Source organism: Paraburkholderia gardini (genome assembly GCF_907164575.1).
Lineage (GTDB): Bacteria > Pseudomonadota > Gammaproteobacteria > Burkholderiales > Burkholderiaceae > Paraburkholderia > Paraburkholderia gardini.
The window spans coordinates 57,672-114,527 of the sequence record NZ_CAJQYY010000004.1; the positions used below are offsets into that span (position 1 = coordinate 57,672).

General features: G+C 63.0%; 51 protein-coding genes and 3 tRNA genes (1 of these 54 cut by a window edge). 21 read left to right on the forward strand and 33 right to left on the reverse strand.

Features of this window, described 5'->3' with window-relative positions:
• Positions 1-225 precede the first annotated feature (225 nt).
• Positions 226-1,446 (forward strand): CaiB/BaiF CoA transferase family protein, encoded by a 1,221-nt coding sequence (locus LPA34_RS04605; protein ID WP_228975420.1) that lies wholly within the window; start codon positions 226-228, stop codon positions 1,444-1,446.
• Positions 1,447-1,619: 173 nt separating this feature from the next.
• Here LPA34_RS04605 and LPA34_RS04610 read toward each other — a convergent pair whose 3' ends face one another.
• Positions 1,620-2,174, reverse strand: coding sequence for an RBBP9/YdeN family alpha/beta hydrolase (locus tag LPA34_RS04610; protein WP_228975422.1), 555 nt, complete (start codon positions 2,172-2,174; stop codon positions 1,620-1,622).
• A 34-nt stretch (positions 2,175-2,208) separates the two neighbouring features.
• Entirely contained in the window at positions 2,209-3,969 is a 1,761-nt protein-coding gene (ggt, locus tag LPA34_RS04615; RefSeq protein ID WP_228975423.1) for a gamma-glutamyltransferase, read from the reverse strand.
• Positions 3,970-4,382: 413 nt separating this feature from the next.
• Between ggt and LPA34_RS04620 the strand changes: the two genes are divergently transcribed.
• Positions 4,383-6,092: a glutamine--tRNA ligase/YqeY domain fusion protein gene (locus LPA34_RS04620; RefSeq protein WP_228975426.1), complete on the forward strand. Its 1,710-nt coding sequence runs from the start codon at positions 4,383-4,385 to the stop codon at positions 6,090-6,092.
• A 150-nt stretch (positions 6,093-6,242) separates the two neighbouring features.
• Complete coding sequence (locus LPA34_RS04625; RefSeq protein WP_228975428.1) at positions 6,243-7,142, forward strand: transporter substrate-binding domain-containing protein; 900 nt, start codon at positions 6,243-6,245, stop codon at positions 7,140-7,142.
• Positions 7,143-7,167: 25 nt separating this feature from the next.
• On the opposite strand, the gene LPA34_RS04630 is transcribed toward LPA34_RS04625, so the two are convergent.
• Together LPA34_RS04630 and LPA34_RS04635 are read right to left on the reverse strand one after the other, a co-directional pair.
• A complete protein-coding gene (locus LPA34_RS04630; protein ID WP_228975431.1) occupies positions 7,168-7,617 on the reverse strand; it encodes an NUDIX hydrolase in 450 nt (149 codons plus the stop codon).
• Between the two features lie 112 nt (positions 7,618-7,729).
• Entirely contained in the window at positions 7,730-8,116 is a 387-nt protein-coding gene (locus LPA34_RS04635) for an RT0821/Lpp0805 family surface protein (protein ID WP_228975432.1), read from the reverse strand.
• A gap of 251 nt (positions 8,117-8,367) precedes the next feature.
• Here LPA34_RS04635 and LPA34_RS04640 point away from each other — a divergent pair, with 251 nt between their 5' ends.
• Positions 8,368-8,598, forward strand: a complete 231-nt coding sequence (locus tag LPA34_RS04640; protein WP_228975433.1) for a hypothetical protein — start codon at positions 8,368-8,370, stop codon at positions 8,596-8,598.
• A gap of 10 nt (positions 8,599-8,608) precedes the next feature.
• On the opposite strand, the gene LPA34_RS04645 is transcribed toward LPA34_RS04640, so the two are convergent.
• The 3 genes from LPA34_RS04645 to LPA34_RS04655 form a co-directional block, all read right to left on the reverse strand.
• Positions 8,609-8,824 (reverse strand): hypothetical protein, encoded by a 216-nt coding sequence (locus LPA34_RS04645; RefSeq protein ID WP_228975721.1) that lies wholly within the window; start codon positions 8,822-8,824, stop codon positions 8,609-8,611.
• Between the two features lie 187 nt (positions 8,825-9,011).
• Positions 9,012-9,086, reverse strand: a tRNA-Arg gene (locus LPA34_RS04650).
• 102 nt (positions 9,087-9,188) lie between these two features.
• A complete protein-coding gene (locus LPA34_RS04655) occupies positions 9,189-10,019 on the reverse strand; it encodes an undecaprenyl-diphosphate phosphatase (protein WP_228975436.1) in 831 nt (276 codons plus the stop codon).
• A 544-nt stretch (positions 10,020-10,563) separates the two neighbouring features.
• Here LPA34_RS04655 and LPA34_RS04660 point away from each other — a divergent pair.
• From LPA34_RS04660 to LPA34_RS04680, 5 genes are all read left to right on the forward strand, one after another.
• Complete coding sequence (locus LPA34_RS04660; RefSeq protein ID WP_228975438.1) at positions 10,564-11,472, forward strand: aldose epimerase family protein; 909 nt, start codon at positions 10,564-10,566, stop codon at positions 11,470-11,472.
• Positions 11,473-11,632: 160 nt separating this feature from the next.
• Positions 11,633-12,301 (forward strand): peptidoglycan DD-metalloendopeptidase family protein, encoded by a 669-nt coding sequence (locus LPA34_RS04665; protein ID WP_228975698.1) that lies wholly within the window; start codon positions 11,633-11,635, stop codon positions 12,299-12,301.
• Between the two features lie 219 nt (positions 12,302-12,520).
• Positions 12,521-12,832: a hypothetical protein gene (locus LPA34_RS04670; protein ID WP_228975440.1), complete on the forward strand. Its 312-nt coding sequence runs from the start codon at positions 12,521-12,523 to the stop codon at positions 12,830-12,832.
• 639 nt (positions 12,833-13,471) lie between these two features.
• Positions 13,472-13,780 carry a DUF2288 domain-containing protein gene (locus tag LPA34_RS04675; RefSeq protein WP_228975442.1) on the forward strand — a complete coding sequence of 103 codons (309 nt, stop codon included), beginning with the start codon at positions 13,472-13,474 and terminating at the stop codon, positions 13,778-13,780.
• A 101-nt stretch (positions 13,781-13,881) separates the two neighbouring features.
• A complete protein-coding gene (locus LPA34_RS04680) occupies positions 13,882-15,264 on the forward strand; it encodes an MATE family efflux transporter (protein WP_407672498.1) in 1,383 nt (460 codons plus the stop codon).
• A 40-nt stretch (positions 15,265-15,304) separates the two neighbouring features.
• Here LPA34_RS04680 and LPA34_RS04685 read toward each other — a convergent pair whose 3' ends face one another.
• Entirely contained in the window at positions 15,305-15,490 is a 186-nt protein-coding gene (locus tag LPA34_RS04685) for a hypothetical protein (protein ID WP_228975444.1), read from the reverse strand.
• Positions 15,491-15,670: 180 nt separating this feature from the next.
• Between LPA34_RS04685 and LPA34_RS04690 the strand changes: the two genes are divergently transcribed.
• Together LPA34_RS04690 and LPA34_RS04695 are read left to right on the forward strand one after the other, a co-directional pair.
• On the forward strand, positions 15,671-15,844 hold the full coding sequence (locus LPA34_RS04690; protein WP_228879086.1) for a hypothetical protein: 174 nt from the start codon (positions 15,671-15,673) through the stop codon (positions 15,842-15,844).
• A 479-nt stretch (positions 15,845-16,323) separates the two neighbouring features.
• A complete protein-coding gene (locus tag LPA34_RS04695; protein ID WP_228975446.1) occupies positions 16,324-16,482 on the forward strand; it encodes a DUF3309 family protein in 159 nt (52 codons plus the stop codon).
• 135 nt (positions 16,483-16,617) lie between these two features.
• On the opposite strand, the gene LPA34_RS04700 is transcribed toward LPA34_RS04695, so the two are convergent.
• A tRNA-Pro gene (locus LPA34_RS04700) sits at positions 16,618-16,694 on the reverse strand.
• A 207-nt stretch (positions 16,695-16,901) separates the two neighbouring features.
• Here LPA34_RS04700 and LPA34_RS04705 point away from each other — a divergent pair.
• Both LPA34_RS04705 and LPA34_RS04710 read left to right on the forward strand, forming a co-directional pair.
• A complete protein-coding gene (locus tag LPA34_RS04705) occupies positions 16,902-17,360 on the forward strand; it encodes a SixA phosphatase family protein (RefSeq protein WP_228975448.1) in 459 nt (152 codons plus the stop codon).
• A gap of 130 nt (positions 17,361-17,490) precedes the next feature.
• Complete coding sequence (locus LPA34_RS04710) at positions 17,491-18,309, forward strand: GNAT family N-acetyltransferase (RefSeq protein ID WP_228975450.1); 819 nt, start codon at positions 17,491-17,493, stop codon at positions 18,307-18,309.
• Positions 18,310-18,430: 121 nt separating this feature from the next.
• On the opposite strand, the gene ppx is transcribed toward LPA34_RS04710, so the two are convergent.
• Positions 18,431-20,011 (reverse strand): exopolyphosphatase, encoded by a 1,581-nt coding sequence (gene ppx, locus LPA34_RS04715; RefSeq protein ID WP_411178795.1) that lies wholly within the window; start codon positions 20,009-20,011, stop codon positions 18,431-18,433.
• Between the two features lie 203 nt (positions 20,012-20,214).
• Here ppx and ppk1 point away from each other — a divergent pair, with 203 nt between their 5' ends.
• A complete protein-coding gene (gene ppk1 / locus LPA34_RS04720) occupies positions 20,215-22,278 on the forward strand; it encodes a polyphosphate kinase 1 (protein WP_228975454.1) in 2,064 nt (687 codons plus the stop codon).
• Between the two features lie 49 nt (positions 22,279-22,327).
• Here ppk1 and phoR read toward each other — a convergent pair whose 3' ends face one another.
• From phoR to LPA34_RS04775, 11 genes are all read right to left on the reverse strand, one after another.
• Complete coding sequence (phoR, locus tag LPA34_RS04725) at positions 22,328-23,641, reverse strand: phosphate regulon sensor histidine kinase PhoR (RefSeq protein WP_228975456.1); 1,314 nt, start codon at positions 23,639-23,641, stop codon at positions 22,328-22,330.
• Positions 23,642-23,752: 111 nt separating this feature from the next.
• On the reverse strand, positions 23,753-24,454 hold the full coding sequence (gene phoB / locus LPA34_RS04730) for a phosphate regulon transcriptional regulator PhoB (protein ID WP_228879101.1): 702 nt from the start codon (positions 24,452-24,454) through the stop codon (positions 23,753-23,755).
• A gap of 27 nt (positions 24,455-24,481) precedes the next feature.
• Positions 24,482-25,186: a phosphate signaling complex protein PhoU gene (gene phoU, locus LPA34_RS04735; RefSeq protein ID WP_228975458.1), complete on the reverse strand. Its 705-nt coding sequence runs from the start codon at positions 25,184-25,186 to the stop codon at positions 24,482-24,484.
• A 77-nt stretch (positions 25,187-25,263) separates the two neighbouring features.
• Complete coding sequence (gene pstB, locus LPA34_RS04740) at positions 25,264-26,112, reverse strand: phosphate ABC transporter ATP-binding protein PstB (protein WP_228975460.1); 849 nt, start codon at positions 26,110-26,112, stop codon at positions 25,264-25,266.
• A 22-nt stretch (positions 26,113-26,134) separates the two neighbouring features.
• Positions 26,135-27,031, reverse strand: a complete 897-nt coding sequence (gene pstA / locus LPA34_RS04745) for a phosphate ABC transporter permease PstA (RefSeq protein ID WP_228975462.1) — start codon at positions 27,029-27,031, stop codon at positions 26,135-26,137.
• Positions 27,028-28,044 carry a phosphate ABC transporter permease PstC gene (gene pstC, locus LPA34_RS04750; RefSeq protein ID WP_228975464.1) on the reverse strand — a complete coding sequence of 339 codons (1,017 nt, stop codon included), beginning with the start codon at positions 28,042-28,044 and terminating at the stop codon, positions 27,028-27,030. The genes pstA and pstC overlap by 4 nt, the downstream gene beginning before the upstream one ends.
• Before the next feature lie 117 nt (positions 28,045-28,161).
• Positions 28,162-29,193: a phosphate ABC transporter substrate-binding protein PstS gene (gene pstS / locus LPA34_RS04755; protein ID WP_228975466.1), complete on the reverse strand. Its 1,032-nt coding sequence runs from the start codon at positions 29,191-29,193 to the stop codon at positions 28,162-28,164.
• 271 nt (positions 29,194-29,464) lie between these two features.
• Complete coding sequence (gene glmM, locus LPA34_RS04760; protein WP_228975469.1) at positions 29,465-30,823, reverse strand: phosphoglucosamine mutase; 1,359 nt, start codon at positions 30,821-30,823, stop codon at positions 29,465-29,467.
• Between the two features lie 50 nt (positions 30,824-30,873).
• Positions 30,874-31,740, reverse strand: a complete 867-nt coding sequence (folP, locus tag LPA34_RS04765; protein ID WP_411178796.1) for a dihydropteroate synthase — start codon at positions 31,738-31,740, stop codon at positions 30,874-30,876.
• A 106-nt stretch (positions 31,741-31,846) separates the two neighbouring features.
• A complete protein-coding gene (gene ftsH, locus LPA34_RS04770; RefSeq protein ID WP_228879131.1) occupies positions 31,847-33,730 on the reverse strand; it encodes an ATP-dependent zinc metalloprotease FtsH in 1,884 nt (627 codons plus the stop codon).
• 191 nt (positions 33,731-33,921) lie between these two features.
• Complete coding sequence (locus LPA34_RS04775) at positions 33,922-34,584, reverse strand: RlmE family RNA methyltransferase (protein WP_228975472.1); 663 nt, start codon at positions 34,582-34,584, stop codon at positions 33,922-33,924.
• A gap of 190 nt (positions 34,585-34,774) precedes the next feature.
• Here LPA34_RS04775 and LPA34_RS04780 point away from each other — a divergent pair, with 190 nt between their 5' ends.
• Positions 34,775-35,305: a YhbY family RNA-binding protein gene (locus LPA34_RS04780; protein WP_228975475.1), complete on the forward strand. Its 531-nt coding sequence runs from the start codon at positions 34,775-34,777 to the stop codon at positions 35,303-35,305.
• An 83-nt stretch (positions 35,306-35,388) separates the two neighbouring features.
• Here the strand turns inward: LPA34_RS04780 and LPA34_RS04785 are convergent, their stop codons facing one another.
• From LPA34_RS04785 to gloB, 7 genes are all read right to left on the reverse strand, one after another.
• Positions 35,389-35,910, reverse strand: coding sequence for a DUF4149 domain-containing protein (locus tag LPA34_RS04785; RefSeq protein ID WP_228975477.1), 522 nt, complete (start codon positions 35,908-35,910; stop codon positions 35,389-35,391).
• A gap of 13 nt (positions 35,911-35,923) precedes the next feature.
• Positions 35,924-36,400, reverse strand: a complete 477-nt coding sequence (gene greA, locus LPA34_RS04790; protein ID WP_228975478.1) for a transcription elongation factor GreA — start codon at positions 36,398-36,400, stop codon at positions 35,924-35,926.
• Between the two features lie 144 nt (positions 36,401-36,544).
• On the reverse strand, positions 36,545-39,799 hold the full coding sequence (gene carB, locus LPA34_RS04795) for a carbamoyl-phosphate synthase large subunit (RefSeq protein ID WP_228975480.1): 3,255 nt from the start codon (positions 39,797-39,799) through the stop codon (positions 36,545-36,547).
• A 159-nt stretch (positions 39,800-39,958) separates the two neighbouring features.
• On the reverse strand, positions 39,959-41,122 hold the full coding sequence (carA, locus tag LPA34_RS04800) for a glutamine-hydrolyzing carbamoyl-phosphate synthase small subunit (RefSeq protein ID WP_228975483.1): 1,164 nt from the start codon (positions 41,120-41,122) through the stop codon (positions 39,959-39,961).
• A gap of 405 nt (positions 41,123-41,527) precedes the next feature.
• On the reverse strand, positions 41,528-42,769 hold the full coding sequence (locus LPA34_RS04805; RefSeq protein ID WP_228975486.1) for an MFS transporter: 1,242 nt from the start codon (positions 42,767-42,769) through the stop codon (positions 41,528-41,530).
• 200 nt (positions 42,770-42,969) lie between these two features.
• A complete protein-coding gene (locus LPA34_RS04810; RefSeq protein WP_228975488.1) occupies positions 42,970-44,670 on the reverse strand; it encodes a transglycosylase SLT domain-containing protein in 1,701 nt (566 codons plus the stop codon).
• A 154-nt stretch (positions 44,671-44,824) separates the two neighbouring features.
• Positions 44,825-45,622 (reverse strand): hydroxyacylglutathione hydrolase, encoded by a 798-nt coding sequence (gene gloB, locus LPA34_RS04815; protein WP_228975489.1) that lies wholly within the window; start codon positions 45,620-45,622, stop codon positions 44,825-44,827.
• 19 nt (positions 45,623-45,641) lie between these two features.
• On the opposite strand from gloB, the gene LPA34_RS04820 reads away from it, so the two are divergent.
• The 4 genes from LPA34_RS04820 to LPA34_RS04835 all read left to right on the forward strand — a co-directional run bounded on the left by LPA34_RS04820 (position 45,642) and on the right by LPA34_RS04835 (position 47,830).
• On the forward strand, positions 45,642-46,469 hold the full coding sequence (locus LPA34_RS04820; RefSeq protein ID WP_228975492.1) for a class I SAM-dependent methyltransferase: 828 nt from the start codon (positions 45,642-45,644) through the stop codon (positions 46,467-46,469).
• On the forward strand, positions 46,466-46,912 hold the full coding sequence (gene rnhA, locus LPA34_RS04825) for a ribonuclease HI (protein ID WP_228975495.1): 447 nt from the start codon (positions 46,466-46,468) through the stop codon (positions 46,910-46,912). Before LPA34_RS04820 ends, rnhA begins: the two co-directional genes overlap by 4 nt.
• A 48-nt stretch (positions 46,913-46,960) precedes the next feature.
• A complete protein-coding gene (gene dnaQ, locus LPA34_RS04830) occupies positions 46,961-47,707 on the forward strand; it encodes a DNA polymerase III subunit epsilon (protein WP_228975497.1) in 747 nt (248 codons plus the stop codon).
• A 48-nt stretch (positions 47,708-47,755) separates the two neighbouring features.
• Positions 47,756-47,830 (forward strand) — tRNA-Val (locus LPA34_RS04835).
• Between the two features lie 119 nt (positions 47,831-47,949).
• On the opposite strand, the gene LPA34_RS04840 is transcribed toward LPA34_RS04835, so the two are convergent.
• Both LPA34_RS04840 and LPA34_RS04845 read right to left on the reverse strand, forming a co-directional pair.
• Positions 47,950-48,879, reverse strand: a complete 930-nt coding sequence (locus LPA34_RS04840; RefSeq protein WP_228975500.1) for an SMP-30/gluconolactonase/LRE family protein — start codon at positions 48,877-48,879, stop codon at positions 47,950-47,952.
• Positions 48,879-49,709 (reverse strand): NAD-dependent epimerase/dehydratase family protein, encoded by an 831-nt coding sequence (locus LPA34_RS04845; RefSeq protein WP_228975501.1) that lies wholly within the window; start codon positions 49,707-49,709, stop codon positions 48,879-48,881. The genes LPA34_RS04840 and LPA34_RS04845 overlap by 1 nt, the downstream gene beginning before the upstream one ends.
• Before the next feature lie 153 nt (positions 49,710-49,862).
• Between LPA34_RS04845 and LPA34_RS04850 the strand changes: the two genes are divergently transcribed.
• Positions 49,863-50,864, forward strand: coding sequence for a LacI family DNA-binding transcriptional regulator (locus LPA34_RS04850; protein WP_228975503.1), 1,002 nt, complete (start codon positions 49,863-49,865; stop codon positions 50,862-50,864).
• 69 nt (positions 50,865-50,933) lie between these two features.
• Here the strand turns inward: LPA34_RS04850 and LPA34_RS04855 are convergent, their stop codons facing one another.
• Together LPA34_RS04855 and LPA34_RS04860 are read right to left on the reverse strand one after the other, a co-directional pair.
• Positions 50,934-51,791, reverse strand: a complete 858-nt coding sequence (locus LPA34_RS04855; RefSeq protein WP_228975506.1) for a hypothetical protein — start codon at positions 51,789-51,791, stop codon at positions 50,934-50,936.
• 242 nt (positions 51,792-52,033) lie between these two features.
• On the reverse strand, positions 52,034-53,098 hold the full coding sequence (locus tag LPA34_RS04860; RefSeq protein ID WP_228975507.1) for a glycosyltransferase family 4 protein: 1,065 nt from the start codon (positions 53,096-53,098) through the stop codon (positions 52,034-52,036).
• 747 nt (positions 53,099-53,845) lie between these two features.
• Between LPA34_RS04860 and LPA34_RS04865 the strand changes: the two genes are divergently transcribed.
• The gene (locus LPA34_RS04865) at positions 53,846-55,681 is read left to right on the forward strand and encodes an ABC transporter ATP-binding protein (RefSeq protein ID WP_228975509.1); all 1,836 of its coding nucleotides are present in this window, start codon (positions 53,846-53,848) and stop codon (positions 55,679-55,681) included.
• Positions 55,682-55,804: 123 nt separating this feature from the next.
• Here the strand turns inward: LPA34_RS04865 and otsA are convergent, their stop codons facing one another.
• Positions 55,805-56,856, reverse strand: the 3' portion of a protein-coding gene (gene otsA / locus LPA34_RS04870) for an alpha,alpha-trehalose-phosphate synthase (UDP-forming) (protein ID WP_228975511.1). It continues 382 nt past the right edge of the window; 1,052 of the gene's 1,434 nt are visible here — the last part of the coding sequence; its start codon lies off the right edge, out of view — the gene reads right to left on this strand; it ends in the stop codon at positions 55,805-55,807.

Genomic DNA, 56,856 nt, shown 5'->3' on the forward strand with positions numbered 1-56,856 from the left:
ACGGAGAGCGGCATGAGGCGGCCAGGACACAACGTTAGCCATCCGGCCATGTTTTTCCCGCTGAGGGGCGTGGGATGGGGCTTCGCGGCCTCAGATCCGTCCTATGCCATCCGGCCGATGGGTCTCCTGACGGGAATCGCTTAAGATTCTGGACATCGTTACGGCATCGCGCACCCCGCCGCATGCATGCCGCGCAATCATGCTTCAAGGAGACACGAACAGAATATGGGCGCCCTCAGTCATATCCGCGTGCTGGACCTCACACGCGTGCTCGCCGGTCCATGGTGCGCACAGACCCTTGCCGATTTCGGCGCTGACGTCATCAAGATCGAACGCCCCGAAGTGGGCGACGACACCCGTCATTGGGGCCCTCCGTACCTGAAAACGCCGGATGGCGAAGACACGCGCGAGGCTGCGTATTACCTCGCGGCGAACCGCAACAAGCGTTCGGTCACCGTCGACATCGCCACGCCCGAAGGGCAGCAGATCATCCGCGATCTCGCCGCGCAAAGCGACGTCGTGCTCGAGAACTACAAGGTCGGCCAGCTGAAAAAATATGGGCTCGACTATGCGTCGCTGAAGGAAGTGAAACCGGACATCGTCTACTGCTCGGTCACGGGTTTCGGCCAGACAGGCCCGTACGCGCAGCGGGCGGGCTACGACTTCATCATCCAGGGCATTGGCGGATTCATGAGCATCACCGGCGAGCGCGACGCGCTGCCCGGCGGCGGCCCGCAAAAAGCCGGTGTCGCCATCGCCGACCTGATGACCGGCATGTACTCGACCATTGCCGTGCTGACCGCGCTCACCCATCGCGACCGGACGGGCGAAGGCCAGTACATCGACATGGCGTTGCTGGACGTTCAGGTGGCGATGCTCGCCAACATGAACTCGAACTTCCTTGCGAGCGGCAAGCCGCCCGTGCGCTGGGGCAACGCGCACGCGAACATCGTGCCCTACCAGACGTTCCAGACGAGCGACAGCTGGATCATCGTCGCGGTTGGCAATGACGGGCAGTTTCGCAAGTTCGTCGAAGCAGGCAACCGGCCTGAACTCGCCGACGACGAGCGTTTCTCGACCAACCCGGCGCGGGTACGCAACCGCGAAACGCTCGTGCCGCTGCTGGCCGATATGGTCCGGCTGCGTGGCAAGCAGGAATGGATCGCCGCGCTGGAGGCGTCGGGTGTGCCGTGTGGGCCGATCAATGACCTCGGTGAGGTATTCGAGAACGAGCAGGTCGTCGCGCGCGGAATGCAGGTTGACCTGCCGCATCCGTCCGGCGGGACAGTGAAGCTGGTGCGCAATCCCGTCCGGATGAGCGCGACCCCGCCGGAAGCGGCCGCCCATCCGCCGACACTCGGCGAGCACACCGATGAGATATTGCGCACCGTGCTGGGGTTCGACGAAACCCGCATCGCGGAGTTAAAGGCGCGGTCGGTGATCTGACGGGTGGTGGTTCTCCGGCCGGTCTCGAAGGTGGTCTGCGCACATCCGGGGGACGCGGGCGGCCGCCGCGCCCGAACCCGGTCGCGCGGCAGCGGCACCGGCCGCTCTTTAGCCCACGCTCCAGCTACGATCAAACCGCCCGAAAACCTCGCTAAACCCGAGCTAAACCCGCTTTAGACCGCCTCGACCAGCGACTCCAGCCAGCACATTCCCTCGGGCCAGTCGCCGAGACCGCTTTCGCCGTTGATATGACCGCGCGGGCCGATGTCAAACCAGGCGCTCTGCCACGCCCTGGCGCAGGCCCGTGAAAACGCGACGCCGCCGTATGGGTCGTCCGTGCTGGCGACCACGATCGTCGGAAACGGCAAGGGCGCCATCGGCACGGGCGCAAACCCGGACGCATCCACCGGAAATTGCGCCCCCGCCGGATCGGGCACCGCGACCAGCAACGCCCCCGCCACCTTCGCAATCTGCGTGGCGTACGCGTACTGCGTGGCCCAGAACGCGACAGCCAGGCAACCGAGGCTGTGCGCGGCGAACATCACCGGCGCATCGGCGGCGGCCACGGCTTCGTCCAGCGTGCGGCACCATGCGTCGCGCACCGGGTAATCCCAATCCGGCATCTGGACGCGGGCGAATTCAGGATGTGCCGCTTCCCAGCGCGTCTGCCAGTGACCCTCGCCGGAATTCTGATAGCCCGGCAGAACCAGAACGTTATGTGTCGTCATCGCGGTTCCCCGATTTGTAGTTCGTTATCGTATTTCAGTGAAACACCCGTCCGACACCCGCACCACGCGGGTCGGCGGCAGGCTCCGGCGTCGTGCCTTCCACGCGGATCATCTGGACATCGCCGTTGAACTTCTGCCCTTCCAGCGTGTAGCCGAGACCTTTCAACTGGCCGGCCAGTTCGCCCGTTATCGGATGATACGGCTCCCAGTAGATTGTCTTCGGCGGCAGCAGTTGATGATGAAAGCGCATCGCGGCCAGCGCGTCGGCAGGCGGCATGCCGAAATCATAGAGATTCGTCATCACCTGGAAGATCGACGTGAAAATGCGCGAACCGCCGGGCGTGCCGATCACGAGCGAAACCTTGCCGTCTTTCAGCAGGATGGTCGGCGTCATCGAAGAAAGTGGCCGGCGACCCGGCGCAATCGTATTGACGTCGCCGCTCGTGACGCCGAACTGGTTCGGCGTGCCGGCCTTCGCGACGAAGTCGTCCATTTCGTCGTTCAGCGCGAAGCCTGCGTTGTCCACCACCACGCCCGATCCGAACGGCCCGTTGAGCGTGTACGTGTTCGACACCGCGTTGCCCCATTTGTCGACGACCGAAAAGTGCGTCGTCTCGGCGCGCTCGGGCATCGAATCGCCGAGGCCCGGCTTGACCGGCGTCGCGCCCGGCACTTCGTCGGGCGTCACCTCATCGGCGCGCTGCGCGAGGTAAGCGTCGTCGATCAGTTTGTCGACGGGCACGTGATACGAATCCGGGTCGCCCATGTACTGCTGCCGGTCGGCAAACACGCGATCTTCGATCTGCGCGACCAGATGAATGTACGCCGACGAATTCAGGTCGAGCCCGGCGAACGCGGGCTTCAGATCGGCCTTCATCTTCAGCAGCTGGATGAGCCCCACACCGCCCGAACTCGGCGGCGGCGCGGTGACGATCCGATAGCCGTTCCAGTCGGCCGTCACCGGCTGGCGCCACACGGCCTTGTATTGCACCAGATCGGTCTTCGAAAGAAGGCCGTGGCCGTACATTTGAGAACTGATGAGGTCCGCAGTCTTGCCTTCGTAGAATTCACGGCCGCCGTCGCTCGCGATACGCGAAAGCGTCTGCGCCAGTTCAGGCTGGCGGAACGTCGCGCCCGCCTTCAGCCCCGCGAAATACACGCTGAAATTGGTCTTGCCGGCGAAACTTTTCGATGCATATTCGGCGCGCTTCTGCAGCCACGGCTCGACGACGAAGCCATCGGTGGCGTATTTGATCGCCGGGGCGAGCACCTGCTTCCACTTCAGTTTGCCGAAGCGACGCTGCGCTTCCCACATGCCGTCGACGGTGCCCGGCACCGCCACGGCCCGGAACCCGACGAGGCTCATGCCCGGCACCGGGTTGCCCTTGTCGTCCAGATACATGTCGCGGGTCGCCTGCTGCGGCGCGCGTTCGCGATAATCGAGGAAGTACGGCTTGCCGTCGACGTAGAGCGTCATGAATCCGCCGCCGCCGATATTGCCCGCATCCGGATAGGTGACCGCAAGCGTGAACGCGATGGCGACGGCCGCATCGACCGCGTTGCCGCCCGCGGCGAAAATCTGCTGGGCCGTGTCCGCGCTGTAGCGGTCGGGCACAGCCACGGCCGACGCGTCGAGCACCGCTTTCGGCGGCGGCGTTCTGGCGAGCGCCGGTGCGGCGGGCACGAAACTGCCAGCCAGGGCGACGACGAGCGTCGCCGCGCCCAGACGCCGGATCAGGGCAAGGGGCAGCGGGACGAAAGGCGCGCAATGCGCGTCGTGCGTGGAATCGGGCATCCGTGAAACTCCAGGAACTGAAGGCGCCATGTTGCCGAACGGCGGGCCTTCGGGCAAGACAAACGGTCCGGCGAACGTCCACATGAAGGGGCAATCGCCGCGACAGCGGCTCAAGCGGGTTTGACGGGGCCGGCGGACACGTCAAAGGGGTCGGCGGACCGTTTTCAGCCGTCGAAAAGTCTGTGGCGACAGCGCCACCGGCAGGCGGCCCGTGCCGCGACGCTCGCATTCTGGCCAGGCGGCGCCCACGCGGACAACGCGTTTTACCTCCTGTTGCACGCTGTAACAGCGTCCGGGCGAAGTCCTCACTCCGGCCGCGTGCCACGTGAACCCTGTCGCTCCCTGACTGGTCAGGTAGAATTGACAGATAAGCGGGCGCATCGCGCGTCCTCGAACGACTTTCACCATCACGCATGAATACCGAACGTAACGAAGCGCCCGCGGCATCCAATTTCATCCGCAACATCATCGATGACGACAACCGCTCCGGAAAGTGGGGCCAGCGCGTGGAAACACGCTTCCCGCCCGAGCCGAACGGCTATCTGCATATCGGCCACGCGAAGAGCATCTGCCTGAATTTCGGCATTGCGAGCAGCTACGGCGGCGTGTGCCACCTGCGTTTCGACGATACGAATCCGGAAAAGGAAAGCGTCGAGTACGTCGATTCGATCATCGACGCCGTCACGTGGCTCGGCTTCGAGTGGACGAAGGACGACAAGGAACAGCTGTATTACGCGAGCGATTACTACGACAGGCTGTATGCGTTCGCCGAGCTGCTGATCGAACGCGGCAAGGCGTATGTCGACAGCCAGTCGGCGGAAGACATGCGCGCGAACCGCGGCTCGGCCACCGAGCCGGGCACGCCGTCGCTGTTCCGTGAGCGCACGGTGCAGGAAAATCTCGACCTCTTCCGCCGCATGAAAGCGGGCGAGTTCAAGGAAGGCGAGCACGTGCTGCGCGCGAAGATCGACATGGCATCGCCGAACTTCAACATGCGCGATCCGGTGATCTACCGCATCCGCTTCGCGCATCATTACCGCACCGGCGACACATGGTGCGTGTATCCGATGTACGACTACACGCACTGCATTTCGGACGCGCTGGAAAACATCACGCATTCGCTGTGCACGCTCGAATTCGAGGATCACCGTCCGCTGTACGACTGGATCCTGAACGAACTGGCGGACGCCGGCGTATTCACGCGTCCGCTGCCGCAACAGATCGAATTCTCGCGCCTGAACCTCACGTACGCGATCACCAGCAAGCGCAAGCTGCTGCAACTCGTGACTGAAGGCCACGTCGAGGGCTGGGACGACCCGCGCATGCCGACCATCGTCGGTGTACGCCGGCGCGGTTTCACGCCGGGGAGCATCAAGCTGTTCTGCGAGCGTATCGGCATCACCAAGGTCGATTCGTGGATCGACATGAGCGTGCTCGAAGGCGCGCTGCGCGACGACCTCGACGACAAGGCGCCGCGTACCGCCGCCGTGCTCGATCCGGTGAAGCTGATCATCGACAACTTCCCGGAAGGCACGATCGAGGAATGCAGCGCGCCGGTCCATCCGCATCATCCGGAAATGGGCACGCGCACGTTCCCCATTTCGCGCGAACTGTGGATCGAGCGTGACGACTTCGTCGAAACGCCGCCGAAGGGTTACTTCCGGCTCTTCCCGGGCAACAAGGTGCGGTTGCGCTACGGCTATGTGGTCGAATGCACGGGCGCCGAAAAAGACGCCGACGGCAACGTGATCGCCGTGCACTGCAATTACTTCCCGGACAGCAAGTCGGGCACCGAAGGCGCGAACACGTACAAGGTGAAGGGCAACATCCATTGGGTCAGCGCCGCGCATGCGCTGCCGGCTGAAGTCCGTATTTACGACCGGCTGTTCCGCGAACCGCAGCCCGACGCAGGCGGCCGCGATTTCCTCGAAGCGCTGAATCCGGATTCGAAGCGTGTCGTCAACGCATACCTTGAACCGGGTCTGAAGGACGTACCGCCGGAGCAGCGTTTCCAGTTCGAGCGACAAGGTTATTTTGTTGCCGATCGCTACGATTCGAAACCGGAAAAACCGGTTTTCAACCGTATCGTGACTTTGCGGGACAGCTGGGGCAAGCCGGCGTAAGCTGGACAGCTCCACTGATCGCCGGGCAGGTGAACCCGGCCCGGGGCACGGATATTCGCCGGCAAACGTGCCCCGGTGCGTCTCATGACATCGACAGGACGTTGCGGCACGGCGCGGTTCTCGAAGACGCACGCCCTTCCCGGAGGAGCAATGAAGTTCGCAGCCCGTTTCCGGCTGATCGCATGCGTCGCGGCGGCTACGTTCGCTTGCGGCGCCCATGCTGATGAACTGACCGGTACGCTGAAAAAAGTCCATGACGAAGGCGTCATTACGCTCGGCGTGCGCGAGGCGTCGATTCCGTTCGCCTATTCCGATGGCGGCCACACGGTCGGCTATTCGTACACGATCGCGCTGCGCATCGTCGATGAAATCAAAAAGGCGCTGGGCGTTAGCGATCTGAAGGTGCGGGAGATCGTCGTGACATCGGCCAATCGCATTCCGATGCTGCTCAACAGCCAGATCGACCTCGAATGCGGCTCGACGACACACACCGTGGAACGCGAATCGCAGGTGGCGTTTTCGGACAGCTTCTTCCAGTACGCGGTGCGCATGATCTCGCGTAAAAATTCGGGCATCGCCGACTTCGCGGATCTCGCGGGCAAATCGGTGGTGACGACGGCGGGCACGTCGGATGAACGGCTGCTGCGCAAGCTGAACAGCGAGAAGCAGCTCAATATGCGTATCACGGCGACGCGGGATCATCCCGAGGCGTTCGCCGCCGTGCGCTCGGACCGCGCGGTCGCGTTCGTGATGGACGAGCCGCTGCTGCACGGCCTGAAAGCGGCGGAAGCGCACCCCGAAGACTACGTGATCACCGGCACGCCGCTCGGCTACGAGGCGTATGCGTGCATGTTCCGCAAGGGCGACGCGCCGATGCGCGATGTCGTCAACGGTGTGATTTCGCGGATGCAGACTTCGGGCGAAGCTGAACGCCTCTACAACGTCTGGTTCACGCAGCCCATTCCGCCGCACGGGACGAACCTGAATTTCCCGATCTCGGCGGAAATGCGCGAGCTCTTCGCCCATCCGAACGACAAGGCGCTCGACTAGGCCATCGCCCCACGAACGCGCGCTTTCAGAGCGTGCGGTGCAGTTCGGCGAGCGAGAGCGTGGTCTGGAACAGCCGCGTGAGACTGCGGCTCGCATAGCGGTCGACCTCGTCGGGTTCGGTCCAGCGATACGCGTCCATTTCGGGAATCATCGTACCGTCGGAGCGACGCGGGAACATCGACGTGCACGTGCACTGTTCGATATCGATCTCGCCGTCGCGCGCGCGCGCGGCGAACAGATGCAGATCCTTGTCGCGACGATACACGAAGAGCCCAAGGTCTTTCAGACGCTCACGCGCGAGGACAATACCCGTCTCCTCGACCATTTCCCGCAATGCGGTGACATGCGGCGCTTCGCCCGCTTCGCCGTGTCCTTTCGGGATGTCCCAGTGCGAGGTTTCCGTGGCGTGCGCGAGCAGTACGCGACCCGCGGCGTCGAGCAGCACGACGCCGCAGGAAATGACGCGCGCGGTCATTGCAACCGCGCGCGGTGTGATGGCGTCGTCACTTTTGAAGCGGGAGTGACAGGGCTCGTGACGGGGCCAGCAGCAGCCTCGCCTGTACCGGCGCTGCGTTCAATCGACGTGCTCAACGCTTCTGCAGTTGCCACGCACCGCTGCCCTGCCGGCAAAAGAGCGGATGCAGATTCATCGATTGCCCTTTGGCCGACAGCACGACCGCCGTCGCGCGGCACGTGCGGTCGCCCTCCTTCGTGGTTCGGTCGGGTGTCAGTGTCGCGTCGATCTTGACGCTGTTGCCGGTGCCCTCGTTGACCCAGTTCACGGTCTGGCCGTCCTGCGTGTCGTTGAGCACCTGGGTGATGGCCTTCTTGATCGAATCGTTGTCGCGCGGCTTCATGTAGCTGATCGGCGTGTCGTTCAGGAAGCCAAGATTCGCCGCCTGTGCGACGCCTGCACCCGCGAGCAGCAACCCACCTGCAGTCCAGCACATCAGGGCTCGGTTTCGCATCGACATTGATTGTTCTCCTTGAAGGCTGACTGGAATGCCCTCGCGCGCATGTCGCGTGAGCTGACCCTCAAAAGCATAGCACGACGTGATGCGCGGCCGCCGCGCCACGGACGGCGCATGCAGGACCATGCCGGCCTTTTCGGACAGGTCCGATTGGCCCTGTCAGGGCGGATCATTAGCATCGAAAGATCCATTACGCGCATGCGTTTCACGCGTTTCACCGGTCCGCACGCGCATCTACGATCTTCTCTGCCGCCATGGACTACTCAATCGCACTTCGCTTCTTCGTCATCGTTCTCACACTGATCAGCATCGCGCTCATGCCGATCGTCATGCGTCGCGAGCCGGCACCCGTCGCCGGCATGCTCAGCATCCAGGTGCTGCCGCGTCCGCAATGGCCCGGCATCCTCACTCGTGCAGGCTTCATCTGCATGCTGGCCTCTTTCGTGATGCTGCTGATGTTCTGCGCGTTCCTGCTTCAGTCGTAACCCCGCGCGTTCAGTGCGCCGCGGGCCGATAGCCGTCCGTCAGCGTATTCAGGAACGCAACCACGTCCTTGATCTCCGCATCGTCGAGTGCCGGTGCGTCGCCCGGTTTGCGGTCAAACGGCGGATCCATATTCAGGTTCGCCTGCAAGCGGACCTTCACAGAGCAGCTTCGGCTGCTTTTTTTACGCTTCACGCAAGCGGCGCGTGCGCCGTCGGCGTAGCGCATTCGCGCGGTCATCCCTGATCCGGTGAAGACGCACGAAAGACAAACCTTCGCTGACGAGGTGAAGTAGAACGGTAGAACCGGAGTTGAAGTACAGCAGGCGGGGATCAGGTGAAAAGCAGGCGAAACCCGCTATGGAGAAACGCTCGCCCATGAAATGCGGCAAGGATGCCGGGGCCGGCAAACCGGTTGGCCCCCCCACGAGGAATCGAACCTCGATTTCAGGTTTAGAAGACCCGTGTTCTATCCGTTGAACTATGGGGAGGCAAAGCGCTCAGCCTGATCGAATGAATCGGCCAAGCCTTAAATTATACCGCATCGCCGCAGGCCGCCCGGTCCATGGCCGCGCGACGCGACGGCAACGCCTCTACACCGGCTGCGCATGCAGCATGAACCAGCCAAGGCACAGCGCGCCGGCAATCACGCAATACACGCCGAACGATGCCAGCCGGCCGCGGCCCTCGAAGTAGCGCATCAGGAAGCGCACGCTGAGATACGCCGCGATCGCCGTGAGGACGCCGCCAAGCAGCGCGTCGGCGAGCTGGTCGGGCGCGTGGAAGAGCTTTGGCATTTCGAGCAGGCCCGCTGCGAAAATAATCGGCGTGCCGAGCAGGAACGCGAATTCCGCGGCTTTTTCCGCCGTCAGCCCGGCCGCGTTGCCCGCGATCATCGTGAGGCCGCTGCGCGAGAAACCCGGAATCAACGCGCCCACCTGCGCGAGGCCGACAAAGAACGCCTGGCGGAACGTGAGCTTCTCCGGCGCGCGATGCACACGCGAGCGCTGCAGACGGTCGCCGAACCATAGCAACACGCCGTTCACGATCAGCGCGATCGCGACGATGCGCAGGTCATGAAACACGCGCTCAAGCCGCTTTTCGAGAATGAGGCCGACAAGACCCGCCGGAATCGTCCCGATGATGAGCGCCCACATCATGTGACCGTCGTCGTTACGCCGGCCGCGCAGCGAACCCACGAAGCCGCCGATCAGCGCGATCCACCGCTTGCGGAAGTACCAGAGCAGCGCTAAAGCGGTACCGAGGTGAAGCGCGACGAGAAAGGGAAGTAGTTGCGGCGCATGCTTGTCGATATGCATGCCGAACAATGCGGGCACGAGGAGCGTATGACCGAGACTGCTGACCGGAAAAAGCTCGGTGACGCCCTGCAACACGCTCAGAAAAATCAGAAACCACAAGTTCACGCGGCGGTCCTCTCAAGGGGTAAACATCGCGCGGGAATGCGTCTCCCGCGCATGGAAGCCGTCCGATTATGCCTGGCGACCCCGGCACAGCCAAGGGTTAACCGCACATACCCCCATTTTTCCGCCGCACTGCGTCACAACCTGAAACACCTGTAAATCGAATGAAAGCAAAAGGCCCGCAAAAGCGGGCCTGGAGTGGATTCTCGCAAGATCCGGAGGCGACGCGCGCGTCGCTTCGAGCGGCGAACGGTGCGTTCTAGCGCTCGACCTTGTAGAAGAAGTAGATGGTGCTGCCGGCGAACATGCCGATCAGTGCTATGCCCATTGCCATCGCAAGATCCATGCATCCTCCGTCCAGAACTGTCGACCCGCCAGTCGGCCGACCGGCCTGTTTTACGGATTATCAGCAAGCCTGCTCTTGCAGTCACGCCCGCAATTTCCCGAGAAAGGGTTTCCCCGTAGCGCAAAGCAGCGCAAAATCGGCCACCGGCAGCATGCGCGCCGCCATCCTTTTCACTCAACCAACTGCGTTTTAACGTCGACCATGGCCATATTCCAGAACCAGGACATCCTCGAAATCGCGCAGGGCGCGGCCCTCCTTCGTATCGCCCCGCAGGCAGGCGGCCGGTTGCTGTCATGGGAGATCGATGGCGAACAGGTGATTTTCTGGCCGGACGACGCCGACTGGAGCGACCCGGCCCGCGTCCGTGGCGGCAATCCGCTGCTGTTTCCGTTTCTCGCGCGGCATTTCGTCGACGGCAAGATCGGACGCTGGCGCGACGCCAGCGGCGTCGTGCGCGATCTGCCGATGCATGGCTTCGCCCGCGACCTGCCGTTCGCCGCGCAACTGGACGCGGCTGGCAACGGCGTCACCATGACGCTCACCGACAGCGACGCCACGCGCACCGCGTATCCGTTCGGCTTTCGTTTCGAGGCGACGTACCGTCTCGCCGACGCAAACACGCTCGACGTGGTGCTGACCACCACCAACACCGGCGACGCCGCGCTACCGTACTACGCGGGCCACCATTTCTACTTCGCGCTGCCGCACACGCAGCGGGTCGAAACCACGCTCGAACTGCCGCCGACGCAGCGCCGTCACCAGCAGGCCGATGCATCGATCAGCGCGGCCGAGCCCGGCGAAGAGCGGTACACGCTCGACGACGCACGCATTCTCGACCGCTTCCATCTGCTCGACGGCACGCCGGACCAGCCGGTGCGCATCGTCGCGCCGGGGCTGAACCGCACGATCACGATCGACCTGCGGCGGCCGGGCTCGATTCCCTGGTACGCCGTGACGACATGGACGCTCGCGCCGGAATCCGACTTCTACTGCGTCGAACCGTGGCTCGGACTGCCCGACGCCATCCATAACGGTTTCGGCCTGCGCTGGCTCGCGCCGGGCGCGACGGAAAGCGCTTCGCTGCGAATCAGCGTCGCCGCGAACAGCTAGAGAGCGATCAAACGGTTCGCGGCGTTTCGGGGTGCTGCAATGCAAAACCGTTAGAATCGGTTGTTTTGCCACTGGCGCGTGTGATCGGGGATCGACGCGCGACAGCGTTTTGTGAGGACCAGGTTTGCATACAAAAATCAGACGGCTCGCCTGCGTATCGATGATCGCGGTGCTCGCCGCGTGCGGGTCGGCTCCGGTGGGGCCAGGGTTCTATCGTGTCGAGCGGGGTGACACGCTGTCCGGCATTGCGCGCAGCAACCGGACCTCCGTGCAGAACATCGCGCGGTGGAACGGATTGACCAATCCCAACGCCATCGAAACCGGCCAGGTGCTACGCGTGGCGCCGCCCGCGAATACCGCGACCGCGGCTACGGGTTCGGGCAGCGCGCAGGCTTCGTCCGGATCGACGGCATCGCGCGGTACCACCGCGCTCGCGCCCGCGCCGACGGCGACGCCCGCTTCGACGATCGCGCTCGTGTGGCCGGCGCAGGGCACCGTCACGCGTCGCTTCGACGGCGCGAACTCGAAGGGCATCGACATCGTCAATGTGGCCGGCACGCCGGTCGTCGCGGCGGCGGCGGGCTCGGTGGTGTATGCGGGCGACGGTCTGCGCGGTTACGGCAACCTCATCATCATCAAGCACAACAGCGACTATCTGACCGCCTACGCGCATAACCGCGCGCTGGTCGTCAAGGAAGGCCAGGCGGTTTCGCAAGGCCAGAAAATCGCCGAGATGGGCGACACGGACAGCGATCACGTGATGCTGCATTTCGAATTGCGCTACCAGAGCCGTTCGATCGACCCGGCCCGTTCGCTGCCGCCCCGCTGAACGCGATGCAGGCATCGCGTTTGCTGCGGTGGGTGTCGTCAGGCACCTGGCGGCGGATCGTTTGCCGTGCCCAACGCACGGCGGATGCAAGGTTCCGCCTGAACAAACGGCGGCCTTGTGGACGGTCGATCAGGCGCGTGGGGAACCCCGCGGGCCCCTGAACGATCCATTCTCAAGGGGCGCGGCAACCGGCTGCGTCCGAAAACAGGAAAATCTGCGATGAAAAGCGCACTCGCCAAGGCGGCCGGAATGGCCGTCCTGACACTCGCAGGCCTCGCGGGCTGCTCCACCACGTCGACGCTCACGTATCTGCCGAACGGCGACACCGGCTTCGCGATCAACTGCAGCGGCAGCGATGCCAGCGAAAGCTGGGGCGAATGCTACAAAAAAGCTGGCGAAGCATGTGGCGCGTATGGGTACGACGTGATTTCGAAGGACGTCGACAACGGCGCCACATCGGGCGGCTCGCTCGGAGGGATTTTCGGTGCCAACGTCAAGAACCGGTCGATGGTCATCCACTGCAAGCAATGATGTCCGAGCGCGGCATCATTGCCGGATCGCGCAATAAAAAGAGCCCGGCACGAGGCCGGGCTAACGGGGGTTCGGCGCATATCGGCAAAGGACCGGTTCACCATGCGCCGAAACGAAATCTAGCAACGCGCGTATACCGACGCAATCGATTAATTGTGCAAATAATGTTACTCGGCGCACTGAGTGACACCGGCGCAAACCTGGCCCGCTCAATTTAGCAAGCCGAACTAACCTGAATGCTGCGTTGCAATGGGATTTCCATCCCCTTCCCGGCCAATGCCGATATGCCTCGAATGCCGCACCAGTCCTGCTTCTACGTCGCCCGGGCCGACCCGTTCAGCAGGCTGCGAAGGCCACTGCAAAAAGCGGCGCAGGCCATTTATTTTGCGATAACCTGCCTGTTTGAACCTTGGTGCGCAAGCGCACCCTTCCATTGATTTAATGACTAAATGCAATCGCGCGAACTACGATTTTCAGCGTATTTTGCTTTGATCAGATTAAATGCCCACGGCATCGCGATTGTTTAAACCGCGGATAAAAACTGATGTTAATTTCCGGTCCCGCAATCCGGCGCGCGGCAAAGCGGCGCCGTGACGATGGTTTATAGTGTCGGCCGCCCGTCTCGTTTCCCGATATCCCATGACTTCCCCTGACGCAACGCACAGCCCGCTCTATCTGAAACTCCTCGCCGAAACCGCGAAGATCGGCTGGCCCGAACTCGAACGTTTCTTTGCGCGCGGCATGCTGCTGCGCGTGGTGCGCGATCTCGACCTGGTGAGCGTCGCCGAAGCCATCGCCAGCGACGACGCCACGCAGGTCACGCAATGGCTCTCGGCGGGCCTCGTGGAACGCGTGCAGGCCGAAACGGCCGCTGATTTCGCCGCCCGCGACCCGGACCTGTGGGCGGTCGTCGTCTCGCCGTGGGTCTGCGTGCAGGAGCGCGGTTGAACGGCACGGAAAGCACGCGCGACACGAATGGCGTACGCAAGACGACGCCGGACAGCGCATCGCCGACGCCGGGGCAGCCCGATGCCATCGCGACAAGCGCCGTGGAAACTGTCGCGGACGCTGAAACCATCGCGCTCGACGGAACGACCAAAGCCGAAGCCGTTCCCGTGCACTGGCACCGTCGCGTTCTTACGCTCGCTTTTCCGATTGTCATTGCGAATCTGACACAGCCGATCCTCGGCGCGGTCGATACGGCGGTCGCCGGTCATCTGGAGAGTGCGTCGTATCTCGGCGGCGTCGCGCTCGGCGGGCTCTTCTTCAGCTTCGTGTTCTGGGGCTTCGGCTTCCTGCGGATGGGGACGACCGGACTCGTCGCGCAGTCGTTCGGTGCGAACGATGCGGCGGGCCTGAGGATGAACGTTATTCGCGCGCTCATGCTCGCGTTCGTGATCGGCGCCGCGGTGCTTGCGCTGCAGGTGCCGCTGATCGGTTATACGTTGCGTGCGATCGGCGGCAGCGAAGCGGTCCAGCTGCATGCCCGCGTGTATTGCCATGCGCGCATCTGGGCGGCGCCACTTGCGCTCGCGAACTACGTGGTGCTCGGCTGGCTGCTCGGCACACAGCGCGTGCGCCTCGCGCTCCTCACGCAGGTGTTCATCAACGCGGTGAACATCGTCGCCGTGCTGCTCTTCGTCTATGTGTTCGACTGGGGTATCGCCGGGATTGGCGCCGCGACGGCCACCGCCGATGCGCTCGGCTTCGTGCTCGGCGCCGCACTCCTGTGGCATCTGCGCCCGCGCGGACTTCCCGCGCCCGATCGCGCGTCGCTCGTCGATGCGACGGCGCTCAGACGGCTCGTCACGATCAACCGTGACATCTTCGTGCGCACGCTTTGTCTGCTTGGCGCGTTCGGCTGGTTCGCGCATCTCGGCGCGCGCCAGGGCGATACGACGCTCGCCGCCAACGCGCTGCTGCTCAACTTCCAGACGTTCATGGCATACGGGCTCGACGGCTTCGCCCACGCGGCGGAAGCGCTCGTCGGCGCGGCGATCGGCGCGCGCGAGCGCAGCGCGTTCCGCCAGGCCGTCAAGGTGACGATGCTATGGTCGACGCTCGGCGCACTCGGCTTTTCGCTCGCTTACTGGATGGGCGGTGCGTGGATCATCGAGCGCCTGACCGATCAGCCGGCCGTGCGCAGCGCGGCGGAAACGTATCTGCCGTGGGCCGCGTTATCGCCGGTGATTTCGGTGTGGGGTTTTCTGCTCGACGGCGTGTTCATCGGCGCGACGCGCACGCATGAACTGATGAAAGCGATGGCCGCATCGCTGACCGTGTTCGTGGCCGCATCGTGGGCGCTGATGGGTCCGTACGGCAATCACGGCCTGTGGATCGCCCTGCTCGTTTTCATGCTCGCCCGCGGCGCGACGTTGCTGCGCTACCTGCCGCGCGTGACGGCGAGCATCGCGCCCGCGCGCGCGGTTTAGCGCGGCCCCGGTTCGCCGCGTCAGACGATACGGGCTACGCTCACTTCGGCGCGGCGGGAACGTCCGACGGAGTGGGCGTGTCGAGCATCGACGGCGGCCGGTCGTCGGTCGGCACGCCGTGGTAGTCCTGCGGATCTTTGGGTGGTGTCTTGTGATGATCGTTGGGGTTGCTCGTGCAACCGGTCAGGGCGGACAACAGCAGGGCAATCAGGATCGTGCGATTCATGGACTCTCGAAAACAGGGAAAACGTGAGACGCGCCTGCCTGGCACGTCGTTGAAGTAAGTCTGACAGTCTACCTGCAACGCGTTTTCGCTGACGGCATGCGTGCAGTGCACAATGACTCCCCGCTTCGCGATGGCTGACCTACTATGTACACATGGCTGCAATCTTCGAAGGAGGCTGCCATGGACGCTGAATCAATTGCGGGGCTGATCGGCCTCGCCATCGGGCTGCTCGTGCTGGTCGCGCTATCGGTCTTCGAATCGCGAACCTACCGGCGCGAACACAGCGGTGAAGGCATGCTGCATCACTGGCTCGCCGGACATCACGTGCTGGATCGTCTGCATCGCAGACGTTGAGCGTCGGCTCATCGCGCGGAAGAGGTTCTTCCGCGCGCATCGATTATTCTCACCGACATTGCGCGCCCCAGTGTCTGGCGCGTGTGCTGCTGCGCGGCTCATCTGGCGCACGTCACTTCTCGTCAGTTCAAACCGGCTCCGCGTTCGTCTTTCTTCGCACTCGTGTGTTCTCCCTAAAACAAGGGTTAACGCGTGCATCCTTGTTACCGGCGCGTGCAGGAAATACCTTCACCCGACAATCCTCAGATGCAGCCAACGGACCCACGTCATGCGATGTTGATGGGGAATGAGCAGCGTCACAGCCAGCCGCAACGGCGCTGACGCGGCATCGACGCGGTTTGGCATATCGATTGCTCGAAGTTGCATGGAGCGGCTTCGCGGCCCTCCGCAAAGCCGTTCGATCGCCTCGCCACCCTGCCCTCCTGGCATCGGATCCGCGGCGGCGCGATGTTCCCCGGCCAATATCAAGGAGACGTGAAATGACCATCGGAACCATCCTGCTGATCGTGCTGATCCTGCTGCTGATCGGCGCATTTCCGACGTGGCCGCACAGTCGAGCGTGGGGCTACCAGCCGACTGGCATCCTCGGCATCGTCCTGATCGTGGTGATCGTGCTGCTGCTGATGGGGAGGATCTGAGCGGCAATGCACAGGTTCAACGATGACGACCGTCGGCAGATCACTGCCCGCAACCTGTTCGCACCCAAAAAGCAAAAACCCGCGAAGCCTGACGGCGACGCGGGTTTTTGCTTAATGCCTGTCTGCTGCTATTCGTGGTCGGAGCGATAGGATTCGAACCTACGACCCTCTGATCCCAAATCAGATGCGCTACCAGGCTGCGCTACGCTCCGACGAATCCGAGATTCTATCGGGGTGGCGATACCCCGTCAATCTTTAATCCCGCCGGACGCAGTGAAACTTCGCCTTGCCGCGTGCGGCGCGAACGTGCGAAAGTCGCGGCAGGCCGCATACACCTGGCGCATCATCTCAAGACAACCATCTTGCATGGGACCAGAGTAACGCGCTAAAGCACGAACTCTGGTCGACAGGAGACGACGATGAACCTCATCCTCTGGCGGCACGCCGAAGCCGAAGACGTCGCATCGAGCGATCTCGCGCGGCAACTCACCGTCCGTGGCCGCAAGCAGGCGCAAGGCATCGCGAAATGGCTGCGCGCGCGCCTCGACGACGACGCCGTCATTCTCGTCAGCCCCGCCGCGCGCACGGTACAAACCGTCGAGCCGTTGACGGACCAGTATCGCGTCGTGCGCGAACTCGCGCCAGGCGCACATTCAAGCGACGTGCTCGCCGCCGCCGGCTGGCCCGGGGGCATCGCGCCGACAGTCGTCATCGTCGGTCATCAACCGACGCTCGGCCAGGTTGCGGCGCTGCTGCTGTCCGGCAACGCATCGAGCTGGCCAGTGAAGAAAGCCGGTCTCTGGTGGCTCGAAAACCGCGAGCGCGCCGGCGACGGGCAGGTCGTCCTGCGCGCCGTGATGAGCCCGGATCTGCTCTGATCCCTACAATCTCCACGCGGCGTGCTTACGACACGTCATGGAATCGTCATCGCATTGCCATGCGAGCGTCACCCGGCGTTACTACATTGGCGGAAAAACGGACTCCTCCTTTTTTCACCAGGAACGCCCCATGCGAGAACTGCCGACGCCTACCCTGCCTTTCGCTTCGATCCTGTCCGAATCGCGCCGCCGTCTGCCGCGCGCCGAAGAAACCGTCACCGCGCAGCATCGCCTGCGTGTCACGTGGGCGAGGACCGACGAAGAACTCCGCGAGGCACAGCGTCTGCGCTACCGTGTATTCGCCGACGAAATGGGTGCGCGTCTCTCCGGCCCCGCCGGCCTCGACGTCGACCTGTTCGATTCATATTGCGATCATCTGCTGGTACGCGATCTCGATACGCTGAAAGTGGTCGGCACCTATCGCGTGCTGCCGCCGCATCAGGCCGCGCGCATCGGCCGCCTCTACGCGGAAAGCGAATTCGACGTATCGCGCCTCACGCATCTGCGCTCGAAGATGGTCGAAGTGGGCCGCTCGTGCGTGCATCCCGATTACCGCAGCGGCTCGGTCATCATGTCACTGTGGGGTGGACTCGCCGCGTACATGATGCAGAACGGCTACGAGACGATGCTCGGCTGCGCGAGCGTGTCGATGGCGGACGGCGGGCATTACGCATCGAACCTGTATGTTTCGCTGCGCGAGAACGCGCTCACCGCGCCGGAGTATCGCGCGTTCCCGCACACACCGCTGCCGGTCGACGAACTCCAGACGGGTGTCGACGTCGCACCGCCGCCGCTCGTCAAAGGCTATCTGCGTCTCGGCGCGAAAATCTGCGGCGCGCCGGCATGGGATCCTGACTTCAACACGGCCGACTTCCTCACGCTCTTCCGTCTGTCGGACATCAACGCGCGTTACGCGAAGCATTTTCTCGGCGACATGCTGTCGCGCTGAGCGCCAGTCCGGCGCACAGTGACAGCGGACCAAAAAACCCGGCAGACTGATCGCACAGCCGGCCGGTTTTTTTACGTTGAAGCTACGCGTTTCCGCCGTGACGGAACGCGCATCGCGCGGTTCAATCGTCCGTATAAACGACGCGATACGGAATCCCAACCTTCTCCCACTCCGCGGCTTCCTGAATCAGGCTGTAGTCGGTCAGCGGATTGTTCGCGACCCACTCGCCCGGCAGACGCACCTCGTAGCCGCCGTTCGCCTGCGTGACGAAAATGCCGGGTAGCCCGACGTCGGCACGTCGGCGGCACAGCAGCGACGCGAGCCGCAGGCAGAACAGCAACGGCCATTCCACTTCGCGCGTCTGCGACAGCTTGCCGAGCTTGCCCGCGTGACCGAGCACGAGCGCCGCGAGCCGCGCCTGGTCGGTGCGCGAAAAACCCGGCATGTCCGCGTTGCTCGCGATATACGCGGAGTGCTTGTGATACGCACTGTGTGAAATCGACAGTCCGATTTCATGCAGCGCGGCAGCCCAGCCGAGAAACATGCGGTTCTCCGCGCGGCGCTCGGCATCGTCTTCGTGAAGCTGGTCGTAGAAACGCACGGCGAGTTCGCCAATACGCCCCGCCTGCGCCCGATCGACGCCGTAGCGCCGCATGAAGCCTTCGGCCGTGACCGTGCGCATGTCTTCGTGCTGCGAGCGCCCCAGCAGGTCGTAGAGCACGCCGAGACGCAACGCGCCGTCGGTCGTGTCGACGTAATCGATGCCAAGCTCGTCGAACACCGCGATCATGATCGACAGACCGCCCGCCAGCACCGGAATACGGTCGGCCTTCAGCGCGACGAGCTTCAGCCGGTTGACGTTTTCCGCCTTGATCAGCGCACGCTTGAGCTTTTCGAGGCCGCCGCGCGAAATGCCGTGCGTGACGCCTGGATCGTTGAAATTGTTTGCTTCGACAAGTTCGGCCAGCGCGCGCGCCGTACCCGACGAACCGATCGCCTGGTCCCAGCCGGTCTGTTTGTAGTCGCTCGAGATGATCTGGATTTCACGTCGCGCGGCGAGTTCGGCCTGACGCATCGTGTAATCGTCGACATTGCCTGCGGGAAAAAACGTGCGGCTATGGCTCACGCACCCGATGTACAGGCTCTCCATGCGGATCGGCGTGTAGTGCGAGCCGATGATGAATTCCGTCGAGCCGCCGCCGATGTCCACCACCAGCCGCTGTCCGGCGTTCGCTGGCACGGAGTGTGCTGCACCGGCATAGATGAGACGCGCCTCTTCACGCCCGGCGATGACTTCGATGGGGAACCCGAGCGCGGCTTCAGCCTCGACCAGAAATTCGTCCGCATTCTTGGCGATGCGCAGCGTGTTGGTGGCGACCGCGCGAACGTGGTCGGGATGAAAATCGCGCAGGCGTTCGCCGAAACGCTTCAGCGCGTCCCAGCCGCGCACCTGCGACGCGCGGTCGAGCATCTTGTCGCGGGACAGACCGGCGGCGAGCCGCACGGCTTCGCGTAGCGCATCGACCTGGTAGATCTGGCTACCTGCCCCGGTTTCTTCAACGCGGCCCACGATCAGACGGAAGCTGTTCGAGCCCATGTCCACGGCGGCGAGGAGTTGTGGCGTATTGACCATCGACTGGGCGGACTCCATGCGCGCGAGTGCGGCGTCCATACTGGCTGCCGCAGTGTTCAAAGACGCCATTTTAAGCGTACTGGTCCTCACGATGTCACCCCTCGCGGTTGTGGGTGCGCTATGGTCCCATATACACTGGGTCGAATTCACGACAGGCAGCCGATACGGCGTAAAATTCATGACATTCGTGAATGTCATAAGAACGTCATCATACTGTGAGAATTTCCGAGCGTCCTTTCGAGTTACTAACCGACAATCCATTCTCGCTGCCGATGTCCATCCGCTACCCTCTTCTGAATCGCGAACTGGGCATTCTAGGTTTCAACGAGCGAGTTCTGGCGCAAGCCGCGGACCCCGCCGTGCCGCTGCTGGAACGCCTGCGCTTTATCTGTATCACCAGCAGCAACCTCGATGAATTCTTCGAAGTCCGAATGGCGGGCCTGCATGAGCAGATGCGCGACAACCCGGGCGCGCTCTCGCCCGACGGCATGTCGCTGCAGCACGTGTATGACCTCGTGGTCGAGCGCGCGCAGAAACTCGTGCATCGCCAGTACACGATGCTGCATGACACCGTGCTTACCGCCCTCGAGGAAGAAGGCATCTATTTCCACGGCACCGAAGCGTGGAACGAGGCGCAGACCGAATGGGCGCGCAATTACTTCTTCGACGAGCTGCTGCCAGTGCTGACGCCGATCGGCCTCGATCCCGCGCATCCGTTTCCACGCGTGCTGAACAAGAGCCTGAATTTCGTCGTCGAACTGGAGGGCAAGGACGCGTTCGGCCGCCAGGCGATGATGGGCATCGTGCAGGCGCCACGCGCGCTGCCGCGGCTCGTGCGCATGCCGCAGGAACTATCGGGTTATCCGCACGGCTTCGTGCTGCTCAGTTCGCTCCTGCAACGCTTCGTGAACGAACTGTTCCCGAACCTCATCGTGCGCAGCTGCAACCAGTTCCGGATCACGCGTAACAGCGAGCTCTTCGTCGATGAAGACGAAATCACCAATCTGCGTGTCGCGCTGCAGGGCGAACTGCCCGCACGACATCTCGGTAACGCGGTGCGCCTCGAAGTGTCAGCGGAAACGCCTGCGCATATCGCGCGCCGCCTGCTCGACGAAAGCGAACTCTCCGAAAAAGACTGCTATTTCGTCGACGGCCCGGTCAATCTCGTGCGGCTGATGCAGTTGCCCGAGATGGTGGACCGGCCCGATCTGAAGTTCGTCCCGCACATTCCGGCCATTCCGAGGCAGGTTGCCAACAGCGCGAGCCTCTTCGATGTGATCGATCAGGGCGACGTGCTGCTGCATCATCCGTACGAGAGCTTCCAGCCGGTACTCGAACTGCTGTTGCAGGCGGCGAAAGATCCGAACGTCGTCGCGATCAAGCAGACGATCTACCGCACCGGCACCGATTCGCCGCTGATGGACGCGCTCATGCAGGCCGCGCGCAACGGCAAGGAAGTGACGGTGGTCGTCGAACTGCTCGCGCGTTTCGATGAAGAGACGAACATCAACTGGGCGTCGCAGCTCGAAGCGGTAGGCGCGCACGTCGTGTATGGCGTGGTCGGCCACAAGTGTCACGCGAAGATGATGCTGATCGTGCGGCGCGTCTCGGTGAACGGCAAGTCGATGCTCAAGCGCTATGCCCACCTCGGCACGGGTAACTATCATCCGCGCACGGCACGGCTTTATACCGACTTCGGCCTGATGACCGCTGACCAGAGAATCTGCGAGGACGTGCATCACGTGTTTCAGCAACTGACGGGCATCGGCGGCGAACTGAAGCTGCACGAGCTGTGGCAATCGCCGTTCACGCTGCATCCGAAGCTCGTCGAGGCGATCCGCGTCGAAGCCGATCATGCGCGCGCGGGCCGCAAGGCACGCATCGTCGCGAAGATGAATGCGTTGCTGGAACCGACGGTCATCACGGAGCTGTACGAGGCGTCGCGGGCGGGCGTGAAAATCGATCTGATCGTACGCGGCGTGTGTTCATTGCAGCCGGGCGTGCCAGGGCTGTCGGAGAACATCACGGTGCGCTCGATTGTCGGACGCTTTCTCGAACATCACCGCATCTACTACTTCTATGCGAACGGCGAGGAGCAGGTCTATCTGTCGAGCGCGGACTGGATGGATCGCAACTTCTTCCGCCGCGTCGAAGTGGCGTTTCCGGTCAACAACCGGCGCCTGAAACGGCGTGTGATCGCAGAAGGCCTTTCGGCGTTTCTCGGCGACAACCAGACGGCGTGGCTGATGCAAAGCGACGGCCATTACCGTCGCCGCCGTCCGGGGAAATCGTCGCGAAATGCGCAGATGAGCCTGCTCACGCGCTTCTGTTCATAGGGTGATCGGGGCGGTGCCGCCCCGGTGCTGCCGGGCTCGCGCCTGCGGTTCAGACCGGCGCGGGTTGCCGCCGCGCCGTGCGCGACACCGGGAAGCGCACCGTGAAGGTACTGCCGCGCCCCACTTCGCTTTTCACTTCCAGTTGCGCGTCGTGCCGTTGCAGCACGTGCTTGACGATGGCAAGCCCGAGGCCGGTGCCACCCGTATCGCGCGAGCGGCTGCGATCGACGCGATAGAACCGCTCCGTCAGGCGCGGAATATCCGTCGCCGGAACACCAAGACCGCTATCGGTGACGGAAAACACCGCGCTGCCGCCGTTCGGCCGCCAGTCGACGTGAATCTTGCCGCCATCCGGCGTATAGCGGATCGCGTTCGTCACGAGGTTGCCGAGCGCGCTCAGGATTTCGGTTTCGACGCCCGTCACCGTCAGCCCTTCGTCGATATCGAACGTGATGACGTGCCGCTCGCCCGACAGGTTTTCTGCGTCGTCCTGCACATGACGGAGCACCGCGCGCATGTCGATCATCTGCTCGCCTGGCGGCTTGTTGTCGCCTTCGAGCGTGGCCAGCACCAGCAGGTCGCTCACGATATGCCGCATCCGCAACGCCTGCTGTTCCATCAGTTCCAGATAGCGTGAACGCTCTGCCTCGGAGAGCGGCAACTCGCGCATCGTCTCGAGAAAACCCGAAAGCACGGTAAGCGGCGTTTTCAGTTCGTGCGAAACGTTCGCGACGAAGTCGCGCCGCATCGCATCGGTGCGCTCGAGTTCGGTGATGTCCTGCGACAGCACGAGCTTGCGATTCTCGCCGTACGGAAACACCTGTACGGAAAGCACGTTCTGACGCTTTTCGCCCATGCCGCGCATGATCAGCATCGCGTCATAGAGATGCGAGTTCAGGTATTTGACGAAGTCCGGCTGACGCACGAGGTGTGTGATGTGCTGGCGCAGATCGCGCTTCGCGTCGAGACCGAAATGCACTTCGGAGATCGCGTTGCACCACTCGATCTGATCGTGATCGTCGAGCATCGCGACGCCGTTCGGCGACGCCTGGATCGCCTGGATAAAACGCGAATGCTGCTGCTCGACCTGGCGGACCTGCGCGTGCCAGCGCTTCGCGAGCTTGTGCAGCCGGTAGTAGATTTCGCCCCAGACGCCCGGAGCACTCGGCACCTCGCCATACACCGGCGCGTCGAGCAGACGCCACAGACGCTGCTTGTGAAACGTACTGAAGCACGTTTGCGCGGCGAGCACGACGATCGCGAGAATCAGCGCCGCGTCGACGTTCACGAGCATGCCAACGCCGACGCATGCGATCGCGAGCAGCACGAGCGACACGATGGAGCGCGCCCAGATGACGTTCATGTTCTACCGATCGAAGAGAGATTCAGGCGCACCGCGAAGGAGCCCTCCCAGCGCTGCACGTGATTGCCGGTGTTCCCGATGTTGCCCGGTATTGCCAGTCACACGCGACGGTCAGGCACTTTTCGCAAGCCGGTAACCGCTGCCGCGTACCGTTTCAATCATAGCATCGCACCCGGCCGGCTTCAGAGCCGCACGTAGACGCTTGATATGCACATCGACCGTCCGTTCCTCGACGAACACGTGATCGCCCCACACCTGATCGAGCAGTTGCGTGCGGCTATGCACACGCTCCGGATGCGTCATGAAAAAATGCAGCAGACGGAATTCGGTCGGACCGAGGTCGAGCTTGATCTCGCTGCCTTCGGCGTGTGCGGCCACGCGGTGTGTCGCCGGGTCGAGCTTCAGGCCGTTGATCGCGACGAGATCCTCGGTCAGCTGCGGCGCGCGGCGGCGCAGCACGGCCTTGATCCGCGCCATCAGTTCCTTCGGCGAAAACGGTTTGGTGACGTAGTCGTCGGCGCCGATTTCGAGGCCGAGCACCTTGTCCTGCTCATCGCCGCGCGCGGTCAGCATGATGATCGGAATGTGCTTCGTGCGCTCGTTGTTGCGCAGGTCGCGTGCGAAGGCGATGCCCGACTTGCCCGGCAACATCCAGTCGAGCAGGACGAGATCGGGCAGCACGTCGCTGATCAGGTTCGCCGCCTGCTCTGCGTTGTACGCGCGGATCGGACAATGTCCCGCGTGCTGAAGATTGACCGAAATCAGTTCGGAAATAGCGGGCTCGTCCTCAATGACGAGAATGCTGCTGGGCATCGGCACCTCTGTATCCTTGTGACGGGGTTAGCTAAGCGCTTCGCGTTCGAGCGCGTCGCGCGACTTGTGTCGCACGTCCGTGCCCTTCACGATGTAAATGATGAACTCGGCGATGTTCTTCGAGTGATCGCCGATCCGCTCGATCGCCTTCGCGATGAACAGAAAATCGAGGCCGACCGAAATCGAGCGCGGATCTTCCGTCATGTACGAAATCAGTTTGCGTACGAACGCGCGGAATTCGTCGTCGATCGCCTTGTCGTCGCGCACGATCTGCGCGGCGGCGACCGTGTCGAGACGCGCGAACGCATCGAGTGCGCGGCGCAGGATCGTCACGGCCATTTCGCCCGACAGCTTGATCTCGGCGATGTTGATCGTGCGCGATGCGCCGTCTTCCATCAGACGCTTCGTGCGCTTCGCGATCTTCTCGGCTTCGTCGCCGGCGCGTTCTAGATTCGTGATGGTCTTCGAAATCGCGATCAGCAGGCGCAGGTCACGCGCGGCCGGCTGACGGCGCGCGATGATGTTGCTGCATTCCTCGTCGATATCGACTTCCATCTTGTTCAGGCGCTCTTCGGCGGCAATCACCTGCTCGGCGATATCGAGGTCGAAGTTGTTCAGCGCTTCCATCGCCTTCACGATCTGCGATTCAACAAGGCCGCCCATTTCGAGCACCTTCGATGAAACGAGATTCAGATCGGCGTCGAACTGGCTGGAGAGGTGTTTGTCGGACATGTCTTGCTCCTGGTGCGCGCTGCATTGCGCTCTTGTGCTTCGCTTGTGTTCGCCGTGCGGTGACGTGCGCCGCGCAATCAGCCGAAGCGGCCGGTAATGTAATCTTCCGTTTCCTTGCGGACCGGCTTGATGAAGATCTTTTCGGTGTCGCCGAACTCGATCAGTTCGCCAAGGTACATATAGGCAGTGTAGTCCGAACAACGCGCGGCCTGCTGCATGTTGTGGGTGACGATCACCACCGTGTAATCGCTCTTCAGTTCCGCGATCAGTTCCTCGATACGGCCCGTCGAAATCGGGTCGAGCGCCGAGCACGGCTCGTCGAGCAGCAGCACTTCCGGACGGATCGCAATGCCGCGCGCGATACACAGGCGTTGCTGCTGGCCGCCGGACAGGCCGTAGCCGCTCTGGCCGAGTTTGTCCTTTACTTCGTTCCACAGCGCCGCTTTCGTCAGCGCCCATTCCACGCGATCGTCCATTTCCGAGCGCGACAGCGTCTCGAACATTTTCACGCCGAACGCGATGTTGTCGTAAATCGACATCGGAAACGGCGTCGGCTTCTGGAACACCATGCCGATGCGCGCGCGCAGCAACGAAATATCGCGTTTGGACGTGAGCAGATTTTCGCCGTCCATCAGGATTTCGCCTTCCGCCCGCTGCTCCGGATACAGCGCGAACATCTTGTTGAACGTGCGCAGCAGCGTGGACTTGCCGCAGCCGGACGGCCCGATGAACGCGGTCACCTTGCCTTCGGGGATGCGCAGGTTGATGTTCTTCAGCGCGTGATACTTGCCGTAGAAGAAGTTCAGGTCGTTGACCTCGATCTTCGGCGCGCCCGGCGCGAGCGCGTTGTCGCCCTCCACGGGACCGGAGCCGGCGGGCGCCGCGGAACGCGCGGCGGTGTTGAGGTGACTTTCTGCCATGTTCATCGGATGACTCCGCCGTAACTCATTACTTGTTCGAGAAGATCGTGCGCGCGAGGATGTTCAGACCAAGCACCCCGAGCGTGATCAGGAACACACCCGCCCATGCGAGCGATTGCCATTGCGCAAACGGACTCATCGCGAACTTGAAGATCGTGACGGGCAGGTTGGCAACCGGCTGGTTCATGTTCCATGTAAAGAACTGGTTCGACAGCGCCGTGAAGAGGAGCGGCGCCGTTTCGCCGGCAATCCGCGCGACGCCCAGCAGCACACCTGTCACGATGCCCGCGATCGACGCCTTCAGCGTGATCGACATCACCATCTTCCACTTCGGCGTGCCGAGTGCGAAGGCGGCTTCGCGCAACGCGTTCGGCACCAGCTTCAGCATGTTTTCGGTCGTGCGGATCACGATCGGAATCTGCAGCAGCGCAAGCGCAACCACCCCCGCCCAGCCGCTGAAATGCCCGAGTTTCGCGACCATCAGCGCGTACACGAAGAGGCCGACAACAATCGAAGGCGCCGACAGCAGGATGTCGTTGATGAAGCGCGTGATGCCCGCAAGCCAGCCCTTCTGACCGTATTCCGCGAGATAGACGCCAGCCAGAATGCCGATCGGCGTGCCGATGAAGGTGGCGAGCAGCACGAGCATCAGGCTGCCGACGATCGCATTCGCGAGACCGCCGCCGTCGGTGTTCGGCGGCGGCGTCGACTGCGTGAACAGCTCCACCGACAGACCGCCGACGCCCAGATGCAGCGTGGTGTACAGAATCCAGATCAGCCACAGGAGACCGAACGCCATCGCGCCGAGCGACAGCGTCAGCGCGACCGCATTGGTCGCGCGGCGACGCCGTTGCAGGCGGTTGCGCATCGCTTCGAGCGCAGCGCCATCGGTCGAACCGGGCATGATGTTCAGAGGCTGGCTCATTTCGCGCCCTCCGCTTTTTCGAGGCGAAGCAACATGAGCTTTGAGATCGCCAGCACGATGAACGTGATCACGAACAGGATCAGGCCGAGTTCCATCAGCGCCGACGTGTGCAGACCCGGGCTCGCTTCGGCGAACTCGTTGGCGAGCGCGGACGTGATGCTGTTGCCCGGCGAAAAGAGCGACACGTTGTCGAGCAGATTGGTGTTGCCGATCACGAACGTGACAGCCATCGTTTCACCCAGCGCGCGACCGAGGCCGAGCATCACGCCGCCGATCACACCGCTCTTCGTGAACGGCAGCACGATCTTCCACATCACTTCCCATGTGGTGCAGCCGATGCCGTACGCCGATTCCTTCAGCAGCACGGGCGTGACTTCGAACACGTCGCGCATCACCGACGCGATGTACGGAATGATCATGATCGCGAGAATCACGCCGGCACACAGGATGCCGATGCCGATCGGCGGGCCGCTGAAGAGCGCGCCAAGATATGGAATGCCGCCCAGCAGATGACCTAGCGGCTTTTCGAAGTACTCGGCGAAGATCGGCGAGAAAATCAGCAGACCCCACATGCCGTACACAATCGACGGAATCGCGGCGAGCAGTTCGATCGCGATGCCGAGCGGCCGGCGCAGCCACGCGGGCGAGAGCTCGGTCAGGAACAGCGCGATGCCAAAGCTCACCGGCACCGCGATAATCAGCGCGATGACCGATGTGGCGATCGTGCCGTAGATCGGAACGAGCGCGCCGAACTTCTCGCTGGGGGGATCCCATTCGGAGGTCCAGAGAAAGCTCAGGCCGAATTTCTGGATCGTGGGCATCGAGGCCACGATCAGCGACACGATAATGCCACCGAGCAGCAATAAGGTGACGATAGCGGCCGCACGCGTGAGACCGCCAAAAATGACGTCGCCGGCGCGACTGGGCGCTTTCTGCTGCGCCTCGCTGCCAGGCGGATTCGAACGGGGCGCACTGGCCTGAGGCGAGCCAGATGCTAGAGGAAGGTCGGACATGTCAGCCTTGAGAGCCTGTGATTCCTGAAGCTGCGCGGCACGATGCCGCCACAGCCGTACTGCAAAACCGCCTGGCCTCACACGAGGCCAGGCGGGAACATCGTCAGACGATACAGTTTAATCCGCGAGCGTCTTGCCCGAGGCGTCCTTGATTTTCGACTTCCACTGCGTGCGGATTTCAGCCGTCACCGAATCCGGCAGCGAGATGTAGTCCAGATTGTTTGCAGCCTGGGTACCGTTCTTGAACGCCCAGTCGAAGAACTTCAGCGTTTCCGTGCCTTGCGGCGCCTTGTCCTGCGTGGTGTGCAGAAGCACGAAGGTTGCGCCGACGATCGGCCATGCGTCCTTGCCCGGCTCGTTCGTCAGGATCTGGTAGAACGACTTCGACCAGTCTGCACCCGCTGCCGCGGCCTTGAACGTTTCCGTCTTCGGCTCGACCACGGTGCCCGTCGAATTCTTCATGGCGACGTAAGTCATGTGGTTCTGCTTCGCGTACGCCCATTCCACGTAGCCGATTGCGCCCGGCAGACGTTGCACGAAGGCCGCGACGCCGTCGTTGCCCTTGCCGCCCGTACCCGTCGGCCAGTTGACCGTTGCGCCTTCACCGATCTTCGACTTCCAGTCTGCGTTGACCTTCGACAGATAGTTCGTCCAGATGAAGGTCGTGCCCGAACCGTCGGCGCGGCGAACCACGGCAATGTCGGTATCCGGCAGCTTGACCTTCGGGTTCAAGGCGACGATTGCCGGATCGTTCCACTTCTTGATCTTGCCCAGATAGATGTCGCCGAGCACTTCGCCCGACAGCGTCAGTTCACCCGCCTTGATGCCCGGCACGTTGATAGCCGGGACCACGCCGCCGACCACCGTCGGGAACTGGAACAGGCCGTCTTTCGCGAGTTCGTCGTCCTTCAGCGGGGCGTCCGAGCCGGCGAAATCGACCGTCTTCGCAACGATCTGCTTGATGCCGCCCGACGAACCGATACCTTGATAGTTGACCTTGCCGCCGCCCGTCTTCGCGTAGGCGTCCGCCCACTTCGTGTAGATCGGTGCTGCAAACGTGCTGCCCGCGCCAGTGATGTCGGTGGCGTGCGCTGTGATCGCGAAAAGTGCGCCAGCCATGCCAGCAAACGCGGTGTGCATCAATTTCATGAGACCTCCAGAGTGTGAGCGGATTACACAACACCGCGAAGGATAGGGTCTATTTATGACAGTAACGTGACGTTACGTGAAACGTGCGTGACGGTACGGTTACCCGGATGAAAGGCAGGCTGGGAGGGGCTGAGGCGGGAATCCGGACCATGTTTGCAGCGGCGGATATGGCGCGCGATATGGTGCGGCGGGATTTGGGGCGGGATTGGGTCGCGGAATAATAGCTCCGGCAAGGTGCGCCCCTTGCCGGAACGGGTCTGACGAAACGACTTTACGTTGTCGCCTGCTTCACGACGTTCGCGATAGCCTCGGCATGCTGCACCGCATCACGCTCGTGGCGCGCTTCGACCATCACGCGCAGCACCGGCTCCGTGCCGGAGGCGCGGATCAGCACGCGACCGCTGCCGTCCAGCGCGCCTTCGGCTGCCCGGATGGCTTGCTGGATCGCTTCATTGCCCTTCCAGTCGGCGTCGGGCTTCATCCGGACGTTGATCAGCTTCTGCGGGAACAGCGTCACGCCGTCGAGCAGTTCAGCGAGGGTCTTGCCGCTGCGTTGCATCGCGGCCAGCACGAGCAGCGCCGAGACGATGCCGTCGCCGGTCGAATGGCGGTCCAGCGAAAGGATATGTCCCGATCCTTCCGCGCCGAGCTGCCAGCCGTGCTCACGCAACTGCTCCAGCACGTAGCGGTCGCCGACCGCCGCGCGCACGAACTTGACGCCCGTTCGCTTCAGCGCGACCTCGATCGCCAGATTGGTCATCAGCGTGCCGACCGCGCCTTCGACCTTGCCGTCGGTCGCGATCCGGTCCTGAACCAGCACGTACAACAGTTCGTCGCCGTTGTAGAGGCGCCCCGTCGAATCGACGATCTGCAGGCGGTCCGCGTCGCCGTCGAGCGCGATCCCGAGATCCGCGCGATTGGCCCGCACGGCGCGCACGAGCGCGTCCGGCGCGGTGGCGCCGACGCCGTCGTTGATGTTGAAGCCGTTCGGCGCGACGCCGATCGGAATCACGTCGGCGCCGAGCTCGTGGAAAACGTGCGGCGCGACGTCATAGGCCGCGCCGTGTGCGCAGTCGATGACGAGCTTCATGCCGCGCAGGTCGTACGCGGCCGGGAACGTGCTCTTGCAGAACTCGATGTAGCGGCCGGCCGCGTCATCCAGCCGGCGCGCCTTGCCGAGCTGCTCGGAAGCCGCGCAGTCGAGCGGCTGGTTCAACTGCTCTTCGATCTGCGATTCGACTTCGTCCGGCAACTTGTTGCCGTCGGCGGAGAAAAACTTGATGCCGTTGTCGTAGTACGGATTGTGCGACGCGCTGATCACCACGCCCGCCGCCAGACGCAGCGCCCGCGTCAGATACGCGATGCCGGGCGTCGGCATCGGGCCGGCCAGCATCACGTCGACACCCGCCGCCGAAAAACCCGCCTCCAGCGCCGCCTCGAGCATGTAGCCCGAAACGCGCGTGTCCTTGCCGATCAGCACGGTGGGCCGCGCGCCTGTTTTCGCCCAGCGGTCCGCGCCGGCCAGCACCTTGCCGGCCGCGTAGCCGAGGCGCAATACAAAGTCCGGCGTGATCGGCGCGTCGCCGACCTTGCCTCGAATACCGTCAGTCCCAAAATAGCGACGTGCCATTGCCAGATGCCCTCTCTTCGTACCGATATGTTGCGTTATGAGTTGCGTTGTTAGTTGCGACCTGCGGCATCGCGCAGCGCCGACCATACTTTCAGCGCGTCGACGGTCTCGGCGACATCGTGCACCCGGATGATCGCCGCGCCACGCTCCGCCGCGCAGACGGCTGCCGCGACGCTCGCCGCGCCACGCTCGGGCGCGGAGCGCCCGGTAACGGCGCCGAGCATCGACTTGCGCGACATGCCGGCGAGTATCGGAAACGGCGCTTCGCTGCGTGGCGCCGTATCGCGCAAGGCCGCCAGCAGCGCGTAATTGTGTTCGACGACCGCTTTCCCGAAACCGAAACCTGGATCGACGCTGATCCGCGCCTTCGCGACGCCCGCCGCCGTCAGGGCGCCGACCCGTTCTTCGAGAAACTCACGTACCACGCGAACGACATCGTCATACACCGGCTCGCCGGTCTGCATCGTCTGTGGCTCACCGAGCATGTGCATCACGCACAGACCGCACTGGCTGTCGCGCACGACATCGATCGCGCCAGGCATACGGAAACCCCAGATGTCGTTGATCAGGTCCGCGCCGGCAGCCAATGCGTGTCGCATGACCTCCGGCTTGTATGTATCGATCGACAGCGGCACATTCGCGCCGCGCAACTGCTCGATCAGCGGAATCACACGTTCGAGCTCTTCATCGAGCGGCACGGGCGGCGCGCCCGGACGCGTCGATTCACCGCCGATGTCGATGATGTCGGCGCCGTCGAGCAGCATCCGCTCGGCCTGGCGCAGCGCATCGGCCTGGGCGACGAAGAGCCCGCCGTCGGAAAACGAATCAGGCGTGACGTTCAGAATGCCCATGACCAGCGGGCGTTCGAAGGACAACGTGAACCGGCCGCATTGCATCGGCTCGGGTACAGCATGCATCAGAAGATCGGCGTTCGACACTGCGGGAAACAGTTCAGGAAGGGAAAGAAAATGCAAAACGGGCCGGTGTGGAATCACACCGGCCCGTAACGTGTTGCGGCTCCGGTCACGCCGGCGCGGTGGCGCCAGGCTTGACTTCGGTGCCCGTGCTGCCACCGGACGCGTCGCTTGCCGGTGGCGGCGAGCTCTTCGGCGAGCGCGGCGGACGGCCGGCCATGATGTCGTTGATCTGATCGGCGTCGATCGTTTCCCACTCCATCAATGCGGCGGTCATCGCTTCGACCTTGTCGCGGTTTTCATCGAGCAGGCGCTTCGCGAGGTTGTACTGCTCGTCCAGCACGCGGCGGATTTCAGCGTCGACCTTCTGCTGCGTCGCTTCCGAAATGGTGCGCGTGAAGCCACGACCAAACGGCGACGCATCGTTTTCGTCATCGACGTAGACCATCGGCCCGAGCGCATCCGTCATCCCGAAACGCGCGACCATGGCACGCGCGGTGGCGGTTGCCTTGTTGAAGTCGTCCGATGCGCCGGTGCTGATCAGGTTCAGGAACAACTCTTCGGCAACACGGCCGCCGAACAGAATGGCCAGACGGTCGAGCAGATAATCCTTCGAGTACGTTTCGTTGTCGTGCTCGGGCAATTGCCACGTGACGCCCAAGGCACGGCCACGCGGGATGATCGTGACCTTGTGCACCGGATCGGCCTTCGGCAGCAGCTTGGCGATCACCGCGTGACCCGACTCGTGATACGCCGTGGCGCGCTTCGCGTCTTCGCGAATCACCGCGGACTTGCGCTCCGGACCCATGAAGATCTTGTCCTTCGCGTCTTCGAAGTCGTTCATTTCGACGATGCGCTTGCCTCGACGCGCGGCAAAGAGCGCCGCTTCGTTCACGAGGTTCGCGAGATCCGCGCCCGAGAAGCCCGGCGTGCCGCGCGCGATGACCGCCGCGTCGACGTCGTTCGAAATCGGCACCTTGCGCAGGTGAACCTTCATGATGTGTTCGCGACCGCGAATGTCCGGCAGACCGACATACACCTGACGGTCGAAACGACCCGGACGCAGCAGCGCCTTGTCGAGCACGTCCGAACGGTTCGTCGCGGCGATCACGATCACACCGGAGTTCGCTTCGAAGCCGTCCATCTCGACCAGCATCTGGTTCAGCGTCTGTTCGCGTTCATCGTTACCGCCGCCCATGCCGGCGCCGCGATGGCGACCGACCGCATCGATTTCGTCGATGAACACGATGCACGGTGCGTGCTTCTTCGCCTGTTCGAACATGTCGCGCACGCGCGCCGCGCCCACGCCGACGAACATTTCGACGAAGTCCGAACCCGAAATGCTGAAGAACGGCACTTTCGCTTCGCCGGCGATGGCGCGCGCGAGCAGTGTCTTACCCGTGCCTGGAGGGCCGACGAGCAACACGCCACGTGGAATGCGACCGCCCAGCTTCTGGAATTTCTGCGGATCGCGCAGGAAATCGACAAGTTCGGAGACTTCTTCCTTGGCTTCGTCGCAACCGGCGACGTCGGTGAAATTGATGGCGTTGTTGTTCTCGTCGATCAGACGCGCACGGGATTTGCCGAACGAGAAGGCACCGCCTTTCCCGCCGCCCTGCATCTGTCGCATCATGTAGAACCAGAACCCGATGATGAGAATCGTGGGCCCGAGGTAATACAGCGCCGAGACAAGCGCGTTCGGTTCTTCATCAGCCTTGCCGCTGACCTGAACGCCGTACTTCATCAGATCGCCGACCATCCAGATGTCGCCTGGCGACACGATCTGGTACTTCTGGCCGTCTGCTGGAGTGACCGTGAGGTTCCGCCCCTGGACAATGACGTTCTTGACCTTGCCGTTCTTCGCGTCGTCCATGAACTGCGAATAGGAAACGCCTTCCTGGACACGGGGCTTGTCGAACTGCTTGAACACCGTAAACAGCACCAGTGCGATAACCAGCCACACTGCTGCTTTCGAAAACATATTGTTGTTCAAAGCACCACTCCTTCACTCATAGACGGGCGCCTACATTTGCCTTGCGGCACCACTAAAAGCATTCTAATCCAGTCCGCAGACCCCTGCCATAACCATTCACTACCGCGAAAATAGCGCATCGCGCTGCTCCGGCGGCGGCTTCCGGCCATCGGAACATGCCGCGCTTTCGCGCTTCACTTCCATTCCGGCGATCAGTTCGGCCGCTTCAGATGCTTGCCCAAAATAAACGTTTCGGACGATTTATCGCGGGATGCCTTCGGTTTGCGGGCAGCCACGGTTTTAAACTGCTGCTTGAACTTTTCAACGATCTGGCTATAACCGCTGCCGTGAAAGCACTTGACTAAAAGGGCTCCATCCGGCTTCAGATGGTTCTGGGAAAATTCCAGCGCGAGGTCGCACACATGCTCGATCCGCGCGGCGTCCGCCAGCGCCACCCCTGACAGGTTGGGCGCCATATCCGAAATTACAAGGTCGACCTGGCGCGCGCCTACCATTTCCTCGAGTTGCGCGAGCACGCTGTCCTCGCGAAAGTCGCCCTGAATGAAGTGGACATCGGCCACGGGCTCCATCGGCAGCAGATCGAGCGCGATGATCGTGCCGTCGATGCCGCCCTGGCGCTCGTCGTCGCGCTTCGAGCCCTTCGCGAGCTTGTTGCGCGCGTACTGGCTCCAGCTGCCCGGCGCCGAGCCGAGATCGATGATGACCTGGCCCGGACGGATCAGCTTGTCCTGCTCGTCGATTTCCTTGAGCTTGTAGGCTGCGCGGGCGCGATAACCCTCCCGCTGCGCCATTTTCACGTACGGGTCGTTGATATGATCGTGCAGCCACGCCGTGTTGAACTTGTTTTTTGCCATTAACCGATGATCTCTTGCTGCGTGATGTCGCGCTTTTAGCGGATAATACGCGTTTAATTCGCGTGGCCGCCGCTCGTTGAGCAGTGTTCCGCGCTTCCATGTTGTCCTGACGACGGATAGTCCTGCGCGAAAGCCGAAGTAATCGGGGCTGCTGCGGGCGCCGTCATTTTAGTCGAGTCTCCCACTTCACATGCCCGCCCTCAAAGTCTCCTCCGACCAACGCGCCGAACTGCGCTCCCAGGCTCACGCGCTCAAACCGGTCGTGCTCGTCGGCGCCGAAGGGCTGACCGATGCCGTCCTGACCGAGATCAAGGTTCACCTGAAGGCGCACCAGCTGATCAAGATCCGGGTATTCGGCGACGAACGCGAAGAACGGCTCGCGGTCTACGAACAGATCTGCGACCGGCTGAACGCCGCGCCAATCCAGCACATCGGCAAGCTGCTGGTGATCTGGAAGCCGGAATCGGCCCAACCTGCCGTGAAGGCGAAACGTGGTGCGCTGCCGAGTGCCCGTGAAGCCGCCGCCGAAGAAGCCAAACCGGGCAAGGGCCGCGCGCCGCGCGTCGTGAAGGTCGTGAAACCTTCCGAAATCCCGATGCGCAAGCCGAAAACGAAGGCAGTTCTGGTGCGCGGGAACGAACGCGTCACGCAGGGCGGCAATATCAAGCGCGCCAAGAAGCGCCAGACCAGCGCAAAGCGTCAACACCAGACGTCGAAGTAGTCAGGCGGATTCGCGCGCGGCACGCCGCGCGCGAATGCCAGAATGAACGGCAACCGGAACGGGTGTGAATTTCAACCCGACTCTCAGCCCGTAACCTTGCCCGCATCTGCATCACGGCGCACAGCCGGCGCTGCCGGCGCGCACACGCCGACCGGCAGCATCCACACAAGCGCAAGACCAAGCACGCTCTCGATCAGATAAAACAGGGTCGACACGCCGTGCAACATGCCAAAACGCGCGGCATAGGCGGAATGCCCGACATCCGTGCCGGCGTTCAACGCAGCCATACGCCATGCGTCCATGAACGGCTGCAGCGCGAAATAACCCACCAGCACGCAAAGCAGCATCGCGGCCGTCAACCAGCGAAGCCGCCGATACGCGTTGTCGCCGCGGCGCACGAGCACATTGCCAAGCACCAGCAGCAACACACCGCACACCGCACCCAACACCGCCTCGATGCGAAACAGCTGCGCCGCGACCGATCCCGCCGACATCCGCGAAAGCGATGTAAACAACACAGGCGCGACGGCGTAACCGATCGTGAACAGACTGCCGACCCACACAACGGTCAGCAGCCGGAACACACGATGAGGCGTCAGGGACACAGTGCGCCTTTCGTCAAACGTAGCGGATCACGACGATTTCGTACTCGCGCACACCGCTCGGGGCCTGCACCGATGCGACATCGCCCTCCGACTTGCCGATCAGGGCGCGCGCGATCGGCGAACTGATCGAGATGAGGTCGTGGTCGATATCGGCTTCGTCGTCACCGACGATCTGGTAAGTGACCGTGGCGCCTGAATCCAGGTCCTCGAGTTCGACGGTCGCGCCAAATACCACGCGGCCATCCGCTTCGACGGCTGCCGGATCGATCACCTGTGCACCGGCGAGTTTCGACTCGATCTCCGCGATGCGGCCTTCGATAAAGCCCTGCTTTTCTTTTGCGGCGTCGTACTCGGCGTTTTCCGACAGATCGCCCTGGGCACGCGCTTCCGCAATCGAATTAATGACCGCCGGACGTTCAACCGATTTCAGGCGCTGCAGTTCGTCGCGCAACATTTCTGCGCCGCGCTTCGTCAATGGAATAGTGCTCATAAACAACTCATGTAACAAAAAACAGCCGTAAAAAAATCGCCGCGGTTAAGTGCATCCCGGAGGAACCTGGCCGGAACTGGGGCCAGTGCCTTGTGGGACGCCGCTTAACCGCGGCACGTACGTCTTTGACTCGGAATCGAAGCCTTAGTTTAGGCGAGCATGGAGTCCTTGTAAATCATAGACTTCCAGGTCCCGGAGATAACGCAGACCTTCCACGGCGGCACGGGCACCCGACATCGTCGTGTAGTACGTGACCTTGTTGGCCTGCGCGCTCATCCGGATCGAGCGTGAATCGGCGATTGCGGCGCGGGTTTCGTCGACCGTCGTGAAGACGAGCGCGATCTCGCCGTTCTTGATCATGTCGACAATGTGCGGACGGCCGTCCTTCACCTTGTTGACGACCTTGACCGGCACACCCGCCGCCTCGATTGCAGCCGCGGTGCCCCTGGTCGCGACGATCGGATAGCCGAGTTCGTGCAGCATGCGCGCGACTTCGACGGCCTTCGGCTTGTCGGCGTCCATTACGGTCAGCAGCACCGTGCCGCTTTCCGGCAGACGCGAACCCGCCGCCAGCTGCGACTTGAAGAGCGCCTCGCCGAACGTCTGGCCCACACCCATCACTTCGCCGGTCGAACGCATTTCGGGTCCGAGGACCGGATCGACGGTCGGGAATTTCACGAACGGGAACACCGCTTCCTTCACGCTGAAGTACGGCGGATTGACTTCCTTCGTGACGCCCTGCTCCGCCAGCGTCTGGCCGACCATCGCGCGCGCGGCGATTTTCGCGAGCGGCAGGCTCGTCGCCTTCGAGACATACGGCACCGTGCGCGACGCACGCGGATTCACTTCGAGCACGTAGATCACGTCCTCTTTCGAACCGTCCGCTCGCGGCACCTGCTGGATCGCGAACTGCACGTTCATCAGGCCGATCACGTTCAGCGCCCTTGCCATCGCGCCGGTCTGGCGCTTCAGTTCGGCGATCGTTTCCTTCGACAGCGAATACGGCGGCAGCGAGCAGGCCGAATCGCCCGAGTGGACGCCTGCCTGCTCGATGTGCTCCATCACGCCGCCGATGAACACGGCTTCGCCATCGGAGATGCAATCCACGTCGCATTCGATCGCGTCGTTCAGGAAGCGGTCGAGCAGTACCGGCGAATCGTGCGACACCTTCACGGCCTCGCGCATATAGCGCTCGAGGTCACGCGGCTCGTGGACGATTTCCATCGCGCGGCCGCCCAGCACATACGACGGGCGCACGACGAGCGGATAGCCGATTTCGTTCGCGAGCTTGAGCGCTTCGTCTTCGGCGCGCGCGGTGCGGTTCGGCGGCTGACGCAGGTTCAGGTCCTGCAGCAGCTTCTGGAAGCGCTCGCGGTCTTCGGCTGCGTCGATCATGTCCGGCGACGTGCCGACGATCGGCACGCCGTTCGCTTCGAGGTCGAGCGCGAGCTTCAGCGGCGTCTGGCCGCCGTATTGCACGATCACGCCGACCGGCTTTTCCTTGTCGACGATCTCGAGCACGTCTTCGAGCGTCAGCGATTCGAAGTAGAGACGATCGGACGTGTCGTAGTCGGTCGAAACGGTTTCGGGGTTGCAGTTGACCATGATCGTTTCGTAGCCGTCTTCGCGCATCGCGAGCGCGGCGTGCACGCAGCAGTAGTCGAACTCGATGCCCTGGCCGATCCGGTTCGGACCGCCGCCCAGCACCATGATCTTTTTATTGTTCGTCGGATTGGCTTCGCACTCTTCCTCGTACGTCGAGTACATGTACGCGGTTTTCGTCGCGAACTCGGCCGCGCACGTGTCGACACGCTTGTACACCGGACGCACGTTCAGTTCGATGCGACGCTTGCGCACTTCCGTTTGCGTCGCGCCCAGCAGCTTCGCGAGGCGGCGATCCGAGAAGCCGCTCTGCTTCAGATACTTCAGTTCTTCCTTCGAAAGGCTCGCGAGCGTGCGACCCGCCAGCGCATTTTCCTTCAGGATGATCTGTTCGATCTGCGCGAGGAACCACGGGTCGATCGACGTTTCTTCGAAAATTTCCTGCTGCGTCATGCCGACGCGGAACGCGTCGCCGACGTACCAGATGCGGTCCGGACCGGCTTCGCCGATCTCGCGGATGATTTCGTCGCGGCTCGTGGTTTTTTCGTCGAGACCGTCGACGCCCACTTCGAGACCGCGCAGCGCCTTCTGGAACGATTCCTGGAACGTGCGGCCGATCGCCATCACTTCGCCGACCGACTTCATCTGCGTCGTCAGACGCGGATCGGCTTCGCGGAATTTCTCGAACGCGAAACGCGGGATCTTCGTGACGACGTAGTCGATCGTCGGTTCGAACGACGCCGGCGTCTGGCCGCCGGTGATTTCGTTCTTCAGTTCATCGAGCGTGTAGCCGCATGCGAGCTTCGCCGCGACCTTCGCGATCGGGAAGCCCGTGGCCTTCGAAGCCAGCGCCGACGAGCGCGACACACGCGGATTCATTTCGATCACGATCATCCGGCCATCTTTCGGATTGATCGAGAACTGCACGTTCGAGCCGCCCGTGTCGACGCCGATCTCGCGCAGCACCGCGAGCGATGCGTTACGCAGGATCTGGTATTCCTTGTCGGTGAGCGTCTGCGCCGGCGCGACTGTGATCGAGTCGCCGGTGTGGATGCCCATCGGGTCCAGATTTTCGATCGAGCACACGATGATGCAGTTGTCCTTCGTGTCGCGGACCACTTCCATCTCGTACTCTTTCCAGCCGAGCAGCGATTCTTCGATCAGCAGTTCGCGCGTGGGCGACAGATCGAGACCGCGCTTGCAGATCTCTTCGAATTCGTCACGGTTGTATGCAATGCCGCCGCCCGAGCCGCCCAGCGTGAACGACGGACGGATCACGACCGGATAGCCGCCGCTACCCGTTTCCGACGCGATCAGCGCCTGCACGGTGAGCGCTTCTTCCATCGAATGCGCGACGCCTGACTTGGCCGAACCGAGGCCGATCTTCGTCATCGCGTCCTTGAACTTCTGACGGTCTTCGGCCTTGTCGATCGCTTCCGGCGATGCGCCGATCAGCTCGACGTTGTACTTCGCCAGCACGCCATGGTGATGCAGATCGAGCGCGCAGTTGAGCGCGGTCTGGCCGCCCATCGTCGGCAGGATCGCGTCCGGGCGCTCCTTCTCGATGATGCGCTCCACCACTTCCCATGTGATCGGCTCGATGTAGGTGACGTCGGCCGTGTTCGGGTCGGTCATGATCGTCGCGGGATTGCTGTTGACGAGAATGACCTTGTAGCCTTCCTCACGCAGCGCCTTGCACGCCTGCGCGCCCGAGTAATCGAACTCGCACGCCTGGCCGATGATGATCGGACCCGCGCCGATGATGAGGATGCTCTTGATGTCTGTCCGCTTGGGCATAACGCTCTCGCTAATGTATTCCTGTGTTCTTGCCGTGGCGCGCTGCGTGCTGGCATCTGCCTTGGGTTACCTCGCGCCAGCCTTTCTGCCTGGCGCTGTCCGCCCGCCGCGTTTCGCCTCGCGCGCGCTCTTTACTCTTTCGCCTTCCGCGTGCTTCGCTTACGCGACTGCGGCCGCTGCCGTGCTGTCTGCTTTACGCCTGTCCATCAACGCGGTGAAGCGGTCGAACAGATAGGCGATATCGTGCGGGCCGGGGGATGCTTCCGGGTGACCCTGGAAGCAGAACGCGGGCTTGTCGGTGAGGGCGAAACCTTGCAGCGTGCCGTCGAAGAGCGACACGTGCGTGACCTTTGCGTTGGCCGGCAGCGTGGCCGCATCGACCGCGAAACCGTGATTCTGCGACGTGATGATCACGCGGCCGTCGTCGAGATCCTTCACCGGATGATTCGCGCCATGATGGCCGGTCTTCATCTTGATCGTCCTGGCGCCGAGGGCGAGACCCATGATCTGGTGACCCAGGCAGATACCGAACGTGGGAATGCCGCGCTCGATGAACTCCTGCGTGGCGCGAATCGCGTAGTCGCACGGTTCCGGGTCGCCCGGACCGTTCGACAGGAATATGCCGTCCGGATTGAGCGCCAGCGCCTGCTCCGCGCTCGCCTGCGCCGGCAGCACGGTGACATGGCAGCCGCGTTCGGCCAGCATGCGCAGAATGTTGTACTTCACGCCGTAATCGAACGCGACGACGCGGTACTTCGGCGCATCCTGCGTGCCGTAGCCCGTGCCGAGGCGCCATTCGCGCTGCGTCCATTCGAACGGCTCTTTCGTCGACACGACCTTCGCGAGGTCCATGCCAGCGAGGCCCGGGAACGAGCGCGCGAGTTCGATGGCCTTAGCTTCATCATCGGAACCCGCGAGGATCGCGCCGTTCTGCGCGCCCTTGTCGCGCAGCACGCGCGTCAGCTTGCGGGTATCGATACCCGCGATGGCGACCACGCCTTCGTCCTGCAGATATTGTGGGAGCGTGCGCTCCATGCGGAAATTCGACGCGAGAACCGGCAGATCGCGGATGATCAGGCCGGCGGCATGGACTTTCGCGGCTTCGACGTCTTCGGCGTTGACGCCGACGTTGCCGATGTGCGGATACGTCAGGGTGACGATCTGGCGGGCGTAGCTCGGGTCAGTCAGGATTTCCTGATAGCCCGTGATAGCCGTATTGAAGACAACTTCGCCTGTCGTATGACCGGCGGCGCCGATCGAGTAGCCACGAAAGACCGTGCCGTCGGCGAGTGCGAGCAAAGCAGGAGAAAAAGACGGCAACACGGGAGACTCCTTGGGGAACACCCTGTTGCCGACCTGTCTATCCGACCGTGCGGGCCGCGGCGAGGCGCATCGACAGGATGCGCGCGCAGGCCCGCTCGCGTATCGCGGCTGACGTCACGTCGCGTCGGGCGCGATGGGTCCATTGTGTGGACGGATCGGCTGGAGGCGGGACGCTCGCGGCGCGCGGCGGATGAACGGTATGGGAGAGGTAGGCGCTAGGGTGCGGGTTGATAAGCTCAAACCTTGCAATTATAGCGCGAAAGTACCCCTTCCTTCAAATCCAGGATAGCCTGGAACCCCAGCTCGCGCGCCGCAGGTCGCGGTGCGAGTCTTATGGGACAAGGCTTTGCGGCCTTTCACCGGGCGTTCGCGCGAAGCAGATCGCGACGTCCGGCGCGGCCCGGGCTACGACTGGTGTTCAGCGTGCAGATGGGCGGGTTTCGCCAGCACGCGCCCGGGTAACACGTACCAGATCGCGCTCGCGATCTCCAGCGCGACGAGGATGCCCCACGCGGTGAGATGCGCTGCCGGCGGATAGCGACCGTCCGTTGCCGGCCAGCGCGACAGCACCGCGCCGACACCAATCTGGAAGCCGAAAATCAGCAGAAAGAGAATCAGCGTGAGCGTGGTGTTGCAACGGCCTGCCATGTGCGGCGGAAAATGCCGCGCGAGCACGGCGTAGCTGAGGATGCCCGTCCCGCCGAACACGCCGTATGCGCCCCACAGGAGGCCGGCCGGCAACGGCACGCGCATCATGATCAGGATCTGCGTGACGACAAAGAGCGCCATGCCCACGCCGCAAAACGCGTAAAGCGATACGCCGCGCTTTTCCAGCGAACGCGCCGCCGCGCCGAAGCCCACGCTGCCCGCCATCATCGCGACGCCGAGCAGCGACACCAGCGCCGCCGCCGGCCCTGGCTGCAGACCCGCGACATCGCGCAGCCACGCGCCCACCCATAGCGACTGCATCGCGTAAAAGACGCCTTGCGTCATCACCGAAAACGATGCGATTTTCCAGAACGCGGCGCTCTTCAGGATGTGCCACGTACCTTTGAACTGACTGACGAGACCGGCCTGATGGTGTGTATCGCGCGCGTCGGGCGCCATCGTCCACAGCGCGGCCGAAACGGCAACCGTCAGCAGTCCGAGCGCGACACACACAAGGCGCCAGCCCGCGAAACCCAGCACCCACGTGAGCGGCGAACCGACGGCGACGCCGCCCAGCCCGCCGACCGCCATCACCAGCCCGTTGACGAGCGGTAAACGCGTCACCACGAAATACTGCGCGAGCGCCTTGAACGCCGCGCCGAGGCACGCCGAAACCCCGACGCCGATCAGCAGCCGCCCCAGCATCATCATGCCCACGCTGTGCGCCGCGCCGAAGACCCAGACGCCCGCCGCCGCGAACAGCAGCAGGCCGGCAGTCACGCGTCGCGGGCCGAAATGATCGAGGAGCACGCCGGCGGGAATCTGCGCGCCCGCGAAGCCGAGAAAATAGAGGCTCGTCAGCAATCCGAGATCGGTGGCGGAGAGCCCAAGTTCGTGCGTGATCAGCGGCGCAAAACCCAGATTGACCCCGCGAAACACGTAGGAAATGAAGTAGCCGAGCGAGAACAGCAGGAACACGCGAAACTGGGTCGAAGACATGGCGCGCAGGACAGGAACCAGACAGTGAGAGCGGGGAACCAGAACGATACGGTAAACCGGCAACGCGCGCTGAAAGGTCAGCGGAAATGAAAACGCCGTCGCGACAGGCGACGGCGTTTTAAAAGCGAGAGATGATCGGAGCGCAATTCATGCGCTGCCCCCGCAACGCATGTGGTCACCTCCGCAGATGCCGCTATTATCTACTTGACCTTCTGCGCGTTGGCTGTGGTCTTCGGGCGGCTACCCGCAGCCTTCGACGCCTTGCTGGGTGTACCCGATGAAACCGCTACCTTCGACGTTTTATGCTTGCTGGCTCCTGTCGATGCGCTGGCCTTGCTCACCGGTACCGAAGCCTTGACGACCTTGCCCTGGCTACGACCCTTCTTCTTATCGTAGCGCGAATCGGGCTTCGTGTCTGCGACCCGGGTACCGATCTTCTCGACACTGCCGCCCTCGCCCGACGATGCACTGGCGCGCAGCACAGGGCCCGGCTCAGCCGGCAACGCCTTGCCGACTGGCACGTGCAGCACGATCACCTGGCCCCGCGAAACCTGATTGCGGTGCGTACGATTCCATGCCCTCAGTTGTCCCACAGAAACGCCGTAGCGATCGGCGAGCGATGCCATCGACTGCGTGCGACGCACGCGGATCAGCATCTTGCGCGTATCGGGAACGTCAGGTTCCATCGCGAGCACAGCGCTTTCGGCGACGTCGGCGCTGATGTCCTCGTCGTCGTCGTCGCCGCGCGGCACGACGATCGTCGAGCCCGGCTTCAGCCGCATGCCCGCCGGGATCTTGTTGACTTCCATCAGCGTGTCCGCGTCGACGCCGATCTTCTGCGCAATCGCGGCCGGACGCGCGCGCTCGGTGACCGTGTAGGTGGTCCACGACGACAGCGAGCCGCTATACGACTTCAGGTTCGCCTCGAAGGCGCTTGCGTTGTCGAACGGCAGCAGGATCTGCGGTTGCGTGGCGCCGAGAATCACCGGCTTTCTGAACGACGGATTGAGCGAGCGGAATTCGTCGGTCGACATGTTCGCGAGCTTCGCCGCCGTGTCGACGTCGATATCGTGCGCCGTCGTGACGGTCACGAAGTACGGATGGTTCGGAATGCTCGGCAGCGTCAGGCCGTACATCTGCGGATTCGCGATGATGTTCTTCACGGCCTGCAGCTTCGGCACGTAGTTACGCGTCTCATTCGGCATGCGCAGGCTGAGATAGTCGGTCGGCAGGCCGGCGGCCTCGTTGCGCGCGATCGCGCGCTGCACGTTGCCCTCGCCCCAGTTGTACGCGGCGAGCGCGAGATACCAGTCGCCGAACATGTCATGCAGGCGCGACAGATAGTCGAGCGCGGCGCTCGTCGACGCGAGCACGTCGCGGCGTTCGTCCTGCCACATGTTCTGCTTCAGGTTGTAGGTGCGGCCCGTGCCGGGCATGAACTGCCACATACCCGCGGCCTTCGCGACCGACAGCGCCTGCGGACTGTACGCGGATTCGATGAACGGCAGCAGCGCAAGCTCGGTCGGCATGTGACGCGCCTCGAGCTCCTCGACGATGTGATACAGGTATTTTTGCGACCGGACCGTCATACGCTCGACGTAATCGGGACGCTGTGCGTACCAGTTGACCTGCATGTCGACGAGGTCGGTCTTCAGGTCCGGCATCTGATAGCCACGACGAATACGGCTCCACAGATCGGCGTCGGGACTCGTCAACTGGTTGACGGAACCTTGATCGACGTTGATGGTTTCCCTGGCGGAGGCGGTCTTGCGGAGGGCGTCGGCTACTGCCTGTTGCGTGGCGGGGTTCGTTGCTGCGGTGGTTGGGCTATTCGCTGGCGGCCCCGAGCTCGCGCATGCGGCGAGCGTCAGAACCAACAGCACACTTAGGATAAATCGCATGTAGATCTCGGCTTCCATAGGACTGGAATTTGCAGCCGATAGTACGAAACGATATAGTTTTCGTCAATCAGAAATATAAGAAAACCTTGGCAAATCCTAGACTTGGCGAATTTTTTCTATTTTTGGCTTGAGCAAAACCCTGCCTGACGACAGGTTACCGGAAGCGGTTTTTCCACTCGCGCATCAACGTGAACGCGGCAAGCCGGTCGGGCACCGATTCATGCAACTGTTCGGCGAGGGTCGTCTGGACGGCCTGATCGTCGGTCCGCAGGAACGGGTTCACCGCCCTTTCGTGGGCGATCGTGGTGGGCAGCGTGGGCATCTTGCGGGCACGCAGCGCGATCGCCTCGTCGCGCCAGTTCTGCAGGGCGCGGTTGTCCGGATCGCAGGCGAGCGCGAAGCGGATGTTGGAGAGCGTATATTCGTGCGCGCAGTGGACTTCGGTCGAACCGGGCAGCGCGGCCAGCGAATCGAGCGAGTCGAGCATCTGCGCCGGCGTGCCTTCGAAGAGCCGGCCGCAGCCGCACGCAAACAGCGTGTCGCCGCAGAAAACGTGCGGCGTGCCGCGCGGGTCGGCCGCCTGAAAATAGGCAATATGGCCGCTCGTATGGCCGGGGACGTCGAGCACGGTGAATTCGAGCGCGGGTTCGGCGAGCATCACGCGATCGCCGTGTTTCAGACGATATGTGAGATGCTCGATCGCTTCGCCGGCCGGACCGTAGACGGGCACCGCCTGGCCATTCAGCAGATCGGCCACACCGCCGACGTGGTCGCGGTGATGGTGCGTGAGTAAAATAGCGCTCAGTTGCCAGCCCCGTTTTGCCAGATACGCACGGACGGGTTCGGCCTCGCCCGGATCGACGGCCACTGCGTGGCGGCCGTCCGATACGAGCCAGATGTAATTGTCTTCAAACGCCGGGACCGGGACGTATTCAAGTTCAAGCGAATTCATGGGCGACGCATTCTCTGACATGTCTGACCGATCGATTATAGACTGGCCCGCCTGGACCGATTCGCCGCCTGGTCGTTACGTGCTCGAGTGGGAACAGGCGCAGCTCGACCGGGTGGTGTCGAACGTGTTCGGCTATCACGCGCTTCAGCTCGGGCTGCCGCAACTCGACGCACTGCGTGAGAACCGCATGCCCTGTCGCGGCCTGGTGCTCGACGCCGCCAGCGGCAGCAGCGCGCCCTACTCGTTCCCGCGCGGCCCGATGCCCGGCCCCGTCCGCAGCCTCGCCGAGCGCCACGCGCCCGCCGGCCGCAGCACCGTCTGGTGCGATCTGCTCGACCTGCCGTTCGAAGCGCAGAGCGTCGATCTGATCGTGATGCCGCATACGCTCGAATTCACGAGCGACCCGCACCGCCTGCTGCGCGAAGCCGAACGCGTGCTGATGCCGGAAGGCCAGCTGATCATTCTGGGCTTCAATTCGCTATCGCTGTGGGGCGCGCGGCAATCGCTCGGCAAGGTTACGGGGCGGCCGTTCGTGCCCGCCCAGCATGACCTGATCGCGTTCACGCGCCTGAAGGACTGGATCAAGCTGTTAGGCTTCGACCTTGAACGCGGGCGCTTCGGCTGTTATCGTCCGCCGCTCGCGAGCGATCAGTGGCTCGCTCGCTATGCCTTCATGGAAGCCGCCGGCGACCGCTGGTGGCCGATCTTCGGCGCGTCCTACATGGTGACCGCGATCAAGCGCGTGCGCGGCATGCGGCTCGTCGGTCCATTGAAGGTGAAAAAGCCTGTTCTTGCCGCCGGGCTTGCGCCCGCCGCCACTCCGAATACCCGTAACCACCGCAAATGACTCAAGAAATCATCGAAATTTTCACCGACGGCGCCTGCAAGGGCAATCCTGGCCCTGGCGGCTGGGGCGCGCTCATGCGCTTCGGCGCACAGGAAAAAGAGCTGTTCGGCGGCGAAGCGCTCACCACCAACAACCGCATGGAACTGATGGGCGTGATCGCAGCGCTCGAAGCGTTGAAGCGTCCATGCAAGGCCGTCGTGCATACCGATTCGCAATATGTGCAGAAAGGCATCAGCGAATGGATTCATGGCTGGAAAAAGAAAGGCTGGATGACGGCGGCGAAAACGCCGGTGAAAAACGCCGACCTCTGGAAACGGCTCGACGCGCTCGTCCAGCAGCATGAGATCGAATGGCGCTGGGTGAAAGGCCATGCCGGACACCCGGAAAACGAGCGCGCCGATGCGCTTGCGAATCGCGGCGTCGCGTCGCTCGCCGGGACCTGAATTCCGGTCCCTCTTTTTATCGCTAATTTCAACGCGGGCTGATCCGATATGCGTCAAATTGTTCTCGACACCGAAACCACAGGCCTCAATGCGCGCACGGGCGATCGCATCATCGAAATCGGCTGTGTCGAGCTGGTCAACCGCCGGCTGACGGGCAACAACCTGCACTTCTACGTCAACCCGGAACGCGACAGCGATCCGGGCGCGCTCGCCGTTCACGGCCTGACAACCGAATTCCTCAGCGACAAACCAAAGTTCGCTGAAATCGCCGATGCGTTGCGCGATTTCGTGCAGGACGCAGAACTGATCATTCACAACGCGCCGTTCGACATCGGCTTTCTCGATGCGGAATTCACTCTGCTCGGGCTGCCGCCGTTCAGCCAGCACTGCGGCGAGGTGATCGACACGCTGGTGCGCGCGAAGTCGATTTTCCCGGGCAAGCGCAATTCGCTCGACGCGCTGTGCGACCGTTTCGGCATTAGCAACGCGCACCGTACGCTTCACGGCGCATTGCTCGATTCGGAACTGCTCGCGGAAGTTTTTCTCGCGATGACGCGCGGCCAGGAAAGCCTCGTGATCGACATGATGGGCGAAGTGTCCGGCGGCGGCGATGCGCATGCGCCGCGCGTGAAGCTCGACGCACTCGACCTGGTCGTGCTGACGGCGAGCAGCGATGAACTCGCGGAACATCAGGCCGTGCTGGATGGTCTCGACAAGGCGGTCAAGGGCACGAGCGTCTGGCGTCTCGCGCCGGTATCAGAGGCCGGTACAGCCGTCGATACGCAGTCTGCTTAAAAAATACTTTACGGCTTCTCAGGCGTCTGACATAATTCGGCTCTCTTCGGGTGGTTAGCTCAGCGGTAGAGCACTGCCTTCACACGGCAGGGGTCACTGGTTCGATCCCAGTACTACCCACCAGAATGTGCGCGAAAAGCCCAGGTCTCACGACCTGGGCTTTTTTCGTTAACCTCGTCCGACGAGCTCGACCCGGGCATCCGACCCGCGCAGTCAGGGCGGCTACACACGCCGCCCGTCACTCACAACGCCCCGGCATACTCCGGCTCGGGCAGCCCACTCACGCCTGCCCGGATCGCGAACACCGCACCGTCATCATCGGTTGCGCCAGCACCCGGACGGATCGACGTCACGAACAGTGTATCGAGATCGCGCCCGCCGAACGCGCACATCGAAGGCTTCACGGCCGGCACTTCGATCTGCCGGTCGAGCGCGCCTTGCGGCGTGAAACGCAGCAGCAAACCTGCATCGTTGGCACACGTCCAGTAACAGCCGTCCGCGTCCACCGCCGCGCCGTCCGGACGGCCCGCGTGATCGTGAAGATCAGCGAAGACGCGCCGGTTTCGCGGCGTACCGCTTTCGACGTCGAAATCGAACGCCCAGATGAGACGCTTCAACGGATGCGAATCCGACAGGTACATCGTCGCGCCGTCCGGCGACCACGCAAGACCGTTCTGCGTGATCAGTCCGTCGATCACCGGCGCTGACAAAACACCCTGCACGTCGAAGCGGAATAACGCGCCGAGCGGGCTCGCGAGCGACATATCCTGGACCATCGTCCCGGCCCAGAAGCGCCCCTGACGATCGCAGCGTCCATCGTTAAAGCGCATGTCCTGACCGGGAAACACCGGCGCAGCCAGTTTCCTGACCCGCGACGGCGGCACAATCACACTCGCACCGGCCGAACCGCCGGCCTCGGGCAACGTCACCGAGAACAAGCCGGTTTCCATGCCTGCGAGCACGCGGCCCGTCTGATCGAATGCGATGCACGCGACCTTCTCGGGCAACACCCATTCCGAGCGCACGCCGGTGGCCACGTGCAACCGCACGATCTTCCGCGCGGGGATGTCGACCCAGTAGAACGCCTCTTCCGCCGCACGCCACACAGGGCTTTCGCCAACCGACGCCTGCCCTGCCACGTCGATTCTTTCGACCGGTACGCCCACGGCCATTACTTGCGCTCCATCGGCTCGCCGAGCACGAATGCACCGCCCTGATACAGCTGCGCGGCGTCGTCGCGATTGTCGGTCGGTGCAGTCAGCGGGAAACGGGACTCGAACTGCGTCGAACTGTCCTGCGGGTTGAAACCGAGGAACGCCGCCTTCGTGTTGTCCCACCATTTCACCGGGTTGTTCGAAGCGCCGTAGACGATCGCGTGCCCGACACGATTCGTGAACAGCGAGCAGCGCACCAGTTCGATGAAATCGCGATAGCTCAGATACGTGACGAGCATGCGCGGATTGCGCGGTTCCTCGAACGACGAACCAATCCGCACGCACACGGTTTCCAGCCCGAAACGGTCGTAGTAATAGCGCGACAGCGATTCACCGAAGCATTTCGTCACGCCGTAGAGGCTGTCGGGGCGCGTCGGCGAATCGGCGTCGAGCACCGTCGTGGTCGGGTGGAAACCGATCGCATGGTTCGAGCTGGCGAAGACGATGCGCTTCACGCCATGCTTGTGCGCGGCCGCATACAGGTTGTAGAGCCCGCGGATATTGGCTTCGATCAGATCGTCGAACGGAGCGTCGACCGAAATGCCACCAAGATGCACGATCGCATCGACACCTTCGACCAGCGCATCGACAGCCGCCCGGTCAGCCAGATCCAGCACGACAACCTCTTCGTGCGACGCCGCCTCGCCCATCGGCGCAATGTCGGTCACGCGCACGATGTCGGCCCAGTCCGCGAGCGGCCCGCGCATCTGGACGCCGAGGTTGCCGGCGGCACCCGTCAGGAGAATGCGATGGAATGGTTTGCGTGCTGCGTCCGATTGATTGCTCATGTTGGGGTGTCCTCTGATTGCGTATGATCGGTGGTCAGCCAGCAAAAAAACTGGCGAGCGAAAACGTTTTCCTACTATAGTTTTTCAGGCACCATCGAGTCAAGAAATTTGCCTGAAATTCGGACCACATTCTGTGAAAAACGTTTACCTTAAATGAAAAGAACTACACCCACGATTCGCGATGTCGCCGCTGCAGCGGGTGTCTCGGTGGCGACTGTGTCGAAGTACATGAACGGTGCGCAACGCTTTTCCGCGCCTGTCGAAGCCCGCCTGAAAGAAGCGATCGAGCAGCTCGGCTACCGCTCCAACCCGCTCGCCCGCTCGATGATCACGGGCGAGACACGCACGATCGGCCTCGCGATCCTCGATATCCGCAACCCGTACTTCACCAATATCGTGAAGGGTGCGAACCGCATCGCGCTGCGTCACGACTACACGCTATTGCTGGTGGATACCGAGGAAAACCAGGAGCGCGAGCGGCCGCTGATCGAGGCGCTCGCGCAACGGGTGGACGGCGTCATCATCAGTTCGCGGATGCAGGAAGACGCCATGGACTGGATGACGAAGCTGAACAAGCCCGTCGTCCTGCTCGGCCGCAACGCGCAATGTCCGATTCCGAGCGTGAGCCACGACAGCTATCTCGCCGGCTACATGCTGGCGCGACACCTGTTGAATCTGGGGCACCGGCGCATCGCGTATCTCGGGTTCGCGAGTTCCCGCTGGGACGCAGAGCGCATCCGCGGCGCACGCACGTGCCTTTCGGAAACCGGCATGAAGCTCGACGTGTATGACGCGCACGCGCCATCGACGCTGGCCGGCAAGGCCGCCTGCTCATCGGTCATGCTGGGGCCGGAACGGCCCGAGGCGCTCATCTGCTACAACGACCTGATCGCGCTCGGCTTCATGAAGGAAGCGCTGGCGCTCGGCTTCAAGCTGCCGCAAGACCTCTCGGTGACAGGCTTCGATAACGTGCCGTACGGCGAATACGCCGTTCCGGCGCTAACGACCGTCGATATGCAGAGCGAAAAGATGGGCGAAACCGCGATGCTCAAACTGATCGACGTACTGTCCGGCAAGCGCGACATCGGTCACGTCACGCTCGAACCGCGACTGATCGTGCGCGACTCCACGATACGACGCGAAGAGACGCCCTGACCGTGCGGCGCGGCACATCGGGATGGGACACGCGGCCCACCCGGTTCAATCGACGTGTTTCCCGAGAAATCAGACCTGCCGCAATATCGAATCGAGCGCACGGGCGGCCACACGATCGCCTTCGGTCAGAAGCGGCGCGCGGAATACGGTCTGCCGGTTATGTCCGGCTGCGGCGGGCGAATCCCACAGCAGTTCGACCTTCGGACGACGCCGCCACGCAGCAAGGCGCACGTGCGGCGCCGGAGCGGCCAGCGCGGCGTGCGTGACGCCGGCGACGGGCGGTTCGGTCGCAAGCTCAGCGACGCCCGTCGACGGCGGGCCGGTATCGGTTGCGGCAATGTCGGGCCAGCGCACCGACAGTTCGCGCGAATCGTACTGGCCGAGCTTGCGGCTCTCGGCCCAGACGATCGCGGTACGTGTCACGAGATCGAGCGCCACGGCATAGCGGCCGATTGCATAGCGCCGCGCGGCGGTGTTCGTGCGCCACAGCGCGCGCGGACGGCAGATCCACATGACGGCGGCGTACAGCGCCGGCGCGGCCACGAGCCAGCCGTTAGTCGCGGCGATCGTGCTGACGGCACGCCGCCAGCCGGCTACCCACACAAACGCGCCGACAGACCAGACTGCGAACACGAACCCAAGCAGCGCGAAGAGGCGCAACGCCTGACGCAGCCACTGCGGCAACGGATGAAACGGACGCTCGGCGCGAGGGTGGGCGCCCGGCAGGAAGATGATCAGGAACAGAAACACGAGGTTGATGCAGACCCACGGCGAGGACGCCATCGCGCGCAGCGTGGCGAGCCCGAAACCCATGTCGGACATCGAAAAGAGCCACCGGGCCAGAATCACGAGACCGATGGCGCGCAGCGCGAAAACCGTCCCGGCGCCCGGCGCCGCGTTCGCACGCGTTTCTTTCGTTCTCGCCAAGGCATCCTCCTGTCATCGGCGGCACCGCGGGGGAATTTTGCGGCACGGCCATTATAGGGATATTGCTGCGCTGCCTCACGCTCCGCAACACCGAAACCACGCCCGTTCGCCCTGGACGCAGCGCACATGCAACAACGCCCCGCATGCAATTTGCACGCGGGGCGTTGCATGGCTGCAGCGAGGCTGACAGCGGCGTGCCGGCGGGCGCGTTCCCGGAGGGATACGGCCCGCGTTCAGCCGTTTCAGCCTGCGTTGACTTCGCGCAGCACGGTGCGGCGCTTGCGGCGCAGCAGTTCTTCGTACGAGGCAAGGTAGTTCTGCGCCATCACCTTCGACGAGAAGCGCGATTCAAACGCCTTACGGACGTTTTCGCGCGGCAGCGTGTGCAGACGCTTCACAGCGGCAACCGCGCTGATTTCGTCTTCGACGACAAAGCCCGACACGCCGTTTTCAATCACTTCCGGCACCGAACCGCGCTTGAACGCGATAACCGGCGTACCGCATGCCATCGCCTCGATCATCACGAGACCAAACGGCTCCGGCCAGTCGATCGGGAACAGCAGCGCGTGCGCGTTGCCGAGGAATTCGGTCTTTTCGGCTTCGCTGATTTCGCCGATGTATTCGACGTGCGGCAGCGACATCAGCGGCTTGATGACTTCTTCGTAGTAGGCGCGGTCGGCCTTGTCGAGCTTCGCGGCCACCTTGATCGGCATGCCGGCCTGTCCGGCGATACGGATAGCCGTGTCGAGGCGCTTTTCCGGCGAAATACGGCCGAGGAACGCGAGGTAGCCCGGTTTCACATCCGGAATCGGCTTCAGCAGGTTTTCCGGCAGGCCGTGATAGACGGTCGACAGCCAGTTGGCCTGTTGCAGCGGCGAGCGCTGGTTGTCCGAGATCGAGACAACCGGCACGTCGTTGAACGTGTTGAAGACCGGTTGCAGTTCCGGCAGGTCGAGACGCCCGTGCAGCGTGGTCAGATGCGGTGTCGGCTGGCGCGAGAACAGCGAGAACGGGTAGTAATCGATGTGGAAGTGCAGCACATCGAATTCGTCCGCGCGGCGGCGCACTTCTTCAAGCAGCAGCATGTGCGGCGCCATCGTGTCGCGAATGGTCGGGTCGAGGCGCAGTGCCTGCGGCCAGAAGGCTTCGAGTTTCGCCGAAGTCTGCGAATCGCCGCTCGCGAAAAGCGTAACGTCATGTCCCAGCTCGACCAGTGCTTCGGTCAGGTACGAAACCACGCGTTCCGTGCCGCCATACAGCTTGGGAGGAACCGCTTCGTGTAACGGAGCGATTTGAGCGATTCGCATGATGGTGAACTCCTGGTAAAGATCAAGACTACAAGTTTGTTAAAAGCGACTCGCCCGCCCACCCCGTGCGGCTCGCACCAGAGGCGCTGGCCCGTTTCATTCGGGAAATTCTGCGATTGAACGCTGGCTGGATTGCCCGAACTGGTCATCGTCACCAGGCGGCGCATCCGGTTTAAAACGCACGGACTGCCCACTCGTTGACAAACTGTCAGATTTTAGTGGGCCAAACCGAGCAGGCATTATCGGCGCCGGGAGGCACCCGCGACGCACAACCTTTCAAAGTCTTTATGTTGTTACAAAGAGGAAACACTTTGCAAACCCTTGTTTTACAAGACAGTTTTACATTGAAAGGCCTGCAGTGACAGAGGCGCTCGAACGCCCGGCCGATCCATCTCGTGACGCGTCTTTCCCGGCGCCGGGTGATCAACGGGTTGAACCATCTGCCAATGCGACGCAACTGTATGCAACTTGTAATTATATCTCGAAATTTTTCCCGTGCCGAGATGAACCACCGCTATTCGAGCGGGTCTCGCAACACATAGTTTGCGAACTTTTATTGCGCGAAGTTGAGCAACCGGCACCGCTTCGTTGCCTGTCATTGCGCGCCGTTTCCATTTTTTGCAGTCTCAGAAAGTTCTCTGCATGTTTACAATGCGAGAAGGTGCGCATTTTTGTCGCGATATGGCGACATGCACGGATGGCCAGCCGCAACGCCGTCACCTCCTCGACTACCGACACTCGAACACATTGGAACATCTGACCATCGCCCAGCGTAATGCCCACAACGCAAAGCTCGCGAGCTATGCGAACCGGCCGCTTGCGTTCCTTTTCCGCTTTATCCGCCGCCATCCGGTCTCACATACAATCGTCCTGTGCAGCGTGTTCGCGGCCGTGGGATGCGCGCTCGCGTCGCAATACGCGATCAAGCATCTCATCGATGTGCTTGGCGAAGGCCGTCATCACCCGGGCCCGCTGTGGGGCGCGTTCGCGATCCTGGTCGGCCTGATCGCCGCCGACAACATGCTGTGGCGGATCGGCGGCTGGGTCGCCGCGCATACGTTCGTCGCCGTCACGGGCGACCTGAGGCGCGATCTGTTCCAGTATCTGAGCGGCCATTCGCCCACTTACTACTCGGAAAAGCAGCCGGGCATGCTGGCGAGCCGGATCACGGCAACCTCGAACGCGGTCTATACCGCGGAAAACACCACCGCGTGGAACGTGCTGCCGCCGTGCATCGCCGTGCTCGGCGCCATCGTGATGATCATCGCCGTCAATCCGCTGATGGCGGGCGGCCTGATGCTCTGCTCGGCGATCCTCTCGATCGTACTCTACAAGCTCGCGGGGCGCGGTTCGGCGCGTCACCATCACTTCGCGTCGAAGGCGGCGTCGGTCGACGGCGAGCTCGTCGACGTGATCAGCAACATGGGCCTCGTGCGCGCATTCGGCATGACGCTGCGCGAACAGAAGCGATTCGGCGCCACGGTCAAGGCCGAGATGGATGCGCGCCAGCAAAGCCTGCTCTATCTCGAGAAGCTGCGCCTGCTGCACGCGGTCATCACGGCGCTGCTGTCGGCGGGGCTGCTCGGCTGGGCGCTGTGGCTCTGGGATCAGGGCCGCGCGACGTCGGGCGACATCGTGCTCGTCAGCTCGCTCGGTTTCACGATCCTGCACGGCACGCGGGATCTTGCCGTCGCGCTCGTCGACGTCACGCAACACGTGGCGCGTCTCGCCGAAGCCGTGAAGACGCTGCTCGAGCCGCACGGCATGCCCGATCGCAAGGATGCCGTGGAACTCGTGCCGCAAGGGGGGCGCGTCGACTTCGAACGCGTGACGTTCGCGTATCCGCGGCGCCGGCCGATTCTCGATCACTTCGACCTGCATATCGAAGCCGGCCAGCGCGTCGGGTTGATCGGCAAGTCGGGCGCGGGCAAATCGACCGTGCTCGCGCTGCTGCAGCGTTTCTACGACACCCAGGGCGGACAGATCAAGATCGACGGCCAGGACATCGGCGGCATTACGCAGGACAGCCTGCGCCACTCGATTGCGCTCGTGCCGCAGGATATTTCGCTGTTCCATCGCTCGGTGTATGAAAACATCGCGTATGGCCGCCCCGAGGCAACCCGCGACGAGGTGCTGGCCGCCGCGCGCGAAGCGCGCTGCTCCGATTTCATCGATGCGATGCCGGAAGGCTATGACACGATCGTCGGCGATCGCGGCGTGAAGCTGTCGGGCGGTCAGCGCCAGCGCATCGCCATCGCCCGGGCGATCCTGAAGAACGCGCCGATCCTGCTGCTCGACGAAGCGACATCCGCGCTCGACAGCGCGTCGGAAGAAGCCATCCAGATCGCGCTCGACCGGCTGATGGTGGGCCGCACGGTGATCGCGATCGCGCACCGCCTGTCGACGCTGCACAACTTCGATCGCATCATCGTGATGAGTACGGGCAAGGTCGTCGACGACGGCACGCCGGAGGAACTGCGCAACCGTCCGGGGCTCTATCGCGATCTGCTGTCGAAGCAGTACGGCAAGGGAACGACGCTGCACATCGGCGGCAAGAAGGTCGACGAACAGCACGTGGCCTGAGCAACGCGCAAGGCCGCAGCGTTGCCACGGGTGATGTAAAGCAAAAAGCCGCTTCGAAAGGAGCGGCTTTTTTACTGGACGCCATGCGCAGCGTCTGCTGCAAACCGCGCGACGTCGCGCGCGTCAATCGGCGAGCGAAACCCCTGCGTGCTTTCGCACGGGCTCCACCGAGCCGGCTGCCTGCAGGTCGCGCATGAAATTGTCGCGCCACACGGAGACGTTGTTCTCACGCAGTTGCGCCATCATCTCCCGGTAGCGCGACTGACGCTCGGCAAGCGGCATCGCAAGCGCGGTGGCCAGCGCTTCGGCCATGCCGTCGATATCGACCGGATTCACGATCAGCGCGCCGTTCAGCTCCTGCGCCGCGCCCGCGAAGCGCGAAAGCACCAGCACGCCTGGATCGTCCGGGTCCTGCGCCGACACATACTCTTTCGCGACGAGGTTCATGCCGTCGCGCAGCGGCGTCACGTAGCCTACGTGCGACGCGCGAAAGAGCGCCGCCAGCACCTGCCGCTCGTATTGCCGGTGGATATAACGGATCGGCGTCCAGTCCAGTTCGGCGAAACGACCATTGATGCGGCCCGATTCGCCTTCCAGCTGCACACGGATGTCCTGATACGCGTGCATGTCGGCGCGCGTCGGCGGCGCAATCTGCACGAACGACACCTTGTTGCGCTGCGCCGGCGACTGTTCCAGCAGACGCTCGAACGCGCGGAAACGCTCGACCAGTCCCTTGGAATAATCAAGCCGGTCGACGCTCATGATCAGCTTGCGCGCGTGCAACGTCGCGCGCATCGTGCGCACCGGTTTACCGCTCTCGCCTGCTCTCGCCAGTTCCGCGATTTCGTCCGGATACACGCCAATCGGATAGGCCGCCGCGTGAAGCGTGCGGCCGAATGCCTGAACCGTCGTCGGACGGCCGTTTGCCGGTGCGTCGGCCGTGCCGTTCGCCTCATGCACGATGTAATCGCAGAACGAACGCAGGTCGGGTTCCGTCTGGAAGCCGAGCAGATCGAACGAACACAGCGACTCGACGAGCTCGCGATGCGGCGGCACCGCGAGCAGCACCTGCGAAGCGGGAAACGGAATGTGCAGGAAAAAGCCGATGCGGTTCTTCACGCCCGCGGCACGCAGCGCCTTCGCGAACGGAATCAGATGATAGTCGTGTACCCAGA

What these genes read in the sequence shown, in the direction of transcription:
- LPA34_RS04640 (WP_228975433.1), top strand. Translation starts at nt 8,368, where the DNA reads ATGGACTACTCAATCGCACTTCGCTTCTTCGTCATCGTTCTCACACTG.
- pstB (WP_228975460.1), bottom strand. Translation starts at nt 26,112, where the DNA reads ATGAACATGGCAGAAAGTCACCTCAACACCGCCGCGCGTTCCGCGGCG.
- LPA34_RS04685 (WP_228975444.1), bottom strand. Translation starts at nt 15,490, where the DNA reads ATGAATCGCACGATCCTGATTGCCCTGCTGTTGTCCGCCCTGACCGGT.
- LPA34_RS04860 (WP_228975507.1), bottom strand. Translation starts at nt 53,098, where the DNA reads ATGCGAATCGCTCAAATCGCTCCGTTACACGAAGCGGTTCCTCCCAAG.
- carB (WP_228975480.1), bottom strand. Translation starts at nt 39,799, where the DNA reads ATGCCCAAGCGGACAGACATCAAGAGCATCCTCATCATCGGCGCGGGT.
- LPA34_RS04705 (WP_228975448.1), top strand. Translation starts at nt 16,902, where the DNA reads ATGAACCTCATCCTCTGGCGGCACGCCGAAGCCGAAGACGTCGCATCG.
- LPA34_RS04780 (WP_228975475.1), top strand. Translation starts at nt 34,775, where the DNA reads ATGCCCGCCCTCAAAGTCTCCTCCGACCAACGCGCCGAACTGCGCTCC.
- gloB (WP_228975489.1), bottom strand. Translation starts at nt 45,622, where the DNA reads ATGAATTCGCTTGAACTTGAATACGTCCCGGTCCCGGCGTTTGAAGAC.
- ggt (WP_228975423.1), bottom strand. Translation starts at nt 3,969, where the DNA reads ATGCCCGATTCCACGCACGACGCGCATTGCGCGCCTTTCGTCCCGCTG.
- LPA34_RS04635 (WP_228975432.1), bottom strand. Translation starts at nt 8,116, where the DNA reads ATGTCGATGCGAAACCGAGCCCTGATGTGCTGGACTGCAGGTGGGTTG.
- LPA34_RS04840 (WP_228975500.1), bottom strand. Translation starts at nt 48,879, where the DNA reads ATGGCCGTGGGCGTACCGGTCGAAAGAATCGACGTGGCAGGGCAGGCG.
- LPA34_RS04710 (WP_228975450.1), top strand. Translation starts at nt 17,491, where the DNA reads ATGCGAGAACTGCCGACGCCTACCCTGCCTTTCGCTTCGATCCTGTCC.
- pstS (WP_228975466.1), bottom strand. Translation starts at nt 29,193, where the DNA reads ATGAAATTGATGCACACCGCGTTTGCTGGCATGGCTGGCGCACTTTTC.
- LPA34_RS04775 (WP_228975472.1), bottom strand. Translation starts at nt 34,584, where the DNA reads ATGGCAAAAAACAAGTTCAACACGGCGTGGCTGCACGATCATATCAAC.
- dnaQ (WP_228975497.1), top strand. Translation starts at nt 46,961, where the DNA reads ATGCGTCAAATTGTTCTCGACACCGAAACCACAGGCCTCAATGCGCGC.
- greA (WP_228975478.1), bottom strand. Translation starts at nt 36,400, where the DNA reads ATGAGCACTATTCCATTGACGAAGCGCGGCGCAGAAATGTTGCGCGAC.
- LPA34_RS04805 (WP_228975486.1), bottom strand. Translation starts at nt 42,769, where the DNA reads ATGTCTTCGACCCAGTTTCGCGTGTTCCTGCTGTTCTCGCTCGGCTAC.
- LPA34_RS04690 (WP_228879086.1), top strand. Translation starts at nt 15,671, where the DNA reads ATGGACGCTGAATCAATTGCGGGGCTGATCGGCCTCGCCATCGGGCTG.
- LPA34_RS04670 (WP_228975440.1), top strand. Translation starts at nt 12,521, where the DNA reads ATGAAAAGCGCACTCGCCAAGGCGGCCGGAATGGCCGTCCTGACACTC.
- pstA (WP_228975462.1), bottom strand. Translation starts at nt 27,031, where the DNA reads ATGAGCCAGCCTCTGAACATCATGCCCGGTTCGACCGATGGCGCTGCG.
- rnhA (WP_228975495.1), top strand. Translation starts at nt 46,466, where the DNA reads ATGACTCAAGAAATCATCGAAATTTTCACCGACGGCGCCTGCAAGGGC.
- LPA34_RS04850 (WP_228975503.1), top strand. Translation starts at nt 49,863, where the DNA reads ATGAAAAGAACTACACCCACGATTCGCGATGTCGCCGCTGCAGCGGGT.
- folP (WP_411178796.1), bottom strand. Translation starts at nt 31,740, where the DNA reads ATGCATGCTGTACCCGAGCCGATGCAATGCGGCCGGTTCACGTTGTCC.
- ppx (WP_411178795.1), bottom strand. Translation starts at nt 20,011, where the DNA reads ATGGCGTCTTTGAACACTGCGGCAGCCAGTATGGACGCCGCACTCGCG.
- LPA34_RS04695 (WP_228975446.1), top strand. Translation starts at nt 16,324, where the DNA reads ATGACCATCGGAACCATCCTGCTGATCGTGCTGATCCTGCTGCTGATC.
- pstC (WP_228975464.1), bottom strand. Translation starts at nt 28,044, where the DNA reads ATGTCCGACCTTCCTCTAGCATCTGGCTCGCCTCAGGCCAGTGCGCCC.
- LPA34_RS04810 (WP_228975488.1), bottom strand. Translation starts at nt 44,670, where the DNA reads ATGCGATTTATCCTAAGTGTGCTGTTGGTTCTGACGCTCGCCGCATGC.
- ppk1 (WP_228975454.1), top strand. Translation starts at nt 20,215, where the DNA reads ATGTCCATCCGCTACCCTCTTCTGAATCGCGAACTGGGCATTCTAGGT.
- phoU (WP_228975458.1), bottom strand. Translation starts at nt 25,186, where the DNA reads ATGTCCGACAAACACCTCTCCAGCCAGTTCGACGCCGATCTGAATCTC.
- LPA34_RS04845 (WP_228975501.1), bottom strand. Translation starts at nt 49,709, where the DNA reads ATGAGCAATCAATCGGACGCAGCACGCAAACCATTCCATCGCATTCTC.
- LPA34_RS04675 (WP_228975442.1), top strand. Translation starts at nt 13,472, where the DNA reads ATGACTTCCCCTGACGCAACGCACAGCCCGCTCTATCTGAAACTCCTC.
- phoR (WP_228975456.1), bottom strand. Translation starts at nt 23,641, where the DNA reads ATGAACGTCATCTGGGCGCGCTCCATCGTGTCGCTCGTGCTGCTCGCG.
- LPA34_RS04820 (WP_228975492.1), top strand. Translation starts at nt 45,642, where the DNA reads ATGTCTGACCGATCGATTATAGACTGGCCCGCCTGGACCGATTCGCCG.
- LPA34_RS04625 (WP_228975428.1), top strand. Translation starts at nt 6,243, where the DNA reads ATGAAGTTCGCAGCCCGTTTCCGGCTGATCGCATGCGTCGCGGCGGCT.
- glmM (WP_228975469.1), bottom strand. Translation starts at nt 30,823, where the DNA reads ATGGCACGTCGCTATTTTGGGACTGACGGTATTCGAGGCAAGGTCGGC.
- LPA34_RS04660 (WP_228975438.1), top strand. Translation starts at nt 10,564, where the DNA reads ATGGCCATATTCCAGAACCAGGACATCCTCGAAATCGCGCAGGGCGCG.
- LPA34_RS04605 (WP_228975420.1), top strand. Translation starts at nt 226, where the DNA reads ATGGGCGCCCTCAGTCATATCCGCGTGCTGGACCTCACACGCGTGCTC.
- LPA34_RS04645 (WP_228975721.1), bottom strand. Translation starts at nt 8,824, where the DNA reads ATGCGCTACGCCGACGGCGCACGCGCCGCTTGCGTGAAGCGTAAAAAA.
- LPA34_RS04620 (WP_228975426.1), top strand. Translation starts at nt 4,383, where the DNA reads ATGAATACCGAACGTAACGAAGCGCCCGCGGCATCCAATTTCATCCGC.
- LPA34_RS04630 (WP_228975431.1), bottom strand. Translation starts at nt 7,617, where the DNA reads ATGACCGCGCGCGTCATTTCCTGCGGCGTCGTGCTGCTCGACGCCGCG.
- phoB (WP_228879101.1), bottom strand. Translation starts at nt 24,454, where the DNA reads ATGCCCAGCAGCATTCTCGTCATTGAGGACGAGCCCGCTATTTCCGAA.
- LPA34_RS04610 (WP_228975422.1), bottom strand. Translation starts at nt 2,174, where the DNA reads ATGACGACACATAACGTTCTGGTTCTGCCGGGCTATCAGAATTCCGGC.
- LPA34_RS04665 (WP_228975698.1), top strand. Translation starts at nt 11,633, where the DNA reads ATGATCGCGGTGCTCGCCGCGTGCGGGTCGGCTCCGGTGGGGCCAGGG.